General features: G+C 73.8%; 47 protein-coding genes and 2 tRNA genes (1 of these 49 cut by a window edge). 20 read left to right on the top strand and 29 right to left on the bottom strand.

Annotation, left to right across the window (positions count from 1 at the left end):
• The 7 genes from ACZ5OX_RS35580 to ACZ5OX_RS35550 all read right to left on the bottom strand — a co-directional run.
• A protein-coding gene (locus ACZ5OX_RS35580; protein WP_465635982.1) for a glycosyltransferase 87 family protein crosses the window boundary here: on the bottom strand, positions 1 to 1,166 show its 5' portion. It extends 271 nt beyond the left edge of the window; only the first 1,166 of its 1,437 coding nucleotides appear in the window; its start codon is at positions 1,164 to 1,166; its stop codon lies off the left edge, out of view.
• A 127-nt stretch (positions 1,167 to 1,293) separates the two neighbouring features.
• Positions 1,294 to 2,784, bottom strand: a complete 1,491-nt coding sequence (locus ACZ5OX_RS35575) for an amino acid permease (RefSeq protein WP_465635980.1) — start codon at positions 2,782 to 2,784, stop codon at positions 1,294 to 1,296.
• Positions 2,785 to 3,034: 250 nt separating this feature from the next.
• Entirely contained in the window at positions 3,035 to 4,543 is a 1,509-nt protein-coding gene (locus tag ACZ5OX_RS35570) for a penicillin-binding transpeptidase domain-containing protein (protein WP_465635978.1), read from the bottom strand.
• Complete coding sequence (locus ACZ5OX_RS35565) at positions 4,540 to 5,895, bottom strand: FtsW/RodA/SpoVE family cell cycle protein (protein WP_465635976.1); 1,356 nt, start codon at positions 5,893 to 5,895, stop codon at positions 4,540 to 4,542. Before ACZ5OX_RS35565 ends, ACZ5OX_RS35570 begins: the two co-directional genes overlap by 4 nt.
• A 115-nt stretch (positions 5,896 to 6,010) precedes the next feature.
• A complete protein-coding gene (locus tag ACZ5OX_RS35560; RefSeq protein WP_465635974.1) occupies positions 6,011 to 6,514 on the bottom strand; it encodes a DUF1269 domain-containing protein in 504 nt (167 codons plus the stop codon).
• A 155-nt stretch (positions 6,515 to 6,669) separates the two neighbouring features.
• Positions 6,670 to 7,353: an ABC transporter gene (locus tag ACZ5OX_RS35555; RefSeq protein WP_465635972.1), complete on the bottom strand. Its 684-nt coding sequence runs from the start codon at positions 7,351 to 7,353 to the stop codon at positions 6,670 to 6,672.
• On the bottom strand, positions 7,353 to 8,213 hold the full coding sequence (locus ACZ5OX_RS35550; protein WP_465636022.1) for an ATP-binding cassette domain-containing protein: 861 nt from the start codon (positions 8,211 to 8,213) through the stop codon (positions 7,353 to 7,355). Before ACZ5OX_RS35550 ends, ACZ5OX_RS35555 begins: the two co-directional genes overlap by 1 nt.
• Before the next feature lie 164 nt (positions 8,214 to 8,377).
• On the opposite strand from ACZ5OX_RS35550, the gene ACZ5OX_RS35545 reads away from it, so the two are divergent.
• Positions 8,378 to 9,706: a VWA domain-containing protein gene (locus ACZ5OX_RS35545; protein ID WP_465635970.1), complete on the top strand. Its 1,329-nt coding sequence runs from the start codon at positions 8,378 to 8,380 to the stop codon at positions 9,704 to 9,706.
• A gap of 2 nt (positions 9,707 to 9,708) precedes the next feature.
• Positions 9,709 to 10,590, top strand: coding sequence for a peptidase (locus tag ACZ5OX_RS35540; protein ID WP_449790392.1), 882 nt, complete (start codon positions 9,709 to 9,711; stop codon positions 10,588 to 10,590).
• Between the two features lie 74 nt (positions 10,591 to 10,664).
• On the opposite strand, the gene ACZ5OX_RS35535 is transcribed toward ACZ5OX_RS35540, so the two are convergent.
• The 10 genes from ACZ5OX_RS35535 to ACZ5OX_RS35490 form a co-directional block, all read right to left on the bottom strand.
• Positions 10,665 to 12,284, bottom strand: a complete 1,620-nt coding sequence (locus ACZ5OX_RS35535; RefSeq protein WP_465635968.1) for a DUF2079 domain-containing protein — start codon at positions 12,282 to 12,284, stop codon at positions 10,665 to 10,667.
• Between the two features lie 43 nt (positions 12,285 to 12,327).
• Positions 12,328 to 13,518, bottom strand: a complete 1,191-nt coding sequence (locus ACZ5OX_RS35530) for a glycosyltransferase 87 family protein (RefSeq protein WP_465635966.1) — start codon at positions 13,516 to 13,518, stop codon at positions 12,328 to 12,330.
• A 350-nt stretch (positions 13,519 to 13,868) separates the two neighbouring features.
• A tRNA-Ala gene (locus ACZ5OX_RS35525) sits at positions 13,869 to 13,942 on the bottom strand.
• Between the two features lie 81 nt (positions 13,943 to 14,023).
• Entirely contained in the window at positions 14,024 to 15,025 is a 1,002-nt protein-coding gene (sepX, locus tag ACZ5OX_RS35520; protein WP_449790384.1) for a divisome protein SepX/GlpR, read from the bottom strand.
• A gap of 149 nt (positions 15,026 to 15,174) precedes the next feature.
• Positions 15,175 to 15,759, bottom strand: coding sequence for a GNAT family N-acetyltransferase (locus ACZ5OX_RS35515; RefSeq protein WP_465635964.1), 585 nt, complete (start codon positions 15,757 to 15,759; stop codon positions 15,175 to 15,177).
• Positions 15,760 to 15,797: 38 nt separating this feature from the next.
• Entirely contained in the window at positions 15,798 to 16,316 is a 519-nt protein-coding gene (locus ACZ5OX_RS35510) for a MogA/MoaB family molybdenum cofactor biosynthesis protein (RefSeq protein ID WP_465635962.1), read from the bottom strand.
• On the bottom strand, positions 16,313 to 16,753 hold the full coding sequence (gene moaC, locus ACZ5OX_RS35505) for a cyclic pyranopterin monophosphate synthase MoaC (protein WP_392874286.1): 441 nt from the start codon (positions 16,751 to 16,753) through the stop codon (positions 16,313 to 16,315). Before moaC ends, ACZ5OX_RS35510 begins: the two co-directional genes overlap by 4 nt.
• A gap of 127 nt (positions 16,754 to 16,880) precedes the next feature.
• Positions 16,881 to 18,218, bottom strand: coding sequence for a molybdotransferase-like divisome protein Glp (glp, locus tag ACZ5OX_RS35500; protein WP_465635960.1), 1,338 nt, complete (start codon positions 18,216 to 18,218; stop codon positions 16,881 to 16,883).
• A 34-nt stretch (positions 18,219 to 18,252) separates the two neighbouring features.
• The gene (galU, locus tag ACZ5OX_RS35495; protein WP_392874068.1) at positions 18,253 to 19,173 is read right to left on the bottom strand and encodes a UTP--glucose-1-phosphate uridylyltransferase GalU; all 921 of its coding nucleotides are present in this window, start codon (positions 19,171 to 19,173) and stop codon (positions 18,253 to 18,255) included.
• A gap of 9 nt (positions 19,174 to 19,182) precedes the next feature.
• The gene (locus ACZ5OX_RS35490) at positions 19,183 to 20,145 is read right to left on the bottom strand and encodes a GGDEF domain-containing protein (protein ID WP_465635958.1); all 963 of its coding nucleotides are present in this window, start codon (positions 20,143 to 20,145) and stop codon (positions 19,183 to 19,185) included.
• A 62-nt stretch (positions 20,146 to 20,207) separates the two neighbouring features.
• Here ACZ5OX_RS35490 and ACZ5OX_RS35485 point away from each other — a divergent pair, with 62 nt between their 5' ends.
• Positions 20,208 to 20,798, top strand: a complete 591-nt coding sequence (locus ACZ5OX_RS35485) for a 5-formyltetrahydrofolate cyclo-ligase (RefSeq protein WP_465635956.1) — start codon at positions 20,208 to 20,210, stop codon at positions 20,796 to 20,798.
• 118 nt (positions 20,799 to 20,916) lie between these two features.
• Here the strand turns inward: ACZ5OX_RS35485 and ACZ5OX_RS35480 are convergent, their stop codons facing one another.
• Positions 20,917 to 23,634, bottom strand: a complete 2,718-nt coding sequence (locus ACZ5OX_RS35480) for a penicillin acylase family protein (protein WP_449790379.1) — start codon at positions 23,632 to 23,634, stop codon at positions 20,917 to 20,919.
• Between the two features lie 240 nt (positions 23,635 to 23,874).
• On the opposite strand from ACZ5OX_RS35480, the gene ACZ5OX_RS35475 reads away from it, so the two are divergent.
• The 5 genes from ACZ5OX_RS35475 to mscL all read left to right on the top strand — a co-directional run bounded on the left by ACZ5OX_RS35475 (position 23,875) and on the right by mscL (position 28,515).
• Complete coding sequence (locus ACZ5OX_RS35475; protein ID WP_465635954.1) at positions 23,875 to 25,359, top strand: potassium/proton antiporter; 1,485 nt, start codon at positions 23,875 to 23,877, stop codon at positions 25,357 to 25,359.
• 326 nt (positions 25,360 to 25,685) lie between these two features.
• Positions 25,686 to 27,077 (top strand): MFS transporter, encoded by a 1,392-nt coding sequence (locus ACZ5OX_RS35470; RefSeq protein WP_465635952.1) that lies wholly within the window; start codon positions 25,686 to 25,688, stop codon positions 27,075 to 27,077.
• A 126-nt stretch (positions 27,078 to 27,203) separates the two neighbouring features.
• Complete coding sequence (locus tag ACZ5OX_RS35465; protein ID WP_465635950.1) at positions 27,204 to 27,515, top strand: FmdB family zinc ribbon protein; 312 nt, start codon at positions 27,204 to 27,206, stop codon at positions 27,513 to 27,515.
• 277 nt (positions 27,516 to 27,792) lie between these two features.
• On the top strand, positions 27,793 to 28,065 hold the full coding sequence (locus ACZ5OX_RS35460; RefSeq protein ID WP_465635948.1) for a hypothetical protein: 273 nt from the start codon (positions 27,793 to 27,795) through the stop codon (positions 28,063 to 28,065).
• Positions 28,066 to 28,095: 30 nt separating this feature from the next.
• Positions 28,096 to 28,515 carry a large conductance mechanosensitive channel protein MscL gene (gene mscL, locus ACZ5OX_RS35455; protein WP_465635947.1) on the top strand — a complete coding sequence of 140 codons (420 nt, stop codon included), beginning with the start codon at positions 28,096 to 28,098 and terminating at the stop codon, positions 28,513 to 28,515.
• 93 nt (positions 28,516 to 28,608) lie between these two features.
• On the opposite strand, the gene ACZ5OX_RS35450 is transcribed toward mscL, so the two are convergent.
• Both ACZ5OX_RS35450 and ACZ5OX_RS35445 read right to left on the bottom strand, forming a co-directional pair.
• Positions 28,609 to 28,842, bottom strand: coding sequence for a hypothetical protein (locus ACZ5OX_RS35450; RefSeq protein WP_465635945.1), 234 nt, complete (start codon positions 28,840 to 28,842; stop codon positions 28,609 to 28,611).
• A 130-nt stretch (positions 28,843 to 28,972) separates the two neighbouring features.
• Entirely contained in the window at positions 28,973 to 29,944 is a 972-nt protein-coding gene (locus tag ACZ5OX_RS35445) for a sigma-70 family RNA polymerase sigma factor (protein ID WP_392874095.1), read from the bottom strand.
• 424 nt (positions 29,945 to 30,368) lie between these two features.
• Between ACZ5OX_RS35445 and ACZ5OX_RS35440 the strand changes: the two genes are divergently transcribed.
• Together ACZ5OX_RS35440 and ACZ5OX_RS35435 are read left to right on the top strand one after the other, a co-directional pair.
• Positions 30,369 to 31,172 (top strand): phosphatase PAP2 family protein, encoded by an 804-nt coding sequence (locus tag ACZ5OX_RS35440; protein WP_465636020.1) that lies wholly within the window; start codon positions 30,369 to 30,371, stop codon positions 31,170 to 31,172.
• A 105-nt stretch (positions 31,173 to 31,277) separates the two neighbouring features.
• Positions 31,278 to 32,159 (top strand): carbon-nitrogen hydrolase family protein, encoded by an 882-nt coding sequence (locus ACZ5OX_RS35435; protein WP_465635944.1) that lies wholly within the window; start codon positions 31,278 to 31,280, stop codon positions 32,157 to 32,159.
• 116 nt (positions 32,160 to 32,275) lie between these two features.
• Here ACZ5OX_RS35435 and ACZ5OX_RS35430 read toward each other — a convergent pair whose 3' ends face one another.
• Both ACZ5OX_RS35430 and ACZ5OX_RS35425 read right to left on the bottom strand, forming a co-directional pair.
• Entirely contained in the window at positions 32,276 to 34,741 is a 2,466-nt protein-coding gene (locus ACZ5OX_RS35430) for an ABC transporter permease (RefSeq protein ID WP_465635942.1), read from the bottom strand.
• 263 nt (positions 34,742 to 35,004) lie between these two features.
• Positions 35,005 to 35,077: transfer RNA gene (locus tag ACZ5OX_RS35425), tRNA-Arg, on the bottom strand.
• Positions 35,078 to 35,195: 118 nt separating this feature from the next.
• Between ACZ5OX_RS35425 and ACZ5OX_RS35420 the strand changes: the two genes are divergently transcribed.
• Positions 35,196 to 36,782 carry a glycosyltransferase family 39 protein gene (locus ACZ5OX_RS35420; protein ID WP_465635940.1) on the top strand — a complete coding sequence of 529 codons (1,587 nt, stop codon included), beginning with the start codon at positions 35,196 to 35,198 and terminating at the stop codon, positions 36,780 to 36,782.
• A 108-nt stretch (positions 36,783 to 36,890) separates the two neighbouring features.
• On the opposite strand, the gene ACZ5OX_RS35415 is transcribed toward ACZ5OX_RS35420, so the two are convergent.
• Complete coding sequence (locus ACZ5OX_RS35415) at positions 36,891 to 39,311, bottom strand: D-alanyl-D-alanine carboxypeptidase (RefSeq protein ID WP_465635939.1); 2,421 nt, start codon at positions 39,309 to 39,311, stop codon at positions 36,891 to 36,893.
• A gap of 298 nt (positions 39,312 to 39,609) precedes the next feature.
• On the opposite strand from ACZ5OX_RS35415, the gene ACZ5OX_RS35410 reads away from it, so the two are divergent.
• The 3 genes from ACZ5OX_RS35410 to ACZ5OX_RS35400 all read left to right on the top strand — a co-directional run bounded on the left by ACZ5OX_RS35410 (position 39,610) and on the right by ACZ5OX_RS35400 (position 42,097).
• The gene (locus ACZ5OX_RS35410) at positions 39,610 to 40,350 is read left to right on the top strand and encodes a GOLPH3/VPS74 family protein (RefSeq protein WP_392914763.1); all 741 of its coding nucleotides are present in this window, start codon (positions 39,610 to 39,612) and stop codon (positions 40,348 to 40,350) included.
• A gap of 671 nt (positions 40,351 to 41,021) precedes the next feature.
• Positions 41,022 to 41,885: a helix-turn-helix domain-containing protein gene (locus ACZ5OX_RS35405; RefSeq protein ID WP_392874115.1), complete on the top strand. Its 864-nt coding sequence runs from the start codon at positions 41,022 to 41,024 to the stop codon at positions 41,883 to 41,885.
• Positions 41,882 to 42,097: a DUF397 domain-containing protein gene (locus ACZ5OX_RS35400; RefSeq protein ID WP_449790367.1), complete on the top strand. Its 216-nt coding sequence runs from the start codon at positions 41,882 to 41,884 to the stop codon at positions 42,095 to 42,097. Before ACZ5OX_RS35405 ends, ACZ5OX_RS35400 begins: the two co-directional genes overlap by 4 nt.
• A gap of 117 nt (positions 42,098 to 42,214) precedes the next feature.
• On the opposite strand, the gene ACZ5OX_RS35395 is transcribed toward ACZ5OX_RS35400, so the two are convergent.
• Both ACZ5OX_RS35395 and ACZ5OX_RS35390 read right to left on the bottom strand, forming a co-directional pair.
• Positions 42,215 to 43,330: an ADP-ribosylglycohydrolase family protein gene (locus ACZ5OX_RS35395; RefSeq protein WP_465635937.1), complete on the bottom strand. Its 1,116-nt coding sequence runs from the start codon at positions 43,328 to 43,330 to the stop codon at positions 42,215 to 42,217.
• 159 nt (positions 43,331 to 43,489) lie between these two features.
• Positions 43,490 to 46,078 carry a bifunctional FO biosynthesis protein CofGH gene (locus tag ACZ5OX_RS35390; RefSeq protein ID WP_465635936.1) on the bottom strand — a complete coding sequence of 863 codons (2,589 nt, stop codon included), beginning with the start codon at positions 46,076 to 46,078 and terminating at the stop codon, positions 43,490 to 43,492.
• A 182-nt stretch (positions 46,079 to 46,260) separates the two neighbouring features.
• On the opposite strand from ACZ5OX_RS35390, the gene ACZ5OX_RS35385 reads away from it, so the two are divergent.
• From ACZ5OX_RS35385 to ACZ5OX_RS35375, 3 genes are read left to right on the top strand one after another with little or no spacing between them, the layout of a single operon-like run.
• Positions 46,261 to 47,523, top strand: a complete 1,263-nt coding sequence (locus ACZ5OX_RS35385) for a LolA family protein (protein WP_465635935.1) — start codon at positions 46,261 to 46,263, stop codon at positions 47,521 to 47,523.
• Positions 47,524 to 47,526: 3 nt separating this feature from the next.
• A complete protein-coding gene (locus tag ACZ5OX_RS35380; RefSeq protein WP_465635933.1) occupies positions 47,527 to 48,606 on the top strand; it encodes an ABC transporter ATP-binding protein in 1,080 nt (359 codons plus the stop codon).
• Positions 48,593 to 49,501 (top strand): ABC transporter permease, encoded by a 909-nt coding sequence (locus tag ACZ5OX_RS35375; protein ID WP_465635931.1) that lies wholly within the window; start codon positions 48,593 to 48,595, stop codon positions 49,499 to 49,501. Before ACZ5OX_RS35380 ends, ACZ5OX_RS35375 begins: the two co-directional genes overlap by 14 nt.
• Here ACZ5OX_RS35375 and rarD read toward each other — a convergent pair.
• Positions 49,491 to 50,495, bottom strand: coding sequence for an EamA family transporter RarD (gene rarD / locus ACZ5OX_RS35370; protein WP_465635929.1), 1,005 nt, complete (start codon positions 50,493 to 50,495; stop codon positions 49,491 to 49,493). The two genes, ACZ5OX_RS35375 and rarD, sit on opposite strands and share 11 nt — an antisense overlap.
• Before the next feature lie 144 nt (positions 50,496 to 50,639).
• Positions 50,640 to 51,488: an SDR family oxidoreductase gene (locus ACZ5OX_RS35365; protein WP_465635928.1), complete on the bottom strand. Its 849-nt coding sequence runs from the start codon at positions 51,486 to 51,488 to the stop codon at positions 50,640 to 50,642.
• 126 nt (positions 51,489 to 51,614) lie between these two features.
• On the opposite strand from ACZ5OX_RS35365, the gene ACZ5OX_RS35360 reads away from it, so the two are divergent.
• Positions 51,615 to 52,013 (top strand): winged helix-turn-helix transcriptional regulator, encoded by a 399-nt coding sequence (locus tag ACZ5OX_RS35360; RefSeq protein WP_465635926.1) that lies wholly within the window; start codon positions 51,615 to 51,617, stop codon positions 52,011 to 52,013.
• An 87-nt stretch (positions 52,014 to 52,100) separates the two neighbouring features.
• Here the strand turns inward: ACZ5OX_RS35360 and ACZ5OX_RS35355 are convergent, their stop codons facing one another.
• Entirely contained in the window at positions 52,101 to 52,868 is a 768-nt protein-coding gene (locus ACZ5OX_RS35355) for a TetR/AcrR family transcriptional regulator (RefSeq protein ID WP_449790359.1), read from the bottom strand.
• A gap of 60 nt (positions 52,869 to 52,928) precedes the next feature.
• Between ACZ5OX_RS35355 and ACZ5OX_RS35350 the strand changes: the two genes are divergently transcribed.
• On the top strand, positions 52,929 to 53,174 hold the full coding sequence (locus ACZ5OX_RS35350; RefSeq protein ID WP_465635923.1) for a DUF6011 domain-containing protein: 246 nt from the start codon (positions 52,929 to 52,931) through the stop codon (positions 53,172 to 53,174).
• Between the two features lie 19 nt (positions 53,175 to 53,193).
• On the opposite strand, the gene ACZ5OX_RS35345 is transcribed toward ACZ5OX_RS35350, so the two are convergent.
• Positions 53,194 to 55,143 carry a hypothetical protein gene (locus ACZ5OX_RS35345; RefSeq protein WP_465635921.1) on the bottom strand — a complete coding sequence of 650 codons (1,950 nt, stop codon included), beginning with the start codon at positions 55,141 to 55,143 and terminating at the stop codon, positions 53,194 to 53,196.
• A gap of 239 nt (positions 55,144 to 55,382) precedes the next feature.
• Between ACZ5OX_RS35345 and ACZ5OX_RS35340 the strand changes: the two genes are divergently transcribed.
• Positions 55,383 to 56,099 carry a chitinase gene (locus ACZ5OX_RS35340; protein WP_465635919.1) on the top strand — a complete coding sequence of 239 codons (717 nt, stop codon included), beginning with the start codon at positions 55,383 to 55,385 and terminating at the stop codon, positions 56,097 to 56,099.
• The last annotated feature ends 134 nt before the right edge of the window (positions 56,100 to 56,233 follow it).

The following is a 56,233-nucleotide window of genomic DNA, read 5'->3' as shown; positions in this document are numbered from 1 at the left end:
GAGATCGCGTGCCCGGTGGGCCCGAAGCCGGCCAGCACCTTGCCGGGCAGCGGGCTGCCCGCCGGGGTTCGGATCGCCGTCATCCCGAGCGGGAAGCGCACCACCTGTTCGCGCAGCGCGTCCGCCTGGGTCAGCGCGGAGGGCAGGATCACCAGCGCGCTCACCCCGACCCCGATCAGCGCGGTCCTGGCCGCGGGCCGCCGGCCGTACAGCCGCCAGAGCAGCAGGACGGCGACGGGCAGCGCGGGCCAGGCCGTCCACTTGAGGGTGCAGGCGAGGGCGAGCACCAGCCCGGCGCCGACCGTGCGGTCCCGCTCGGCGAGCGCCATGGCCAGGCAGCAGACCCCGATCAGCGGCAGGTCCACCCCGCCGACCACCAGGGCGAGCGCGATCAGCGGCGAGGCGGTGAGGACGGCCAGCGGCAGCAGCGGCGCGCGCGGGTGGCCGCCGCCGGGCCGGGTGGGCCGCAGCAGCCGCCAGGCGGCCAGCAGACAGGCGAAGAAGGTCAGCGCGAACCAGATCCGGGCGTCCCCGGCGACCCTCGCGAAGGCGGTGGAGTCGCCGAGCAGCTGGCGCGGCATCCCGAACAGGGACATCGCCGGCAGGTACGGGTCGTAGTCGGTGACCACCACCGGGTGCGGCAGGTACGCGGTGCCGGTGGTGAGCAGCAGGTGGGCCGAGCGTTCGACCACCATCACCTCGGACTGGTGGCGGCCGTGCAGGGCGAGCAGCCCGAGCGGGACGAGGACGGCCCCGACGAGGGCCACCGAGGCGGCGGCAGGGGCCGCGAAACGGCGCGGCAGGGTCAGGCAGAGCAGTCCGGCCAGGAGGTAGGCGGGGGCCGCGATCAGGCCCCACAGCCGCTGGTTGTCCAGGTCGGAGACGAGCGGGAAGGCGGCGGCCCAGCCGGCCGCGACCAGGCAGCCGAGCAGTTGGGCGGTCCGTGTCGAGACGAGCCCGGCGAGCCCGGCGGTGTTCGGTCGGTCGGGCGTGGGCGGAAAGGTGCTCTCGCCGCGCTGTCGGGGGAAGGGGCGGACGGAGAAGCCGCGCGGGGGTCGTCCGGGTCTGGACGACGTCTCGATCGCGCAGGTCTGGGCCGGCGTTCTGCCGCGGCCGGTGAAGCGGCCGCGCGGGCGGGAGTGGCCGGGCGTGCGGGTGCTCACCATGGTGGAAGGTTATGGGTGCGAGCCGGGCCGTGTCGCCATGGCGTCGGACACCGGACGGGGATGGCGTGAAAAGGGCCGCCGGACGCCTCGGCGGTCGACGGCCCTTCACACGGGGTTCGCCTGCGGATCAGCCGGCGCTGCTGTCCGAGGACACGGACGCCCGCTCGGCCTGCTCCAGCCGGGAGTGCTTGATGCTGTAGCCGAAGTAGACGACCACGGCGACGGTGAGGGCGATCGCGCCGGCCCGGAAGGTGTCGGCGTGCAGGCCGGTGATCAGGTAGATGCAGAAGCCGACGCTGAGCAGCGGAACGACCGGGTAGCCGGGCACCTTGAAGCCGCGCGGCAGGTCGGGCTGGGTGCGGCGCAGCACGATCACGCCGATGGACACCACCGAGAAGGCGATGAGCGTCCCGAGGCTGGTGATGTCGGCCAGGATGTTCAGCGGGACGAACGCGGCCAGCGCGCCCACGCCGAGGCCCACCACGATGGTGTTCCACACCGGGGTGCCGCTGCGCGGGGAGAGCTCGGCGAAGCGCTTGGGCAGCATGCCGTCGCGGCCCATCGAGTACAGGATGCGGGTCTGGCCGTAGATCACCACGAGGGTGATGCTGAAGATCGAGACGATCGCGCCGACCGCGAAGAGCATCGCGGGCCAGCTCTGGCCGGTGATGTCCTGGAGGATCTGGGCGAGGCCGGCCTCCTGGCCGTCGAACTTCTGCCAGGGCTGGGCGCCGATGCCGCCCAGGGCGACCAGGATGTAGAGCAGGGTCACCACGACGAGCGAGATGATGATCGCCATCGGCAGGGTGCGGCGCGGGTTCTTGACCTCCTCACCGGCGGTGGACACGGCGTCCAGGCCGATGAAGGAGAAGAAGATGCTGGACGCGGCGACCTGCACGCCGCCGATGCCGAGCGGCATGAACGGGGTCAGGTTGCCGGAGTGGAAGCCGGTGAGCGCCACGCCGATGAACAGCAGCAGGATCAGGATCTTGATCCCGACCATCACCGCGTTGACCTTCACCGATTCGCTGACGCCGCGGATCAGCAGGACGCAGACCATGGCGACCAGCAGCAGCGCCGGCAGGTTGAACCAGTGGCCCCCGCCCGGCGCGCCGGACAGCTGCTCGGGGATGGTGAACCCGAAGGCGAGGTCGAAGAACTTGTTCAGGTACTCGGCCCAGCTGACCGCGATGGCGGAGGCGGAGACGCCGTACTCCATCAGCAGGCAGATGCCCACGCCGAAGGCGACGCCCTCGCCGAGGGTGGCGTAGGCGTAGGAGTACGAGGAGCCGGAGACCGGGATCGCGGAGGCCATCTCGGCGTAGCAGAGCGCGGTGAGCCCGGCGGTGATCGCGGCGATCACGAAGGACAGGATGACGGCCGGGCCGGCCGAGGGCACCGCGGTGTTCAGCACGAAGAAGATGCCGGTGCCGATGGTGGCGCCGATGCCGATCGAGGACAGCTGCCACAGTCCGATCGAGCGGCGCAGGTGGATGCCGGAGCGCCCGCCCTCCTCGGGCGCGCCGGCCGGGAGGGCGTCCTTGCCTTCGGTCTCAGCGATCAGTGTCGAGACGGGCTTGCGTCGCAGCAGACGCGCACCGAGGGTGTTGCTGGCCAAAACTGCGGTCCTTCTGGGCGGGGGGAGGGTGACCTGGCGTCTGGTCACCCGACATGCCACGGGGTGTCATCACGAGGACCAACCGAACAAAGATGGGACAGTCTCCGGCGAAAGCACCAGTGTCGCAAACGAACAGTACCAACCGGCGCATTGTCCGAATCGGCGCATATCGATGCACAAACCGGACACTTCGTAAACGGCGCACCCTCCGCCGGACCGTTAAAGCAGCAGCTCAGCACCCCCGCCGGGGTCATCGGCCGAGCACCGCGCGCATCACCGACCGGGCGATCGGCGCGGCCAGCGCACCACCCGTCACGTCGGTGGCGTCACTGTCCGCGACCACCACCGCCACCGCCACCGGTGGCACCGCGTCCGAACCGGCCGGAGCGGCCCAGGCGATGAACCAGGCGTACGGTGTCCCGCTGTTGCCCACCCCGTGCTGGGCCGTCCCGGTCTTGCCGCCGACCACCGCCCCGGCGATCCGGGCGTTGCCGCCGGTGCCCTTCTCCACCACGTCGGTCATCAGCCCGCGCACCTGCGCGGCCACCGCCGGCGTGATCGCCCGCTTGTAGACGGACGGCCGCATCAGCTGCACCGTGGTGCCGTCGCTCCTGGTCAGCCTGTCCACGAGCTGCGGACGCATCACCGTCCCGCCGTTGGCGATCCCGGCGGCGACCATCGCCATCGTCAGCGGGGTGGCCGCCGTGTCGAACTGCCCGATCGAGGAGAGCGCCAGCTGCGCGTCGTCCATCCGGGTGTCGAAGTTCGACCGGGCCGCGCGCACCGGGACGTCCAGCTTCGCGTCGTTGAAGCCGAAGTCCCCGGCGATCGCGGCCATCCGGTCCAGCCCGACCCGCACCCCCAGGTGGCCCAGCACGCTGTTGCAGCTGGCGGTCATCGCCTCGGCCAGCGACAGGCCCGCCCGGTCGCACACCGGGGTGTCGTTGACCAGCGGCGTGGTCGTACCGGGCAGCACGTACGGGTACGGCGCGTCGGTCGGCGCGTCCGGGTCGGTGACCACCCCGTCGGCCAGCGCGGCCGCGGCGGTGACCACCTTGAAGGTCGAGCCCGGCGGGTAGGTCTGGCGCAGCGCCCGGTTGAGCATCGGCTCGTCCGCGTCGGCCTGCAGCCGGTTCCAGGCCGCCTGGTCGTCGGCGCCGTACCCGGCGAAGGAGCCCGGGTCGTAGGAGGGCGTGCTGGCCAGCGCCAGGATCCGCCCGGTGGCCGGCTCGATCGCGGCGACGGCGCCCTTCCGGTCGCCGAGCCCGCGCATCGCGGCCCGCTGGGCGGCCCGGTTCAGCGTGGTGTACACGTCCCCGCCGGGGTTCTGCCGGCGGGAGACGGCGTCCCAGACCGGCCGACCCGCCAGCCGGCCGTCGGTGCCGGTCAGCAGGTCGTCCTCGGTCGCCTCCAGCTGGGTGGTGCCGTAGGCCTGCGAGGCGAAGCCGGTGACCGCCGCGTAGGTCGGGCCGTCGGTGTAGTCGCGCTTGTACGCGTACCGGCCTCCGGTCGGCTCGGAGCCGGTGACCGGCTGCGAGCCGACCATGATGTCGCCGCGCGGCTGGGCGTAGCGCTCGATGGTGCGCCGCTGGTTGGCGCTGTTGTGGTTGAGCTCCTTCGCCTGGAACACCTGCACCCGGGTGGCCTGCGCGCACAGCGCCGCGATCAGCAGCAGGCAGAAGGTGGCCGCCCGGCGCCCGGTGACGGAGATGCCGGGCAACCCCTGCGGGCCGTTTCCCCCGGGCCGCGCGCGCGTCATCGGACCTCCTCCGGAGCGGGCCGCCTCGCCGTGTCGCTCATCCGCACCAGCAGCGCGACGATGATCCAGTTGGTGACCACCGAGGAGCCGCCCTGGGCGATGAACGGCATGGTCATCCCGGTCAGCGGGATCAGCGCGAGCACCCCGCCCGCCACCACGAACACCTGGAGGCCGACGATCGCGGCCAGGCCGATCGCCAGCAGCCGCCCGAACGGGTCGCGCAGCGCGATGCCGGTCCTGAAGCCCCGCGAGACCAGCACCGCGTACAGCAGGAACACCGCGATCAGCCCGGTCAGCCCGAGCTCCTCGCCGATGGTGGCGAGGATGAAGTCCGACTTGGCGGCGAAGCCGATCAGCACCGAGTGCCCGTTGCCGAGCCCGGTGCCCAGCTCGCCGCCCCAGGCGAAGGCGAACAGCGACTGGGCGATTTGGTTGGCGCCCCGGCCCGCCTCGATCGAGCCCAGCGGGTCCAGCCAGTCCGTGACCCGGCTGTGCACGTGCGGCGAGAGCCAGCCCACCGCCACCGCCCCGACGGCGGCCAGGCCCAGGCCGATGGCGATCCAGCCGGTGCGCGCGGTGGCCACGTAGAGCATCACCACGAACAGGCCGAAGAACAGCAGCGAGGTGCCGAGGTCGGTCTCCAGCACCAGGACGCCGACGAACGCCGCCCAGATCAGCAGCACCGGCCCGAGCACCCGCCCGGGCGGCAGCTGCAGGCGCCACACCCGGCGTCCGGTGAGCGCCAGCGCGTCCCGGTGCACCGCCAGGTAGGCGGCGAAGAAGACGGCCAGCAGGATCTTGGCGAACTCCCCCGGCTGGAAGGAGAGCGGCCCGATCACGATCCAGATCCGGGAGCCGTACACCGGCGGGAAGAAGATCGGCAGCACCAGCAGGACCAGCGCCAGCAGCGCCCCGATGTACGCGTACCGCTGCAGCCGGCGGTGGTCGCGCAGCAGCAGCACCACCGCGATGAACAGCGCCACCCCCAGGGCCGACCAGAGCAGCTGGGTGGAGGCGGCACCGGCGCGCCCCGGCGTGGCGCGGTCCAGCCGGTAGATCACCACCAGCCCGATCCCGTTCAGCAGCATCGCGATCGGCAGCAGCAGTGGGTCCGCGTACCGGGCCCGCCACCGGACCACGCCGTGCGCCACCAGGGCGAGCACACCGAGCGCGGCACCGTACTCGGCCGCGTCGGCCGGCACGTGGCCGTCCAGGTTGACGCCGACCTCGACGTAGCCGTAGACGGCGATCAGGACGGCGCCGACCACCAGGACGAGTTCGGTGGTGCGCCTGGTCGGCACCGGCCGGCTCGGCCCGGCGGCGGTTCTCGGCACGGCGGAGGGTGTCGCCACGGACCGTCCTGGGATGGGGAAGGACCCGGTGCCGCCGGCCGGGGGGACGCCGACCGGGGCGGACCGGCGGCGGGGCGGGTCCGCCCCGGGGGGAGCGGCGGTCAGACGGGGAGGGTCAGGCGGAGGCCTGGGAGCGGGAAGCCTCGACGGTCGCCTTCAGCTCGGCCTCGGCTTCGGCCGACAGCGAGGTCTGGATGATCCGCCCGCCGAAACGGGCCAGCGCCGGGACCACCTTGTCGGCGGTCGCCTTGCGCACCAGCAGGAAGACGGCGGCGGTGCCGGGCTGGAGGTGCTCGCCGACCTGGCGCATGAAGTCGTCGTCCACCCCGATGTCGGTGGAGGCGCCGACCGCGGCCCCGGTCGCACCGCCGACCGCCGCGCCCACCAGGGGCATGAAGAACAGCAGGCCGATGACCCCGCCCCAGAGCGCGCCGCCGGCGGCGCCCGCCCCGGTCGTGCTGACCTGCTGGTGCAGCTTGATCCGGCCGTCCGCGCGACGCTCGACGACGACCGCGTCCTCCAGCTCGATCAGCTTCTGCTTCTGGAGCCCGATCGCTTCGCTGCGCACCGCCTGGGCGGTGGCGAGGTCCGGGTAGGCGATCGCGAAGAGGTTGCTCACTGCGGGGTCCTTCCAGGGTGTCGGACAGGCCGGGGAGGGGCGCCCGTGTGGTGGCGCCGTGTCCCGATTCCGCACCCTAACGAGTGTTATCCATATTTATCGGCTCTTCGCTGCGGTGTGTCCGCCATTGCCGGAATCACCCGGCACGCTTCCGCTCACTCCGGCCGCCGCCCGGCCAGCACCGCCACCCCCGCGCCGACCGCGGCCAGCAGGACGACGGCGGCCGCCAGGCTCGGCCACGGCACGGCGACCCGTCCGGTCCGGGCCGCCGACACCAGCCCGCGCACCGCCGCGTTGGCGGGCGAGTACGGCACCACCAGCAGCAGCGTGGCCAGCGCCAGCGCCGTCGGGATGCCGTACTGCGCCCGGCCCAGCACCGGGCGGTTCGCCAGCGCCCCGGCCAGCACCCCCAGCAGCGCGCAGACCGCCGAGGCCGCCAGCCCGGCCGACACCGCCGCCCCGGCCCCCGGATCCCGCTCCGCCCCCGCGTTGGCCACCGACCCGCTGGTCCACCACACCGCCGCCACCTGACCGACCGCCAGCACCAGCGACACCGTCAGCGCCGCCAGCAGCGCCCCCAGGTGGACCCGGACCGGGCCGGCCGCCGCCACCAGGCAGGCCCGCGAGGCCGGCGGCTCGGCGCTCAGCACGCTGCGCACGTACCAGGCGCTCACCGGCAGCAGCACCCCCGCGCCGAAGCCGAGCCCGCCGAGCAGCGGGTCGCCCACCGCCACCCCGACCACCAGCAGCAGCGCGTACGCCAGGAACGGCGGCAGCCAGGCGTGCGAGCGCAGCAGCAGTTCCAGGTGGTACCGGGTCAGCGAACCGATCCGCGTCATCACCGCTCCCCCGCCCCGGGCTCCTCGCGCCGACGCACCGCCAGCACCCGGACGGCCGGGCGGCCCAGCAGCAGCCGGCGCAGCAGCGCGTCCGAGTGCGCGGCCGGGACAGCCAGCCGCACCGCCGTCCCGGCCAGCGCGGTGACCTCCGGCGCCCCCGGCAGCAGCGGCGGCAGCGGGGCGCCGTCCTCGACGTCCACCTCGACCTCCATCACCGGGCCCTCCCGCCCCTGCTCCCCCGCCCCGTCCTCGACGGGCCGCAGCGCGCCGTCCGTGCCGACCCGGTACGCGGCGCTGGTCAGCCCGGCCAGCCGGGCCGGGTCGTGGTCGACGAACAGCACCGTGCCGCCCGCCGCCGCCCGCTCGGCGGCGGCCTCGTCCAGCACCGCCCTGGCCTCCGGGTCCAGCCCGGTCCAGGCCTCGTCCAGCAGCAGGACCCGCGCCTCGGGCAGCAGCGCCTGGGCGACCGCGACCTTCTGGCAGGTGCCCTTCGACAGCCGGCTCAGCGGCGTGCCCGCCCGGTCCGCGACACCGAAGCGGTCCAGCCACTCCTGCGCCCGCCGCCGCGCCCGCTCCGCCGACAGCCCGTGCACCCGGCCGACCCGCAGCAGGTAGGAGACGGCGTCGAAGGGCAGCGCCGGCGGGAAGCGCTCGGGCACGTAGGCCGTCGGCCCCGGCCGCACCACCCGCCCCGTGCTCGGCCGCTCGATCCCGGCGACCAGCCGCAGCAGCGTCGACTTGCCGCTCCCGTTCCGCCCGGCGATCCGCACCAACTCGCCCGGCCCGACCGCCAGGTCGACCCCGCGCAGGATCCACCGCTCCCGCCGCCCGTACCGCTTGCCGACCGCCGCCAGCTCCATCACGCCCCCGTCCCGGCCCGTTGTGTACGGAAGGCTATCCATCGGCGGTAAAGCCGGCGTGAGCTAATTCCCCATCCGTGCGCCGGAGTTCACGCCACGGCTGGTCGAGGCACGATCGGGACTCGTTTCGCCATGACGAACTGATGATCCCTAGTATCGGCCGGGTGACTACCGGACGACGACCACAGACCAGGCTCGGCAGCCTGCTGGCGGCCCTGGCGATAACGGGCGCCTCGCTGCTCCTCGGCCTGCCCGCCCACGCCGACGAACCATCAGCCGGGGCCGCTCCCAAGACCAAGGAGGCCCCCCGGGTCGACCTCGTCCTGGACGTCAGCGGCTCCATGCGGGAAGCGGACATCCAGGGCAAGAGCCGCATCGCGGTGGCCCAGCAGTCGCTGAACGAGGTGATCGACGCGCTGCCCGCGGAGACCGAGTTCGGCATCCGCACCCTGGGCGCGACCTACCCCGGCAACGACAAGACCCTGGGCTGCCAGGACACCAAGCAGCTCTACCCGGTCGGCAAGACCGACAAGGTCGAGGCCAAGACCGCCGTCGCCACCCTGCGGCCCACCGGGTTCACCCCGATCGGGCTGGCCCTGCGCGGCGCCGCCCAGGACCTCGGCAAGGGCGAGACCACCCGCCGCGTGGTGCTGATCACCGACGGCGAGGACACCTGCACCCCGCCCGACCCCTGTGACGTCGCCCGCGAGCTCGCCTCCCAGGGCATCCACCTGGTGGTCGACACCCTGGGCCTCGCCCACGACGACAAGACCCGCCAGCAGCTGCTCTGCATCGCCAACGCGACCGGCGGCACCTACACCGACGTCCGCACCCAGGAGCAGCTCACCGACAAGGTGAAGCAGCTGGTCGACCGCTCCAACGACACCTACACCGTGACCCCGGTCAAGACCACCGGCACCGACAAGTGCGAGAACGCCCCGGTCCTCGCCCCGGGCGTCTACACCGACCGCGAGAAGTTCTCCGAGCACCGCGTCTACAAGGTCCCGGTCAAGTCCGGCCAGGAGCTGCGCGCCTCGGTCAGCGTCGCCCTGGACCGCCCGGTGGCCCGCGACTACGGGGTGCTGCTCCAGGCCACCAGCGCGACCGGCCAGGAGCTGGTCCGCGGCACCGACGCCGGCAGCTCCCGCACCGACGTGGTCTCCACCGGCCTGCGCTGGTCCACCGCCGACTCCAAGGGGTACGTCACGGCGAGCCCCACGGCCTCCAAGGACGCCAAGGAGAAGCCGGAGACCACGGTCTGCCTGGTCGTGAGCAACTCGCTGGCCCCGCAGGCCGGCGTCCAGGCCGACCCGGGCATGCCGCTGGAGCTGACCGTCGACCTGGCCTCCGCCTCGCCCGCTCCCGAGGGCGCCGCGATGGGCCTCGGCCGCGGCTGGATCCTGCTGCTCACCCTCACCCTGGCCGGCCTGGTCTTCGGCCTGGTCTTCGGCTGGATCGCGCGCTGGCGGATCTCCGTCTGGAGGGAGAACTGACCATGCGTACGACGATCCGCGGCGCCCTCGCCGCCCTCGCCCTGCTGCCCGCCCTGGCCCTGAGCGCCCTGGGCGCGCCGACCGCCTCGGCCGCCTCGCCGTCCCCCTCGGCCAGTGCGAGCGGCACCCCGGCCCCGGCCACCAAGGCCGGCACCTCCTTCCTGACCGCGGTCAACCTCTCCCCCGGCCAGGACGCCAACGTCGCCGTCTCCACCGGTGACTACCTGTACTGGGCGTTCGGCGCCTCCGAGGGCCAGACCCCGACGATCAGCCTGGCCGTCACCCTGGCCCCCACGGCCGACCGGCACGGCCCGCAGACCTGGTCCGTCGAGGTCTTCGACGGGCTGCGCCGCCGCCAGGCGTGCACCGCCGGCACCCAGAACGCCACCGCCGAGCAGGGCGCCGCGTCCCTGGCGCTGGACTGCACCCTGCGCGAGGTCCGCACCTGGGCCGAGCCGTGGTCCGGCGACCCGCTGCCCGGCACCTACTACGTGCGGCTGTCGGTCAGCGACGTCCCGCAGCCCGACCTCGGCCTGGCCTCCGCGGTCAAGCTGCACGTCGCGGCCGAGGGCGACGCAGACAACGCCCAGCCGGAGGGCGGCGAGCTGAAGGCCCCGCTGGTCCCGCCGGCGGGCGGCGGCGCCAGTACGGCCAAGGCGGCCGCCCCGGTGGCGCAGGAGGAGCACTGGTACACCGGCTGGTTCTCCGGCTGGAACAGCCGCTGGTACTGGACGATCGGCGGCGGCTTCCTGGCCGCGCTGGCCGGCGTCCTCGGCTACAACCTGACCCGGCACCCGCACGGCCACCGGCCCGGCCGCTACGGCTCCGTCCCGGCCCAGGGCTCCCACCCGAGCGGCAGCTACACCGGCTCCGACCGCCCCTGAGGCACCCCGAGAGCCCGCGGAGGGCCGGCCGGACATCGTTCCGGCCGGCCCTCCGGCGCGTTCGCGGGCATCGGTCAGCCGCGGAACAGGTTGTGCCCCACGTCGGACGGGACCTCGTCCTGGACCGGCTCGCTGTCCGGCCCCGGCACGTGCTCGCCGGGGATCGGCTCGTCGCCCTCCCGGTGCAGAAGCACGACCCCGTCCTCGGCCCACACCTGCCGGTAGCCGTGCGCCAGCAGCAGCCGGATCCGCTCGGCCTGCTCCTTGTCCGTCTTGAACGGGAAGGACCGCTTGTCGCCCCGGGTGAGCACGTACTCGCGCCCGCGCGGTGTGCCGTCCACCAGCACCACGTCCGTCCGGGCGGTCAGCCGCGGCGCGATCTGGTTGTCCGCCTCGACGAACGCCCCGTCCGGGATCAGCGCGGCCGCCCGCACCAGCGCCGCCTCGCTCGTCTTGGGCTCCCAGGAGGACGGTACGGCCAGCGGCAGCAGCCCCATCGGCACCGCGGCCAGCAGGGCGATGCCGGCCGCGCCGAGGCCCAGCCGGCGGGCCCGCCGCACGCTCCGCTCCGGCCGCCCGACGGCGCTCAGCCGGCCCAGCACCTCGATCGCGGCGGTGAGCAGGACCGGCCACAGCAGCGAGTCGTAGTGCCGGGCGATCGACCAGTGGTTGGGGTTGCTGGACAGGATCCGCTCGGCCAGCAGCGGCAGCGCGCACAGCACGGTGGCCGAGCGCAGCGGCAGCAGCAGCGTGGTGCCGAACAGCCAGAGCAGCAGCAGCGGCTTGAGCGGCTGGTCGAAGGCGGCCTGCACCAGCAGGAACGGGTCGTGCAGCAGGTTGCGCAGCGCGTCGCCGCCGTCCGCGCCGAGCGAGCCGTAGTTCCAGTAGTAGCCCGGCTCCCCGCCCATCGCCGGGATCAGCCAGGTGATGGCGACCGCCGAGGCGACCGGCCCGCCCAGCAGCAGCCCGAGACCGGTGAGGCGGCCCGCCCGGTCGCCGGTGCGGCGGGTGCGCAGCAGCAGCACCAGGCCGTACGCCCCGACCATCAGGCCGAGGTCCTCCTTGGTGCAGCACAGCAGCAGGGCGGCGAGCACCACGGTGCCGTACCGGCGGGCCAGGCCGCGCTCCAGCATCAGCAGGGTCAGCGGCACCGCGAAGGCGACCTCGTGGAAGCCCACCCGGGCGGCCACCAGCAGCGGCCAGCCGAGCGCGTGGACCAGGCCGGCCAGGTCGGCGGCCCGACGGGCGGTGCGCGGCTCGGCGGCGGCGAAGGCGTGCCCGGCGATCCGCCGGACCAGCGGCACCCCGGCCGCGAACAGCAGCGACTGCCCGATGATCAGCGAGCGCGGGTCGTCCCAGATCCAGTACAGCGGCGCGAGCAGCGCCAGCACCGGCGAGAAGTGGTCGCCCAGCAGCGAGAAGCCCGGCGGGAACTCGTGGTGGAAGCTCTTCAGCGTCGAGACGGGCAGCCCGAAGTGGGCGTAGCCGCGCACGCCCTGGTCGAAGATGCCGAGGTCGAAGCCGCCGAGCGACACGGACGTCCAGCCCTGCAGGCCGATGGCGCAGGTCACCGCGAAGCAGAGCGCGGTGAGCAGCGCGGTGCGCCGGGCCGGGCCGAGCAGGACGGCCCCGGCCAGTCGGCGGGCGGCCGGTCCGGCGGCGGCCGGCGGCGGGGGTGCGGTCTGGGTGGTCACGTCGGGTCCGATCCGTCCGGTCTGGGTCCGTGGGTCCGGTCCGTCAGGTCCGGTTCGTCAGGGCGGCTTCGCGGTCCGGCCTGGTGGCGAGTGGGGTCCCGGCGCCGTCCGCGGCCTGCCGCCGGGCGCGGTACAGCCGCACGCCCAGGGTGACCAGGACGGTGATCGCGATCGGCGGGTAGATCGCGCCGGGCAGCTGCCAGTACCAGGCGACGCCGCGGCCCCAGCGGTGCGGCACCGTCCACATCACGTGGGAGAGGAACACCAGCAGGGTCAGGCCGAACAGCACCTGCCGGCCCCTGGTCCTGGCCTCCACCGCCAGCAGGGCGAGCAGCGGGACGCACCAGACCCAGTGGTGGGTCCAGCTGATCGGCGAGACCAGCAGCGCGGTGAGCGCGGCGCAGACCGCGCCCCAGGCGTCGGCCCGGCGCAGCATCCGCGTCGAGCGTCCGGCCAGCACCGCCACCCCGAGCCCGAGGGCGGCGACCAGCGCCGAGGCGACGAGTCCGACCGGGCCCGGGTCGTTGACGTCGAGCAGCCGGCAGACGGCGCCGCGCAGCGACTGGTTGTCCACCAGGACGGTCACGCCGACCCGGCTCGGGTCCCAGAGGTAGGTGGTCCAGAACCCCCGCGAGGCGTCCGGCAGCGCGGCCCAGCCGATCAGGCCCGCCGCCAGGAAGGTGCCGGCCGAGACCAGGGCGGCCCGGACCCTGCCGGTCAGGAACAGGTAGACGGCGAACAGGCCCGGGGTGATCTTGATGGCGGTGGCCAGGCCGATGCCCACGCCCTTGAGGCGGTGGCCGTCCGGGCGGGTCAGGTCCCACAGGACCAGGCAGAGGATGCCGAGGTTGACCTGGCCGTACTGGAAGGTCGTGAAGACCGGCTCCAGCCAGATGCCGAGGCCGGTCGCCAGGATCACCACGGCCGCGCGGTGCTGCTTCGGCCAGCCGGCCAGCTTGAGCGACAGGTGGACGGCCGCGGCGAGCAGCGCGTAGTTGAGGAGCATCACCAGGACGCGCAGGGTGCTCACGTCGAACCAGGTGCTCGGCACGAACAGCATCGCCGCGAACGGAGGGTAGGTGGCCGGCAGGTCCCAGCCGGGCAGCCGCATCGCGTACAGGTCCTCGCCGCGGACGACGGCCTCGCCCTCGGCCCGGTAGACCAGCATGTCGACCATGGTGGCCCCGTGGGTGTGCCGGAACCAGGCGAACACCGCCAGTGACACCGCCGCCACGCAGGCCGCCGGGAGGGTCCAGGAATTCGGTCTTCCGGTTTCCGCTGCGCCGCCGGCCCGTTCCGGGCCCGTCTGCCGCCCCCACCGTTTCAGACCGAACTCGCGCACCGCGATGGCACCCCGTCGAGATAGACCAGATCGTTCCCTCGTCAGCGTCTGGGCCCACCCACCATAACCGACCCCTCCGAGCCCCAAACCGCGTCAGAAACGGGCCCGGGAGGGTGATGTGATCTCCCCCACAGCCGCCCCGGAACCGGCCCCGGTGCGGGCCCGAAGCCCAAAACGCGAAATCCCGCCGGGAGTTGCCTCCCGGCGGGATTTCGTCGACCGACCGGAGTCGATCTGTCGGGTGGAGCTGAGGGGATTCGAACCCCTGACCCCCTCGATGCGAACGAGGTGCGCTACCGGACTGCGCCACAGCCCCAACGAGAAGAAACTCTAGCACCTTTCGGAGGGGGTCCGTGACCACCCCCCGGTTCGCGGTGCCGACGGGGGGTGGCCCTGGTCATTCGTTGGCCGCGCGCGGGCGCGACTCGGGGGCCTGCGGCTCGGCGTACTGGTCGAACAGCGGGGTCTTGCGGGGCTCAGCGGGGCGGCCCGCCGTCCAGGTGCCGGGGGACGACAGGTCGAGGCCGCGGGAGACCCTGGGGGCGACCGGGGCGGTCACGTAGGTCGGCAGCGGGACGGGCACCGGCTCCCAGGAGTCCGGGCCGGCCGCACCGCGCTCGCGCATGCCGTCGACCCACTCCTCGTGCTCCGTCGCCTCGGCCACCGCGGAGGCGGAGGACACCGAGACGGTGGGCTGCTCCGGGTCCGCCGCCAGCCGCAGGTGCGCACGGCGCGCGGCCCGCTCCCCGACGGGCGGGGCCGGGGCCGGCTCCGCGGCGACGGGGGCCTCGGCCGGGGCGTCGCCGGGCGCCGGGGCCGCGGCGCGCTGCTGCTCGCGCTTGCGCAGCCGCTCGGCCGCCTGGGCGGCCCGGACCCGGTCGAGCTTCACCTCGTACCGCTGGCGCTCCAGCTTGCGCAGGTGGCCGATGTACAGGGTGAGGAGGACCGCCGGGACGGCCGGGACCCAGAGGAAGGCCAGTCCCGCCACCGCGGCGACCACCGCGCCGAGCGCGAAGGAGAGGAAGAGGGCGGTGACCATCCGCCGCCGGCGGGCCAGCAGCCGCGCCCGGCGCTCGGTCCCGGCCATCGGCCCGGGCGCCGGCCGTTCGGCCGGGCGCTGCGCCGGGGGTTCCGGCTCCCGCGCGGGGTCGCCGGAGGCGGTCGCGTCCCGTTCGGGAGGACCGTCGTTGCTCTGCTCGTCGTCACGCGGTTCGTCGCCCAGGGCCCGGGCTGCCCGCCGCTCCAGCGCCGAACGCCCGGCCAGCAGGCGGATGGCGGTGCTGAAGCGTTCCGTCGGGCGCGCCTCGTTGAGTTCGTCCTGCCTGCGGAGCCACATCGGCACCAGATAGGCGGCCCAGGCCCCTACGATGACGGCGTAGATAAGGCCGCTACTGCTCACGATTCACACCGTACGGGCGCCGGGAAGGCCTGGCAGCAATTTGGCACGGCGTGTCGTGTGATCAAGCTGATTCTCCGACTATTTTGCCGCTATTTGTGGGGGTCCGGTGCCCCTCCGATGCCATATCGATATTTGTTTCGAACATATATTCAATTACCTGAGCCGCGCCCCGAACTGAGCGCCCGCCAGCGCTCCAGCATCCCCTCCGGGACCTCCTCGTCGGTCAACGCGTAGACGAGGTGGTCGCGCCAGTCGCCGTCGATGTGGAGATAGCGCGGACGGATTCCCTCCGAGCGGAAGCCGAGCTTTTCCACCACCCGTCGGCTCGGGGTGTTCTCCGGACGGATGCAGACCTCGATCCGGTGCAGCCCGAGCGTGCGGAAGCAGTGGTCCACCGAAAGCGCCACGGCGGTCGGGATGATGCCGCGGCCGGCCACCGCCTCGTCCACCCAGTACCCGATGTTGGCCGAGCACATCGACCCCCAGGTGATCCCGCCGACGGTCAACTGGCCGACCAGCTGGCCCTTGTAGACCACGACGAAGGGCAGCATCCGGCCGGCCGAGGCCTCGCCGCGCAGGAAGCGGACCATCTGCCGGTACGTCGGCCGGGGGCCGGCCGCCCGACCCGCCGGGCCTGGCGGCACGGTGGCCTCCCAGCGGCGCAGCCAGTCCCGGTTGCGGCGGCTGACCTCCTGCCACTCGCGCTGGTCGCGGGCCCGGATCGGGCGCAGCACGACCTCCCCCTCCCGGAGTTCTACCGGCCAACCGCCGTTCAGTGCGCTCTCCCGGGTGCTGGGGCGTCGGTCCGGGGGTGGTCCCCGCCGCCGAGCTGGTCGACGGCGTGGGCGAGCAGCGGCTCCAGGACGGCCAGGCCGTCCCTGACGCCGCCGGTCGAGCCCGGCAGGTTGACGATCAGGGTACGTCCGGCGAGCCCGGCGAGCCCGCGGGAGAGCACCGAGGTCGGCACCTTCTCCCGGCCGTACGCGCGGACCGCCTCGGCGATGCCGGGGACCTGACGGTCGATCACCCGGGCGGTCATCTCGGGGGTGAGGTCCATCGGCGAGATGCCGGTGCCGCCGGTGGTCAGCACCACGTCGTAGCCGGCCGCGACGGCCTCGCGCAGCACGGCCTCCACCGGCTCGCCGTCCGGGACGACCCGGGGGCCGTCGGCGGTGAAGCCCATCGCGGTCAGGCCGGCCACCAGCAGCGGGCCGCCCCGGTCCTCGTAGACCCCGGCCGCCGCCCGGTTCGAAACGGTGACGGCCAGCGCCCTCCCGGCCGGGGCCGTCATGCGTCCACCTCCGGGGCGAACCAGTCGCCGCTCTTGCCGCCGGTCTTGCTCAGCACCCGGACGGACTCGATCGTGGCCGCCTTGTCCACCGCCTTGACCATGTCGACGACGGTCAGCCCGGCCACCGCGACGGCGGTCAGCGCCTCCATCTCGACGCCGGTGCGGTCGGCGGTCTTCACGGTGGCGGTGATCTCGACCGCGTCGTCCGCGACGGCGAGGTCGACCTTGACGCCGGAGACCGCGATCGGGTGGCAGAGCGGGATCAGGTCCGGGGTCTTCTTGGCGCCCATGATCCCGGCGATCCTGGCCACCGCGAGGGCGTCGCCCTTGGGCACGCCCTCGCCGCGCAGCAGCTCGACCACCTGCGGGGAGACCCGCACCCGGCCGGCCGCCACGGCGGTGCGCGCGGTGGTGGCCTTCTCGGAGACGTCGACCATCCGGGCCGCGCCCTGGTCGTCGACGTGGGTGAGGCGGTCGCCGGGGGGAGGTGTCGTCACGGGGAACTCCAGGGGCGCGCAGGTCGAATACCGCGCTACCGTACCGTTCCCGGGTCCTGGTGGCCGATCAGGAGTCCAGCAACACCACGTCGACCTCGCTGCCGGCGGGCAGTTCGGTGGTCTCCTCGGGGACGGTGATCAGGCAGTTCGCCCGGGCCAGCGCGCCGACCAGGTGCGATCCGGCGCCGCCCACCGGCTCGACCGTGCCGTCCGCCGCCGAGTGACGGCCGCGCAGGAACTGCCGGCGGCCTGCCGGGGAGCGCAGCGCCGTCGGACACACCGCGCGGACGACCGGGCGGTGCACGTCGGCGGCGCCGAGCATGGTGCGGATGACCGGGCGGACGAAGAGCTCGAAGGAGATGTAGGCGCTCACCGGGTTGCCGGGCAGGGCGAGCAGCGGCACCCCGGCCGCGCCGCCGATCCGGCCGAAGCCCTGCGGCTTGCCCGGCTGCATCCGCAGCCGCCGGAAGTCGACGCCGCCGTAGGACTCGAAGACCTCCTTGACCACGTCGTACGCGCCGACGCTGACCCCGCCGCTGGTGACGATCAGGTCGGCCCGGCCGAGCTGGTCCTCCAGGACGGCGCGCAGCCGGTCGGCGTCGTCCGGGACGGCGCCGACCCGGTAGGCGATGGCGCCGGCCTCCTGGGCGGCCGCGGTGAGCGTGAAGCTGTTGGAGTCGGCGATCTGCCCGGGGCCGACCGGCTCGCCGGGCTGGACCAGCTCGCTGCCGGTGGACAGCACCACGACCCGGGGGCGCGGGCGGACCTTCACGGTGGGCCGGCCGATCGCGGCGAGCAGGCCGAGCTGGGCGGGGCCGAGCCTGGTGCCGCCCTCCAGCACCCGGGTGCCGGCCGCGACGTCGCCGCCGCGGCGGCGGATGTGCGCGCCCGCGGCGACCGGGCGCAGCACCCGGACCTCCTCGTCGGGGACGGGCGCGGTCATCGCGGCGGCGGCGACCCCGGTGCCGGTGCCGCCGTCGGTCCACTCGACCGGGGCGACGGCCTGGGCGCCGGGCGGCAGCGGGGCGCCGGTCATGATCCGGGCGGCCTGACCGGGGCCGACCTTCGGCAGCTCGGCGGCGCCGGCGGCGATGTCGCCGACCACCGAGAGCACCGACGGGTAGGTGTCGGTGGCGCCCTCGGTGTCGGCGGTGCGGACCGCGTAGCCGTCCATCGAGCTGTTGTCGAAGGGCGGCAGATCGCCGTCGGCGACCACGTCCTCGTCCAGCCGGCAGCCCTGGGCGTCGAGCAGTCGGAGCTCGATCGCGGGCAGCGGGCCGACCGCGGCCAGCACGTCGGCGAGGTGCTCGTCCACCGTCCAGAGCCGCGGGGCCGCCGGGGCCGGGTCCGTTCCGGTGTCGCAGCAGGCGCTGGGCGTGGTGCTGTGCTCGGTGGACCCGGTCATCGGCGGCTCGCTCTCGGTCGTGGTCGTTCCTGCGTCAGTCCTGCATCTCGGTGTCGACGAACTCCCGCAGCCAGGAGCGGAACTCCGGGCCCAGGTCCTCGCGTTCGGCGGCCAGACGGACGATAGCGCGCAGGTAGTCGGCGCGGTCGCCGGTGTCGTAGCGGCGGCCCTTGAAGAGCACGCCGTGCACCTGGCCGCCGTCCGCGGCCTCGCGGTTGGTCAGCTCGCGCAGGGCGTCGGTCAGCTGGATCTCGCCGCCGCGGCCGGGCGGGGTCTCCCGCAGCACCTCGAAGACCAGCGGGTCGAGGACGTAGCGGCCGATCACGGCGTAGGCCGACGGGGCCTCGCCGGGCTCGGGCTTCTCGACCAGGTCGGTCACCTGGAAGACGTCCTCGCCGAAGCCGTTCGCCTTGACGGCGGCGCAGCCGTAGAGGTGGATCTGGGAGGGGTCGACCTCCATCAGCGCGACGACGGAGCCGCCGAGCTGCTGCTGGACCTCGATCATCCGGGAGAGCAGCGGGTCGCGCGGGTCGATCAGGTCGTCGCCGAGCAGGACGGCGAAGGGCTGGCCGGCGACGTGCTGCTCGGCGACGGAGACGGCGTGGCCCAGGCCCTTCGGGTCGCCCTGGCGGACGTAGTGCATGTTGGCCAGCTCGACGGACTCCCGGACCCTGGCCAGGCGCTGCTCGTCGCCCTTGCGGACCAGCAGCTCCTCCAGCTCGTAGGCGCGGTCGAAGTGGTCCTCCAGCGCGCGCTTGTTGCGGCCGGTGACCATCAGTATGTCGGACAGGCCGGCGGCGGAGGCCTCCTCGACGACGTACTGGATCGCCGGCTTGTCGACGACCGGGAGCATCTCCTTCGGGGTGGCCTTGGTCGCCGGGAGGAAGCGGGTGCCCAGTCCGGCCGCGGGAACCACGGCCTTGGTTACCGGCACTCGGGAGTTGGTCGTCGTCATGCGTTTACCTTACTCAGGCACGTTTTCGCCCGGCCGAGCGCAGTCGGACGGCTGGGACAGCGCGTCGCGGGGCCCGGCCTCGGTGGCTGGTGTATGGGTCACGACCGGCTGGGAGAGCAGGTCCCCGCCGACACAGGCCGACAGACTACCCGCCTTTTCCGAACGGTCACCTTCGCCCTCCGCTCCGTGACCGGTCGGGCAAGTGGCCTGCTCGGGGCGGTCGCCGCCGGGCCGGTCGGGCTCCTCGGGCGGCCGGGTCGACAGCCGCCAGCAGTCGCCGCCGGCCGCCTTGGCCGCGGCGAGCGCGGCGTCGGCGGCGCGCAGCAGGACGGCCGCGTGGGTGCCGTCCTCGGGCAGTACGGCGATGCCGGCGGCGGCGGTCAGGCCGTTGCCGGCGGCGGGGCGGGCCTCGCGCGGGCCGGAGGACCAGTCCAGCAGCAGGTGCCGGCGCACCGACCAGACCAGCCGCTCGGCGACCTGCGCGGCGCCCTCGGCGCCGGTGTCCGGCAGCACCACCAGGAACTCCTCGCCGCCGTAGCGGCCGAGGGTGTCGGCCCGGCGGATCTCCATCGCGAGCCGCTGGGCGAGGTCGCGCAGCACCGCGCCCGCCCGGCCCCGGCCGTGCTCGGCGACGACCGCGTCGAAGCCGGTGATGGCCAGCATCAGCACGGCGAGCGGGCGCGGCCCTTCGGCCTGCTCGGTGTGCTCGGCCCGGCGGGCCCGTTCGATCTCGCGGTCCAGGGTGAGCTGGAGGTGGCGGTAGTTCCACACGCCGGTGAGCGGGTCGCAGGAGGCGGTGCGCTCCAGTTCGGCGCAGCGCTCCTCCAGTTCGGCGATCCGCGCGCGCAGCCGCTGCGCCCCTGCGGCGGCCCCGGCCCGCTCCCGCCGCCCGCGCAGTCCGAGGGCGGTGGCGCCGGCCAGTGCGGGGACGCTCAGTGCGGCCAGGGCCTGGACCAGCAGCGGGGTGGTCAATGGGGGCGCCCCTTCGCGTGTCAGGCTCTGCGCGTCGACGGTGCGCAGGCCAGGAGGATCGGATGAACGAGGATCGGATGCCCAACGAGAAGATCGGCCTGAGGACACGGCTGTTGGCTCGGCGGCGCGAACTGGCCGCCGGGGAACGCTCGGCGGCGGCCGACGCGCTGGCCCGGCACGCCGGTGAGCTCGCCGCCGCGGGCGACACGGTGGCCGCCTACGTCTCGGTGGGCTCCGAGCCCGGGACGGGGCCGCTGCTGGACGCGCTGCGGGCGCGCGGGGCGCGGGTGCTGCTGCCGGTGCTGCTGGCCGACAACGACCTGGACTGGGCCGAGTACGCGGGCCCCGACGCGCTGGCCCCGGCCGGGCGCGGGCTGCTGGAGCCGGTCGGCCCGCGGCTCGGCCCGCTGGCGGTGACGGAGGCCTCGGTGGTGCTGCTGCCGGGCCTGGCGGTGGACCGCTCCGGGCTGCGGCTGGGCCGGGGCGGCGGCAGTTACGACCGGGTGCTGGCCCGGCTGGAGCGGGCCGGGGTGCGGCCGGTGCTGGCGGTGCTGCTGTACGAGCACGAGCTGCTGGAGCGGGTGCCGGCCGAGCCGCACGACCGGCCGGTGGACCTGGCGGTGCTGCCCTCGGGGGTGCGCGGGCTCGGCTGAGGCCGGCGGCCGCGGGCGGGAACGGCGGCGGCCCCGCTCCCTCGGGGGGAGCGGGGCCGCCGGTGGCCGGGCCGTACGGGCTGTACGGGCTGTACGGGCTGTACGGGCTGTACGGCCGTCAGCCGGTGGTCAGCACCAGCTTGTGCTTGGTGGCCTTCTCGACCGCGTCCGGCGAGGAGGCCCAGGTCAGCAGCTTGCCCTTGAGCCAGAGGTCGGTCTGGTCGTTGTAGTTGTCGTGGAAGGCGTGGCCGGAGGCGCCGCCGACGTTGATCCAGCGCGAGGCGTCCAGGTCGTTCAGGTCGACCACCATGCGCATCGACGGGATCCAGTCCACCTGGTAACCGGCCGCCGCGTTCCAGCCGGCCGCGTCGACCGCCGCCGAGCCGCCGGAGAGCCGGTACGGGCCGCGGTTGAGCAGCTTGTGCACCGCTCCGGAGGCGATCGAGGAGTCGTCGGTGCCGAGGGTCTGCTCGCGCAGCTCCAGCTTGTGCAGGCGGCCCCAGCTCCAGGTGGAGACGTCCTTGCTGAGCAGCGAGGTCAGCTCCTGGCGGGCGTTCTTCATCGCCTCCTGGAGCAGGTTGTCCAGGCCCTTCTGCTCCTTGTGCTGGTCGTCGATGTACGTCCACCACGAGCTGTCGGGCTTCTCCAGCTGCTGGCGCACGACCTCGGTCCAGCGGTCGCCGCCGTCCGGCTGGGCCTTGCCCGGCTCGCGGGTGCCGCACTCGGTGACGATCTTGGTGGAGCTGTCCGGCTTGGTGGGGTCGTCCTGCTGGCGGACCAGCAGGCAGTTGTCCTTGGCCCGCAGGTCGGCCGGGAACTTCTGCCCGAAGGCCAGGATCAGCAGCTGGCGCCAGACGCCGTTGTAGTAGGCGGCGGCCGCCGAGTCGGCGTCCTGGTGGAAGTTCCAGTCCTTCAGCAGGTCCTGGGCCTCGCGCACGTACGGGTCGCTGACCGGCTGCTTGAGCAGCAGCGGGACCAGCGTCTTGGCCATCACGCTGGTGTTGTCCAGCTGGAGGGTCTGCATGTCGTCCGGCGAGATCTTGCCGTTGTTCTTGAGCAGGCCCTCGATCTGGTCGGTGATCTCCTTGGCGCGGGTGCCGTACTCCCAGTCCTTGGTCAGGTTGTACTTGTAGCTCGGGTCCACCACGGCCTGGTTGGCGGTGACGATGTAGCCGGCCGAGGGGTTGAGGCTCCAGGGCAGCGCGGTGAAGGGGATCGGGTCCTTCCACTGGTACGTGGAGTCCCAGCCCGGCGCGGGGTAGGTGCCGTCGCCCTTGCCGCGGACCGGGATGGTGCCCGGGGCCTGGTAGCCGATGTTCTTGGCGTCGGCGTAGATCAGGTTCTGCGCGGGGACGGTGAAGTCCTTGGCGGCGGCGCGGAACTCGTCCCAGTTCTTCGCCTTGTCCAGCTCGAAGACGGCGTCCATGGTCTTGCCGGGGCTGAGCGCCGTCCACTGCAGGGCGACGCCGTAGCCGCCGGTGCCGCGGTCGGGGGCGGACGGGCCGTTGGGGGCGTACTTGCCGACGTTCTGCTGCTCGCTGCTCTGGTCGGAGATCAGCGGGGCACCGGTCTGGGTGGTGCGGACGGTGATGGTGCGGTCCTCCCCGCCGGCGACCTTGATGGTCTCCTTGCGGAGGTCGAACTTCACGTCCTTGCCGTCCACCTGGTACGTCTCCGGGCCGGTGACCTTCTCCAGGTAGAGGTCGGTGACGTCGGCGCCGAGGTTGGTGAAGCCCCAGGCGATGTCCTTGTTGTGGCCGATCACCACGCCGGGCATGCCCGCGAAGGTGAAGCCGGAGACGTCGAACTGGCAGGCCGGGGAGCTGGTCCGGCAGTGCAGGCCCATCTGGTACCAGACCGAGGGCAGGCCGGGGCCGAGGTGCGGGTCGTTGGCCAGCAGCGGCTTGCCGGTGGTGGTGTGCGAGCCGGCGACCACCCAGGAGTTGGAGCCGATGCCCTGGCCGGGGCGGCCGAGCAGCTGCGGCATCGCGTCGATCCGGTCGGTCAGGCCCTGCAGCAGCGCCTTGGTGGTGGCCGCGCCCTGGGCGGTGGCGGTGCCGGGGGCCGCGCCGGACTGCGGGGAGCCGTCGGCGGGGCGGTAGTTGTCGCCGGTCACCGTGCCGGTCTTCACGATCGTGCCGTTGCGGGCGTACGGGTAGTCCGGGTACAGCTCGGCGATCTTGTCCGGGCCGAAGTCCTGGGCCAGCAGCGAGCGGTCGATCTCCTCCTGGAGGTTCCCGGAGAGGTTCCAGGCCATCGCCTTGAGCCAGGCCACCGAGTCGACCGGGGTCCACTGCTCGGGCTGGTAGCCGCTGTTGACGACGCCGAGCAGGCTGTACTCCAGCGAGGCCTTCGCACCGCCGGGGTGCTCCGCGAGCCAGGCGTTCACGCCGTCCGAGTAGGCCTGGAGGTACTTCTTGGTCTCCGGCGACAGCTTGGTGTCGAACTCCTTCTGCGCCACCTGCCGCCAGCCCATGGTGCGGATGAAGGCGTCGGTGTCGACCTGGCCGTCCCCGAACATCTCGGAGAGCCGGCCGGCCGTGACGTGCCGGCGGACGTCCATCTCCCAGAAACGGTCCTGCGCCTGGACGTAGCCCTGGGCGCGGAACAGGTCCTCGTTGGTGTCGGCGTACAGCTGCGGGATGCCGTTGGCGTCCCGCTTGACGTCGACGGGCGCGCTCAGGCCGGCCACCTTGACGCTGCCGTCGACCTCCGGGAAGGAGGCGCGGACCGCGGAGACCCCGCGGTAGCCGCCGTAGCCGGCGCCGGCCACCAGCAGCACGACCAGCACGATCACGATCAGACGGGCGCGCCGGAACTTCTTCGAGCGGGGCATCTGGGTCCTTGCGGTCCTGACTTCGGGGCGGGCGGGCGTGTCCAGGGCCTGCGGCCGTGACAGGGCACCACATTAGGCCGAGAGGGCCGGGCACCGTGAACGGGGGACCAAGCTAAAGATATGGCAAAATGTTAGACTGCGTAACGATCCACAAGGGGAGTATTGACGACTTCTTAACGCGTCGACCCCACAGCACCGCCAGACACCCCGTCCGCCCCTGCCTGCCCGAGGTGCCCCTGCGTGAACGTCTCCCACCTGAACCAGCTCCTGCTTGAGTCCTCCGTGATCCTGCTGTTCGCGGTGGGCGCCGTACGCCTCTCGACCCGATCAGGGCTGCCCAGCCTGCTGATCTACCTGGGGATCGGTGTGGCGCTGGGCCAGAACGGGATCGGTGTCACCTTCAACAACGCCGAGCTCACCCAGGTGCTCGGCTACGCGGCACTCGTGGTGATCCTCGCCGAGGGCGGCCTCAAGACCAGCTGGCGCGAGATCAAGCCGGTGATGCCGGCCGCGACCGTGCTCGCCACCGTCGGCGTCGGCGTCAGCGTCTTCGCCACCGCGGCCGGCGCCCACTGGCTGGTCGGCCTGGACTGGCGGACCTCGCTGCTGCTGGGCGCCATCGTCTCCTCGACCGACGCGGCCGCCGTCTTCTCGGTGCTGCGGATGGTCCCGCTGCCGCACCGGCTCACCGGCCTGCTGGAGGCCGAGTCCGGCTTCAACGACGCGCCCGTGGTCATCCTGGTCGTCGCCTTCGCCACCACCGGGGAGCTGGACCCCTGGTACGTCCTGATCGGCACGATCATCGCCGAGCTGGCGATCGGCGCCGCGATAGGCCTCGCCGTCGGCAAGATAGGCGCCTACGGGCTCAAGCACGTCGCGCTGCCCTCCTCGGGCCTCTACCCGATCGCCGTGATGGCGCTCACCGTGCTGGCGTACGCCGGCGGCGCACTGCTGCACGGCTCCGGCTTCCTCGCCGTCTACGTCAGCGCGGTGATACTCGGGAACTCCAAGCTGCCGCACGGCCCGGCCGTCCGGGGCTTCGCCGACGGACTGGCCTGGATCGGGCAGATCGGCATGTTCGTGCTGCTCGGCCTGCTCGTCACGCCCGAGTCCATGGGCGACGCGGTGGTGCCCGCGCTGGTGATCGGCGCCGTGCTGGTCTTCCTGGCCCGGCCGCTGTCGGTGATGCTCTCGCTGACCCCCTTCAAGGTGCCGGCCCGCGAGCAGGCGCTGCTGAGCTGGGCCGGACTGCGCGGGGCGGTGCCCATCGTGCTCGCCACCATCCCGGTGGTGTCCGGCGCGCACCAGGCCGAGGACGTCTTCAACATCGTCTTCATCCTGGTCGTCGTCTTCACCCTGCTCCAGGGGCCGACCCTGCCGTGGGTGGCCAAGCGGCTGCGGATAGACGAGGGCGCCATGGGTCAGGACCTGGGCATCGAGTCCGCGCCGCTGGAGAAGCTGCACGGACACCTGCTGTCGGTCGCGCTCTCCCCCGCCTCGAAGATGTCGGGCGTGGAGATCAGCGAGCTGCGGCTGCCCAAGGGGGCGGCGGTCACCCTGGTCGTGCGGGAGGGGAACTCCTTCGTGCCGGACAAGGCGACGGTGCTGCGCGGCGGGGACGAGCTGCTGGTGGTCACCACGGACGAGGTCGGCGCGGCGGCGGAGCGGCGGCTGCGGGCCGTGGACAAGGGCGGCAAGCTCGCGGGGTGGCTGAACGGGCGGTGAGCCTGGGCCGCCCCCGGCTCCCGGGCCCCGGCTCCCGGGCCTTCCGCCCAGGAGCCGGGGGGCGGGGGCGGGGCTGGGGCGGCTGGCGGTGTCTACGCGCGTAACTGTATGCTGGCCCGACCAGCCGTATAACCATCGTTAGACCACCCCCAGCATCTGCCTGACGCAGAGTTGGCGCGACCGCTCGGCGGCCGCGGTCCGGTCCCCGGCCACCAGGCCGGCCCGACCCGGTATCTACCCCGGTCGACGCGCGAGAGGACGACTCTCGGCGCCGTCGGGGCTCCACCATGCCCTGCCGCGCTACCAGGCAGCAGGAAGGACCGACCGTGACGGCGCGCCGAACGGTCGACACCGCCGCGGACCACGCGGCCACCACCCCCGCAGCTCCGGCCCCCGCCCGTGTCGGGTACGGCGAGCTGCTGCGCACCCCCGGGGCCTGGACGTTCCTGTTCCCCGCCCTCGTCGCGCGGCTGCCGTACGCGATGCTCAGCATGGGCATCCTGCTGCTCGTCACCCGGACCCACGGTTCGTACGGCACCGCCGGTACGGTCACCGCGGTCGCCGCCGTCGCCCAGGCCCTGATCGGGCCGCAGACCGGGCGGCTCGCGGACCGCTACGGCCAGGCCGCGGTGCTCGTGCCGACCGTCCTGGTGCACGCGGTCTCGGTCGGCGTGCTGATCGCGCTGGCGCTCGGCCACGCGCCCGCCTGGAGCCTGTTCCTGGCCGCCGTCCCGGCCGGTGCGAGCGTGCCGCAGGTCGGCGCGATGGTCCGGGCCCGCTGGGTCGCCAGATTCACCGCGGACGGCGCCTCCGAGGCCTCCGCGGCCCGGGTGAGCACCGCGTTCGCGTTCGAGTCCGTGACGGACGAGTTCACCTTCGTGATCGGCCCGATCCTGGCCTCCGGCATCGCCGCCCTCGCCAACCCGGCCACCGCCCTGGTCGCAGAGGCCGGGCTGACCCTCGTCGGCGGCCTGGCCTTCGCCGCCCAGCGGCGTACCGCCCCGGCCCGGATCGTGCCCCAGCCCGGCACCAGGCACGCCTCGGCGCTCGCCTCCCCCGGCGTCCGGCTGCTGGCCGGGTCCATCCTCGGGGTCGGCGCGGTGTTCGGCGGCATGCAGGTGTCGGTGAACGCCTTCGCCGACTCGGTCGGACAGCACGACGCCGGCGGCACCGTGTACGGGATCTTCGCCGGCGGCTCGATGCTGGCCGGTGTGCTGTACGGCGTCGTCGCCTGGCGGCGACCGGTGCAGCAGCGGATGCTGATCAGCTACGCGCTGCTGGTGCTGGGCTGCTCGGTGCTGTGGGCGATGCCGAACCTGGTCGCGCTGACCGTCGCCGGGCTGGTCTGCGGGCTGGCCATCGCGCCGACCCTGATCAGCGGCTACACCCTGGTCGAGACGCTGGTCGCGGACGGGGCCAAGACGGAGGCCTTCACCTGGCTGACCGGCGCCATCGGGCTCGGCCTGGCCGTCGGCTCGATGGCGGCGGGCCGGCTGATCGACGGGCACGGGCCCTCGACCGGGTTCCTGGTGCCGGTGATCGGGGCGGGGCTGGGGCTGGTCGCGCTGTTCTCGCTGCGGCACCTGCTGGTGGCGCCGGGGGGCGTTCCGGCCGACGGTTCCGGCTCCGACTCGGGCTCCGGCTCGGGCTCCGGATCGGGCTCCGGCTCGACGGAGCGCGGTGGTGCCGGGCGGCTGGTGGGCGCGGCCAAGGGCTGAGCGGGCGGCGGTCCGGCGGCCGGACCCGGCCCATCTCACACCGGAGTCGCTGGACTGATCCCGCGGAATACCGCATCATTGACCATCGTTAGCACTCATCAGGCGAGAGTGCCAGGAGGAAGACAAGTGCCCACGTACCAGTACCAGTGCACCGAGTGCGGCAGCGGCCTGGAGGCGGTGCAGAAGTTCACCGACGAGGCGCTGACCACGTGCCCCGACTGCCAGGGACGGCTCCGCAAGGTCTTCTCGGCCGTGGGCGTCGTGTTCAAGGGCTCCGGCTTCTACCGGACCGACAGCCGCTCCTCCTCCAGCAGCTCGGTGGGCGCCGGGTCGTCGTCGACCTCTTCGACGGCGTCCAGCACGTCCACGACCCCCGCTTCGTCGTCGTCGGGCTCCGGCTCCTCGACCTCGTCCAGCCCGGCTCCGGCCGCGAGCTGATCTCGGCGCCGGGCACCGGCCCGGACGGCCCGCAGTCCTCGGAAAGGCCCGTCGACCCCGCTTCCGCGCGGGGTGGCGGGCCTTTCCGCATGCCTCCGCACGGGCATCCGGTCAAGCCGGACCGGCCCGCATCACTCTCGTGAGTGGACGAACTCGTCCACAGGGCCGAGTTGTCCACAGGCCTGGGGAAAGGACTTCCGGAGTTCGACGGAAACGCCCATCGTGTGGCTCGTCCGGTCCGCGAGGGGCCGGCCCGCCGACACCCGGAGGTGCGTCGATGACGACCGTGAGCTTCTCCCTTCCGCTGCCCGCCCCCGCCGTACCGCCCCGCCAGGAGCTGCCGAGCTTCCCGCCGATCCGGCGCGGGTGCGGCGGGTGGCACCGCTGGCGCAGCGCGGTGCGACGCCGGGCCGGGGTGCCCGCGCTGGCGCTGCTCGCGACGGCGGCGGCGCTGGCGCTGGGGCCCGCGCGGGCCGGCCTGCCGCCGCCGCACGGGGGCTCGCTGGGCCGGACGGGTTGTCAATCCGAGACTCTGGAAGATCACCCGTAACCGGAATGCGACTTCGTCGTTCGAGGCGGCATGAAGGGCTTCAAGGAATTCCTGCTGCGTGGAAATGTCGTCGAACTCGCCGTGGCCGTGGTCATCGGCGCGGCCTTCACCGCCATCATCAACGCCTTCGTCAAAGGCGTGATCAATCCGATCGTCGGCGTCTTCGGAACGAAGGACCTCGCGTCCTACAGTTCCTGCCTCAAGGGGCCCTGCGAGGTGAGCCCGACCGGCGAGGTCACGTCCGGGGTCCTCATCCTGTGGGGATCCGTGCTCAGCGCCGCGCTCCAGTTCCTGATCACCGCGACGGTCGTCTACTTCGTTCTGATCCTGCCCATGAACAAGCTGGCGGCCCACCGCAAGACCGCCGCTGAGAAGGCGGCGGAGGCCGAGCTCAAGGAGGTCCAGCTACTGACCGAGATCCGCGACGCGCTGGTCACGCCGCTGCGCTGACCGATGGGCGCGCGTCGCCCACGGTCCCGCTCCCCCGTCCCCCGATCCTCAGTCCCGCTCCCCCGTCCCCCGATCCTCAGTCTCGCTCCTCACTCAGTCCCCGTGGTGCGGCGGGCGCTGGCTCAGGTACCAGTCCAGCCCCCGCCCACCACTCTCCCCGGCCCCGGGGCGGTCGCCCCAGCCCGTGTCGGTGTCGTCCCCGGACTGCTGGTCGAACGGGTCGCGGAAGACCAGCCGGGCCTTGGCGGCCGAGGCCTTCCGAGGCTCCCGCGCCTGGTCCTGGCCCTGGCCCGTTTCCTGTCCCTGTCCCTGTCCCTGCTCGCTCACGCCGTCCACTCCGTCCGCTCGTCCCTCCCCTCCAGACTAAGAGCCCCGCGGCACGCCTCGGGCCCCGGTGCGGAGCGCTCCGCGCCAGGGCCCGGGTGAGGGGCTCGGCCCATGGGGGCCGGCTGGACCGTCAGGCGGCTTCGAAGCCCGCGTGGTCCGCGATCTTCTTCAGCTCGGCCAGGGCGTGCTTCTCGATCTGGCGGATCCGCTCACGGGTGAGGCCGTGCTGCTTGCCCACCTCGGTCAGGGTGCGCTCGCGGCCGTCCTCCATCCCGTAGCGGGAGCGGATGATCGAGGCGGTGCGGTCGTCCAACCGCCCGATCAGGTCGTCCAGTTCCTCGCGGCGGAGCATGACCATCACGGCGTCCTCGGGGGACGTCGCCCCGGTGTCTTCGACAAGGTCGCCGAACTGGGTCTCACCCTCGTCGTCGACGGACATGTTGAGGCTGACCGGGTCGCGCGCCCAGTCCAGCACGTCCTTGATCCGGGCCTCGGTGGTGTCCAGCTCGGCCGCGATCTCGGCCGGCTCCGCCTCGCGGCCCAGCTCCTTGGACTTCTCCCGCTGGACGCGCCGGATCCGCCCCAGCTCCTCCACCAGGTGCACGGGCAGCCGGATGGTGCGGGACTGGTCGGCGATGGACCGGGTGATCGCCTGCCGGATCCACCACGTCGCGTACGTGGAGAACTTGAAGCCCTTGGCGTAGTCGAACTTCTCGACGGCGCGCACCAGGCCCGCGTTGCCCTCCTGGATGAGGTCCAGCAGCGGCAGGCCGCTGCGCGGGTAGCGACGGGCGACGGCGACCACGAGCCGGAGGTTGGAGCGGATGAAGACGTCCTTGGCCCGCTCGGCGTCGGCGGCTATCGCCTCCAACTCCTCACGCGTGACGCCGTCGGGGAGCCCGCCCTCCTCCAGCAGGTGCTGGGCGTACACACCGGCCTCGATCCGCAGCGAGAGCTCGACCTCCTCGGCGGCATCGAGCAGGGGTGTCCTGGCGATCTCGTCGAGGTACATGCCGACCAGGTCGCGGTCGGCCTCGAGGTTGGTCGGGCGGGCCGCGCGACTCCGGTCGGCCCTGTCGCGAACGACGGCACGGGTGGCCATGCTTGCTCCCTTTGCTGATGTTGCCGAGATCTGCCTGCCTGCCTCGTGAGGGCAAGATGTGCGGCCCCTGGGGGCTCACACGTAACGATCCAACGAACAGATTCCGGACAACATTCCCAAGTCGCTCAGATTCTTCCCGGCGATGCAGTATCCTGCCGGTTTTCAACCCGACCCCGAACCCTGGGTGACCGGCCGGGTACTACCCGTGCCATCGGACGACCATTGCGGGATCGATTTCTTCACTCGACCCGCACCCCGTCGCCGCCTACCCGTGTGAACCCGCGAGGAACGGCCGACGTTCCCGGTGCGCCCCCTTTTCCGCCCGCGCCCGCACTCCGGCGCACGCAGGTCCTCCGCACAAACGATGCCGAATCGCTATCACTCCGGCTCTTGCTCGGCGCAGGACACTGGGAAGGTGTCCACCATGCACCTGACCAACAGCACGACCGTCCTCACCGCGCGTAACCGCAGTCTCCTTCGGGACGCCGCGCTCGCGGTGGGCTGTGCCGCGCTGTTCGGCCTGCTGGCGGTCCTGGTCACCGGTCAGTGGCGCCCACTGGTCCGCTTCGACCAGGAGTGGATCGGCGAACTGCACACCTACGCCCGGGAACACCGGATCTGGACCGCCTCGGTGCAGACCCTCTCGGACATCGGCGGGACCGTCACGATGCGTACGCTGCTCGGGATCGTCGCCGGGTGGCTCTGGTTGATCGGCGCCCGGGTGCTGGCCGGCTGGGTGGCCGCCCAGACCCTGGTCGGCTGGGGCGCCCTGTGGGCCCTGAAGCTGGCCATCGGCCGTAGCCGACCCACCTTCACCGACCCGGTCTCGCACGCCGGCGGCCCGGGTTTCCCCTCCGGGCACGCCATGGCCTCGGCGATCACCTGCGCCGTCCTGGTCGGCCTGCTCTGGTACCGGGTCCACCGTCGCGGCCGGATCGCCGCCTGCGTGGTGGCGGCCGCGACAGTGCTGACCATCGGCTGGACCAGGGTCGCGCTCGGGGTGCACTGGCCCAGCGACGTGCTGGCCGGCTGGCTGGCCGCCGGGATCGTGCTGGGCTCCGTGACCGCGGTGATCCAGGTCTGGCGCCCCGGCGCACTGGCCCGGGACGTACGTCGGGTCAACTGGCGCACCAGGCCCCGGGTCCAGCGGGTCACCGTGTCCGCCGGGCGGCCTTCGCCCACCGCCGGCGCACCGGACGAGGACGGGCCCCACGACCTGCGGGCGTAGGCCCCGGGCGGACCGGGCGGGCCGGGCGGGCCGGGCGGGCCGGACGGGCCGCTGACCCGCCGTCAACCCCTGCCCGCTGCCGACCGCCACGCTAGCGTGACGGCCATGTCCGACACCTCCGCTCCCGCTTCCCCCACCACGCCCACCGGCTACCCCGAGCAGCCGCTGCGGATCGCCACCGTCCAGGCCCGGGCCGTGGCCGGTGACATACCCGCCAACGTCGCCCAGGCCGCCGACCTGATCCGCGAGGCGGCCCGGGCCGGTGCCCGGCTGGTGCTGTTCGCGGAGAAGTTCCTCTCCGGGTACGAGCCCGAGCTGATCCGCACCGACCCCGGCAAGTACGCGGTCCGCCCCGGCGATCCGCGTCTCGCGCCGATCGCCGAGGCCTGCCGCGAGTCCGGGACCGCCGCGATCGTCGGAGCCGCCGTACAGCACGGCGCCGACCTGCGCATCTCCGCCCTCGTCCTCGGGCCGGACGGTGGCTTCGTCACCCGCTACGACAAGCAGCACCTGTTCAAGAGCGAACGCGAGCACTACCGCCCGGGGACGGCCGGCTGCACCGTGGAACTGGACGGCTGGCGGCTCGGCCTCGGCATCTGCTACGACTCCGGCTTCCCGGAGCACGCCCGGGCCGCCGCGCTCGACGGCTGCCACGCCTACCTGGTCGGCGCGCTGTTCAGCACGGGCCACGGCCACCACGAGTCCCGCACCTGGTTCCCGGCCCGCGCGCTCGACAACACCCTCTACACGGTGCTCGCCAACCACATCGGCCACACCGGCGGCTGGCACACCTGCGGCGGCAGCGCGGTCTGGGGCCCCGACGGCCGACTGGTCGCCGAGGCGAGCGAGGACCGGCGCGAACTCGTCGTCGCCGACCTCGACCCGGTCGTCCTGCGCACCACCCGCGAGACCGAGACCCTCCTCGCCGACCTCGCCCTCGACACCGGCCTGCCGTCCGCGCCCCGCACCCGGGTCACCCTGGCCTGAGCGCCCGACTCCCGCCTCCCGGCGCCCGACTCCCGCCTCCCGGCGCCTGGCTCCCGACTCCTGGCGCCCGGCTCCCGGCGCACCGGCCGCGGCCGCGACCGCGACCGCGACCGCGGTCAGGAGGCCCGCATGGCGGCCACCGCGCTCATGCGGCCGACGCGGCGGGCCGGGAGCACGGCGGCGGCCAGGCCGACCAGCACGGTCAGGGCCAGGGCGGCCAGCACCGGCAGGACGGGCGGGGTGCCGACCGTGCCCACGGTCGAGGTGACCGAGCGCGCGGCAGCCCACCCGTAGCCGACGCCCAGCGCGGTCCCGACCAGGGCGCCGGCCAGGGAGAGGAGCAGGGCCTCCAGGGTGAGCATCCGGCGCAGCTGCTCGCGGGACATGCCGATCGCCCTCAGCATGCCGATCTCGCGGGAGCGTTCGCTGATGCTGAGCATCAGGGTGGCCGCGACGCCGAGGCCGGCGATGGCGACGGAGAAGGAGAGCAGGGCCATGCTGACGGTCTTCAGCCGGTCCAGCAGGGAGCGCAGGGTGTCGGCCTGGGCGGCCGTGTCGGCGACGGTCACCTGCGGGTGGTCGGCGAGGGCGCGGTCCAGGGCGCGGCGGGCGGTCGGCCGGTCGTCCCCCGTGGCCGGGCTGATCCAGGCCGTGGTGACGGGCGCGCCGGGGGCGAGGCGGTCCAGGGTCGCGGGCGTCACCAGCAGGGTGGCGCCGCTCTGCAGGGTGAACGGCAGGCTGCTGCGGCCGGGTCGCAAACGCAACTCGACGTCGCCGACCCGGCGCGTCCCGGTCTCGCCGAGCCCGCTCAGCGCGTCGCCCCCGGTGAGCCCGCGGGCCCGGTCCACGTCGTCCGTCGAGGAGTTGAGCCGGGTGGCGTCGACGGCGGCGACCACGGTGGGCCGGCCGTCGAGGTCGACGGTGGCCGAGCGGACCGGGGTGACGGTCAGCCCGTGCTCGGCGCCGAGCGCGCCGAGCGCCCCGGCGGGCAGGGCGCCGCCGGTGGCCGTCGCCGAGAAGGCCCCGGGCTGGCGCGCCGACACCACGGGCACCAGCGACTGCGAGGTGATGTCCAGCGCGGTGACGGCGCCGACCATCACGGTCACGCCGAGCAGCAGTGCCGAGCCGGTGGCCCCGGTGCGGCCCGGGTTGAGCCGCAGCTGCTGGGTGGCGAGCCGCCCGGCCGTACCGCCGAGCCTTCGGGCGGGCCGGCCCAGTACGGCGACGACCGCGGGCAGCACCCGGTGGGAGATCCGCAGCACCCCGAAGAAGCTGGCGATGGCGCCGACGGTGACGGCGAGCAGCGACAGCGGCGGCGGGGTCATCGCCCCGACCACCAGCAGCGCCGTGCCGACGAGCAGCAGCCCGGAGGTCCACACCGCGGCCCGCATCCTGGCCGCCCCGCCGGTCGGCGCGGGGATGCCGCCGAGCGCGGCGATCGGCGGCACGGCCGCGGCGGCCTTCGCCGGGCCGCGGACGGCCAGCAGGGTCAGCAGCACGCCGAACAGCCCGGCCAGCAGGCAGGTCAGCGGGGAGGGCATCAGCGACAGGTGCACCGGCCCGAGGTCGAGCCCGCCGACCACGGCGGTGCCGAGCGCGCCGAGGGCGATCCCCAGCAGCACGCCCACCGCCGAGGCGCCCAGCCCGAGCAGCAGGCCCTGGCGGCGGATCAGTCGGCGCAGCTGCTGCCGGTCGGCGCCCACGCAGCGCAGCAGGGCGAGCTGGCGGGTCCGCTGGGCGAGCACCACCGTGAAGGTGTTGCCGACCACCATCCGCGCCACCGCGAGCGCGATCAGGACGAAGGAGAGCGCGGCGACCAGCACCACGCCGTACATCGTGCTGCTCTGTCGGGTCGCCTCGTTGACCGAGGCCTCGCGGGTGTGCACCTCGACGCCGGTGCCGAGGGCGGTGCGCAGGGCTTCGACGGTCGCGGTCCGGGAGGCGTCGGGGGTGACCCTGACGTCGAGCCGGTCGGTGGTGACGCCGGTCGCGTAGTCGGCGACCGCGTTCGCCGGGATTCCGATGATCGGGACTCCGGCGAGGCTCGGTGCGCCCCGCTCGTCCAGGGTGCCCACCAGCCGGGCGGTGGCGGCCTTGCCGTCGGCCCGGGTCAGGTGCACCTCGGCGCCCACGGCGGCGTCCAGCCGGTGCGCGGTCCCGGTGTCGAGCAGCACCTCGCCGGGGCCGGCGGGCCAGCGGCCGTCCTTGAGCAGCTGCCAGCGCAGCGCCGGGTCCTCGGCGACGGCGCTGACCGCGGCGGTGTGGTCGAGCGGCCGCCCGTCGGCGGCCAGCACGCCGCCCTTGCCGGTCAGCCGGGGGGCCACCGCCGCCACCCCGGCGGTCTGCCGCACCCGCTCCGCGGCGGCCGCGTCCAGCCCGCCCGTCCTGACCGCCCGGGTCACCTGGATGTCGCCGGGCCCGACCTCGGCGGCCGCGGTCTGGCTGTAGGAGTCCACCAGTGCCCCGCTGCCGGCGACGGAGGCGATCAGGAAGGCCACCCCCAGCGCGATCGCGGCGCCGCTCAGGATCAGTTGGCGCAGTTGACCGCGCAGCTCGGCCACGGTGTATCGGTACGTCGTCATGGGTCCCCGGCTCGTCCGCCCTGACCGGCAACGGTGCTCCGGCAGGGATCTCGACGAGCCTAGGGACGCGGTGGCCGCGCATCGTCAGCACGAGGTCTGCTTCATGATCACTCCGTGGGCGGACGGCCGCCCACCGCCGCCTCCTCCCGGAGGGGTACGCCGCCCCCGAGACGGTCACCCGGACACGGCGACGAGGGCCCGGGAACGCCGCAGGCCCTCCTGCCCGGTGTGGGCAGGAGGGCCTGCGACCTGCGTGTTCGCTGTGCCCCAGACAGGAATCGAACCTGCGACACCGGCTTTAGGAGAGCCGTGCTCTATCCCCTGAGCTACTGAGGCGCGGCCCGGATGCCACCGGGCCGCTCACAGCGTACCGGATCGGGGGTCGGTCGCGGGGTGACGGAGGGGGTACGGGGGGCCGACGGGGCGTCAGGGCTGGTCCAGTAGCCTGCCCGGCATGGTGGGACGCGCCCGGCGCACCGCGTTGAAGGAGACGAAGGACTCGATGAGACCTGCTGTGCACCCGGTCGGTCGGCTGCTGGGGCAGGTGTGGGTGTGGCCCGCGCTCGTCATGCTGGCGGTGGGCGGGTACCGGCTGGGGACGCCGGACCTGTGGCGGGACGAGATCGCGACCTGGACGGTGGCCACCCGCTCGCCGGGCGACCTGCTCCGGCTGCTGCAGCACATCGACGCCAGCAACGGCGTGTACTACGTGCTGATGCACGGCTGGACCGCGGTGTTCGGCGACTCGACGATCGCCCTGCGAATACCCTCCGTGCTGGCGATGGCCGGGGCGGCGGCGCTGGTGTCGCTCACCGCCCAGCGGCTGTTCGGCAACCGGGTGGCGGCGGTCGGTGCCGGGCTGCTGCTCGCGGTGCCCTCGGAGATCTCCCGGTACGCCCAGGAGGCGCGCTCCTACGCCCTGGTGACCTGCGCGATCGCGGCGGCCTCGCTCTTCCTGCTGCGGGCGCTGGACCGGCCGTCCTGGCGGCGCTGGGCGCCGTACTGCCTGGCCATGGCGCTGGGCGGCGCCGGGCACCTGATCTCCTTCAGCACGGTCGCCGGGCAGGTGGCGCTGGTGGCGCTGCACCTGTGGCGGACCCGTTCGGCGGTGGAGTGGCGGCTGCTGTGGCAGTACCCGCTGGCGGTCGTGGTGGCGGCGCTGCCGGTGCTGCCGGTGCTGCTGCTGGGAAGTCGGCAGTCGGACCGGCAGCTGGGCTGGATACCGACCCCCTCCCCGGAGGACCTCACCTACTTCGGTGAGGTGCTGTTCGGCTCGGAGGACGTGTTCCACGCCTTCCTCCCGCTGGCGCTGCTGGCACTGCTGCTGCCCGGCCGGCGGATCCAGGCCTGGCAGCTGCTGCTGCTCGCGGTGCTGCCGGTGGTGGCCGTCTGGCTGGTGTCCTGGTCGGGCGAGACCTCGTACTTCCTCGGGCGGTACCTGCTGTTCACGGTGCCCGCCTGGGCGGCGCTGGCCGGCGGCGGCGCCGGGGCGGTGTACGGCGCGGTGACGAGCCTGGCCCGCCGGCTCGGCCGGGCGCCCCGGGGGGCCACCACGGTGGCCGGGCTGCTGGCCGCCGGGCTGCTCGCGGTGCCGGCCGTGAAGGCCCTGCCGGAGCAGCAGTCGGTGCGGTACGTGGGGTCGCACAACCGCTCGGTGGAGCCGTTCAAGGCGGCGGCCCGGGAGATCTCGGCCGGCTACCGCGCCGGGGACGGGATGGCGGCCCCGCTGGGTGTCCAGGCCTGGGCGATGGCCTGGCCGGGCGTCAGCTACTACCTGCCCTCGGACGTGCGCCCCTACCCGGTCTTCGTCGCGCGGAGCGCCGAGGACGCCGAGGACCTCTCGCCGGCGCCCTGCCCGCAGCCGGAGGCCTGCCTGGGCGAGGTGTCCCGGATCTGGCTGATCGTCCTCGGCGACACCGAGGACCCGCTCGGCACGATGCCGCCGGACCAGGCGCAGGTGCTCCGCGCCAGGTACGGCGTCCCGGACCGGGTGACGCCGCTCGGCGGGCTCACGCTCGCGCTGCTCGACCGGGACGTCTAGGACGCGAAAGGGAGGAGGGGAGCCGGTGGACCGGCTCCCCTCCTCCCTTTCCTCGTCTCGCCGCGTTCGACGGCTCGGCGGGCTCAGCGGCTCGCCGGGCTCAGCGCCTCACAGCGTGCGCAGCAGCCGGGACTGGATGGACGGCGGGTTGAGGTCGCTCTGGAGGGCCACCGGGACCTCCGAGCCGTCGTCGCCGGTGCCGACCCGCAGCACGCCGACCTCCTTGCCGGCCGGCTCGCTGTGGCCGACCTTCAGGGGGTCCAGGGTGATCGTGCCGGAGATACCGGGGAAGCCCGCCACCACCAGGTCCTTGGTCGCGACGACCGCGACCTTGTGGCCGAGCCCGTCCTCCACAGAGCCGACGACGTCGCCCTTCTTCACCACGGTCTGCCCGGTGACGCCGTTCTGGGCGGCCTGGATCTGCTTGCCGCTGACCCTCAGCACGGTGGGCAGGATCCCGCCGTCCGGGCCGGAGGAGGTGGCCGGCTGGCCCAGCGTGACGCCGAGGATCAGCCGCTTCACGCCGCCGATCTCCTTGTAGGCGGCCCACATCAGGCAGCCGCCGGCCGGGGTGCTGGAGCCGGTCTTGACGCCGATGACGCCGGTCTTCGGGTTGATCAGGTTGTTGGTGTTGGGGATCTTCGCGTTGTTGAAGTTGGTCTCCGGGGTGGAGACGATCTGCCGGAAGATCTCGTCCTGCATGACCTGCTCGGCCAGCTTCAGCTGGTCCTTGGCCGTGGACTTGGTGTCCGCGTTGAAGCCCGCCGGGTCGGCGTAGATGGTGTTGGCCATGCCGAACTTGGCCGCGGTGTCGTTCATCAGCTTGACGAAATCGGCCTCGGAGCCGGAGTGGAAGCGGGCGAGCAGCCGGGCCACGTTGTTGGCGGAGGGCAGCATCAGCAGTTCCAGCGCCTGGTACTCGGTGAGCACCTGGCCCTCGGTGAGCGTCACCTTGGACTCGTCGACGTTGCCGGACTCCTGCGCGGCCTGCTTGTCGACGGTGATCTTCGGTCCGCTCTCCCCCTTCTTCAGCGGGAACTTCTGGAGGATCAGGTAGGCGTTCATCACCTTGGTGACGCTGGCGATCGAGGCCGGCGTCTCCGGGCCCGAGCTGCCGAGGCTGCCGATGCCGACCACCTCGGCGGCGGACTGGCCCTTGGCCGGCCAGGCGAGGTCGAGCGCGTCGCCGGAGAAGCTGTAGCTGCCCGCGGCGGTCATCTTCAGCTTGGGGTCCGGCAGCGGGCGCAGCAGCTGGGCGACCGCGAGCGCGCCGAGCACCACGGCGAGGAAGACCGTCCAGATGGTCACCCGCTTGAGGGCGCGCCGCAGCGGCGAGACCGGGCGGGCGTTGAGGGAGGCCAGGACCTCCATCGCCTCGGCGGTGTTCTCCGGCGACGGCAGCGGCTCGGGCTTGGGCAGCGGCTCGGGCTTGGGCAGCGGCGGGACCGGCGGCACCGGCCGCGGGTCGGGCTGCGGCAGCGGCTTCGGGGCCGGCCCGGGGGCGGGCACGGGGGTCGGCTTCGGCAGCGGCGCCGGAGCGGGGGTCGGCTCGGGCTCGGGGACGGGCCTGGGCTCCGGACGCGGCTCGGGCTTGGGCGCGGGCTTCGGCTCCGGCTCCGGCTCCGGGACGGTGCCGGCCGCGGAGGCGCGCAGCGGCGCGGGCTTCTCCAGCTTCTCGGCCGGACCCGACGGCTGACCAGGCTGCCCGGTCTTGGTCAGCGCGAGGGTCACGTCGCCGTTGGTGGGGGTGTCCTCGGCGCCGGTGTCCTCGGCCTCGCCGGTGCCCTCCGGGTCGTCCTCGGTCCCGGCGCCGTCGGCCTTCTCCGGCTTCTCCGACTTCTCCGACTCGTCGGCCTTGTCGGCCTTGCCGGACTTGTCAGCCGCTCCGTCAGCAGCCCCGTCCGGTACGGCCGTCGGCCCGGCATCGCCCTCGGTGCCGGTCTCGGCACCGGTCTCGGCGCCGGTCTCCCCCGACGGCTCGGCCGTCTTCCCCGCGGCCTTCCCTGCCGCCGCGGCACCCGTCCGCATGGTGAGACGCGGGTCGGCGGTGACCGGACGCCCGGCGGGCTCGGCCGCCTCCGCGGTTTCCGGCGAGGACTCCCCCTTCTCCCCCTCGCCTTCGGAACTCGCCTTGCCGGCGGCCTTCACCAGTTCCTCGGGCAGCCGCAGCGCGGTGGTCTTGTTGTCCACCGGCAGCCGCAGCATCGTCGTCTCGCTGTCCACATCGTGGACGCGGAGCTGTACGGTCGAGCCGCCCTTGGGGGCCGTCGCCGGAGCGTCGGCGGACGCCTTCGGGGCCGTCTCGCCGGAGGTCTCCGCGGAGCCGTCCGAGGAGGTGTCCGAGGAGGCCTCGGCGGAGGTCTCGGCGGTCGCCCCGGCGGCGGCCGTGCCTGACGCCCCGTCGACCGCCGGATCGGAGCCGCCCGCGGCCGGCTCGGCGCCGCCCGCCGCCGTACCGGTCCGTTCGCGCTCGCGGTCCCGCCGCCGCTCGTCGCCGTCCCTCAGCACCCTGTCGGGGGACTCGCCCACGTATCCCAGCCTCCTCAACGCCCGGCGGGGCATCGGCGAACCCGATTTCGGGAAGCCGACGCCCCGCCCCGTGTACCTGTACAGTCTCCGCCACCGGCGGTCGTTCCGGCCGTGCACACCCCGCCCGACCGGCGCTTATTGTCGTCGCCCGGTCGCGCCGCGGCCTGTTCACCGGTCAGACGCCAGGCCCGCCGCCGCCGGTTCCGCACCTTCACCGCAAGGTCACGATTCGGAGGCGTACTCGACAAGCCCGTGTGAGAGGCGTCACCCTGTCTCTCATCCACGCGGGGAGGCTTGGATGGGCAAGAGCCGCAGAACTGTTCCCGAGGAACTCTTGCTGCTCGCTTTGGACCCGACCACGGGTACCACGGCGCAGCCGCAGACCCTCGACCTCGGACTCGCCGGGGCGCAGCTCGTCGAGCTGTCCCTGGCCGGACGGATCGTACCGGAGGGAGACCGGATCGCCGTCGTGCTCGCACGGCCGACCGGCGACCCGACCCTTGACCACGCACTGGAACTGCTGCGCCGACGCGGCAGTCCGGTCCGCGCGGCGCACTGGATCGGCGGGCCCCGGCTGGGGCTGCGGCAGACCTATCTGGCGCACCTGGAGCGCTGCGGCATGGTCACGGCCGTGCCGGGCCAGGTGTGCGGGGTGCTGCCGACGACCCGGTACCAGGCGTCCGACGACTGCACCAACGCCGCGATCAAGCAGCGGTTGGACACCGCGATCCGCACCGGTGTCCCGCCGGACCCGAGGACGGCCGCGCTGGCCGCGCTGGCCCACTCCGTCGGGCTGGGCAAGCACCTGTACCCGGGCAACGAGGGACGGTCCTCGCGGTCGCGGCTGCGCGACCTGATCCGGTACGACCCGCTGGGCGGGATGGTCGCGCACGCCGTGATGGACGTGCAGAACGGCCTTCCGGCACAGCAGAACCGTTCTTCCCAGGGGTCCGGGGCCGCCGCCGGCCGTCCCGGTGCCCGTGCGGCGGGCCGGGGTTCGGGCGGGCGGGTTCCCGCCTCCCGGGTCGGCGCACGCTGAGCACCACGGTCCACCGAGCACCACGGTCGACCAAGCATCACGACCCACTGAGCACCACGGTCGACCAAGCATCACGACCCACTGAGCACCACGGTCGACCGAGCACCACGACCCACCGAGCACCACGGTCCGCGCGGCCCGGCGGGCAGCCCTCACGGCGCCCGACACCACCGACCGCGCACCCGGCGGCGCGGGCCGCTCCGCTCGCACCGCCCGAGGGCGCCGAGCGACCCGCCGCACGACCGGTGCCACCGGCGCCAGGAGTACGACGAGCGCCGGACGCACCGCACGCACCACCGGCACCACCACCAGCACCGAGGGGCGGTCGCCCCGCGACGCGAGTCGCCCGGCGACCGCCCCTTCGCCGTCCCCGGACGCCCGGCAAGCCGCCCGCCCCCGCACGTGCGTGGGCCGGGGCAGGTGCCGGCCGGTCCGGGGGCGGTCTGCGCAGCATCTGTCCGAACCACCGAGCCGCACTACCACCTGGGGGCTTTCGCTGTCTCGCGGAAGCGCTTTTCCGATGATCTGTTCTACCGCGCTGCGGTGAATCCCCGGCGCCGACCTGGCCCAAGGTGACATGCTGCTCCGAGTCAGGGGGGTTGGTCCCAATGTCCGAAGTGTTCCGAGGACTGCCGTTCCAACGAGCACCAGAGGTCCGGCCGGAGGTCGAAGTGTCCGCCAACGTCAATCCCACCGTGCGCCGTCGTCGCCTCGGTTCGGAGCTGCGCAAGCTCCGCGAGGGCCTGGGCATGACGGCGGAGGAGGTCGCAGGCCGCCTGATGGTCTCCCAGTCGAAGATCAGCCGACTGGAGAACGGCCGCCGCAGCATCAGCCAGCGCGACGTGCGCGACCTCTGCGACGTCTACAAGGTGCCCGACGACCAGTTGCGCGCCAGCCTGATGGAAATGGCCAAGGAGTCCCGCCAGCGCGGCTGGTGGCACGACTTCAACGACATGCCGACCCCGTACAGCGTCTACATCGGGCTGGAGGCCGAGGCCTCCTCGATCCGCGCGTACGAGTCCTCCTTCGTCCCCGGGCTGCTGCAGACCGAGCACTACGCCCAGGCCGTGGTCGAGGGCACCCAGCCTGACACCGACGCGGTCGCCGTGCAGCGCCGGGTGCAGGTCCGGATGAAGCGCCAGGAGCGCATCCACGGCGAGAACCAGCTGGGCAGCCTGTGGACCGTCATAGACGAGGCGGTGCTGCGCCGCGAGGTCGGCAGCAAGCAGGTGATGGCCCAGCAGCTGCGGCAGATGCTGGAGCTCAGCCAGCGCCCGAACATCACCATCCAGGTGATCCCGTTCTCGCACGGCGCCCATCCCGGCATGACCGGGACATTCTCGCTGCTGGAGTTCCCCGAGTCAGCCGATTCCACGGTTGTCTACTTCGAAGGTGTGACGAGCGATCTCTACCTGGAGAAGGAGGCGGACGTGCGCCGCTATACCGGTCTGTACGACTACCTGAGAGCGGCCGCACTCGGTGTCGCGGAGAGCCGGTCGCTGATAGCCGACATCGAGAAGGAATTCCACGAATGATCACCCCGTCCGAGTACGGAGCCCGTTGGCGCAAGAGCAGTCACAGCGGAGGCCAGGGCGCCTGCGTGGAGATCGCCGTCCCAGGAGCGGGGGAGGTGGCCGTCCGGGACTCGAAGGACCCCCGGGGCCCCCAGCTGCGCTTCTCGGCCGAGGCCTGGAACGCCTTCGCCTCGGCCGCCGCGGGCGGCCTCTTCGGTGAGCTCCCGGGCTGACCCGCCCACCCGGTTCCGCACTCGGACCAGTTGCCCGTAGCGGTGTCCGTCGCCCCTCGGCGGCGGCGGCGCCACGGGCAACTCCCGTTTCGGGGCCCGGTTTCCGGGAGTCCCGGTTCAACCCACCACCGGGTAGCGGCTGGTCCAGTTGACCCCCTCCGGGGTCCGCCGGTCGTGCAGTTCGGTGCCGTGCACCAGCTCCAGCACGAAGTCGTCGGCGAGTTCGAGGATCGCCCCGCGCCCTTCGAGCCCGGCCAGCAGGCCCGGCGGCAGCGCGGTGTCCCCGTGCAGCGCCCCGAGCAGGTTGCCGCAGACGGCGCCGGTGGAGTCACTGTCCCCGGAGTGGTTGACGGCGAGCAGCAGGCCCGACCGCACGTCGTGCGCGACCAGGGCGCAGTAGACCCCGATCGCCAGCGCCTCCTCGGCCACCCAGCCCTCCCCGAGCGCCTCGACCCGCTCGGCGGACGGCTCGCCGGCCCGCACCGCGTCCAGGGCGGCCCGCAGCGCGGCGGTGGTCTCCTCGTGCGCCGGCCGCTCGGAGAGCAGCGCGAGCGCGAGGTGCACGCCCTCCTCCAGGGTGCCGCCGCGGGCGACGGACTGGACGATCACCGCGAGCGCGCCCGCCGCGAGGTAGCCGGTGGGGTGGCCGTGGGTGAGCACCGAGCACTCCACCGCGAGCTGGAACACCAGGCCCGGCTCCCAGGTGGTGAGCAGCCCGAAGGGCGCCGCCCGCACCACCGTGCCGCAGCCCTTGGAGTGCGGGTTCTTGGGGGCCGCCAGGGTGCCGAGCCGCTCCGCCTCGGCCCCGCTGAGGCCGGACAGGCAGCCCTGGCCGGGGGCGCGCTGGGCGTACAGCCACTCCTCGCGGCCGAGCCAGCCGAGGTCGGGGCGGCGCTCGTCCGGGCCCCAGTCGCGCTGGGTGGCGGCCCAGCGCAGGTAGGCCAGGTGCAGGTCGGTGGGCGGGTGCCAGCTGCCGGTGTCGCGCCGGATGTGGGCGCGGATCAGGCCGTCGACGGTGAACAGGCTGAGCTGGGTGTCGTCGGTGACGGCGCCCGTGCGGCCGTACGCGGGGAGGTAGCCGGTGACGCCCTGCGGGCCGTGCTGGGCCCGGATCTTCTCCAGCGACTCGAACTCGACGCCGGCTCCGAGCGCGTCGCCGATGGCACCGCCGAGCAGACAGCCCCGCACCCGGCTGCGGTAGTCCTGCTGCTGGGCGCGTGACCACAGTGGCATCACGACGGGGCGCCTTTCCTCGGGTGTGGGGGCCGCGCGACGGTCGGCCGGCCGCGCGCCCTGGCACTGTATTCGAAGAGCCGATCGGATCGGCCCCTCCCCCGGCGTCCGGTGCCCCGTCCCGGCCGCCCGTGCGGGGCGGCCGGGACGGCACGGGTGTCAGTCCACCACCGGCAGCAGCTGCGGCAGGTGCCCGTCCGAGGCCAGTGCCGCGGCCCGCCGCTCGGCCGGCACCTCGCCGTAGGTGGTGGTGCGCTGGCGGTGCGGGCGGCCCGCCGCCTCGGCGATCGCCTGGAGGTCGCGCACCGACTTGTAGCTCCCGTACGCCGAGCCGGCCATCCGCGAGATGGTCTCCTCCATCAGCGTGCCGCCGAGGTCGTTGGCGCCGGAGCGGAGCATCTCGGCCGCGCCCTCGGCGCCCAGCTTGACCCAGCTGGTCTGGATGTTGGGGATGTGCGGGTGCAGCAGCAGCCGGGCCATGGCGACCACGGCACGGTTGTCCCGGGCGGTCGGGCCGGGCCGGGCGATGCCGGCCAGGTAGACCGGGGCGTTGGTGTGGATGAACGGCAGGGTCACGAACTCGGTGAAGCCGCCCGTCCGTTGCTGGATCCGGGCGAGCAGCCGCAGGTGGCCCAGCCAGTGCGCCGGGGTGTCCACGTGCCCGTACATCATCGTGGACGAGGAGCGCAGGCCCAGCTCGTGCGCGGTGGTGACCACCTCGACCCAGGTGGCGGCCGGCAGCTTGCCCTTGGTGAGCACCCAGCGGACCTCGTCGTCCAGGATCTCGGCGGCGGTGCCCGGGATGCTGTCCAGGCCCGACTCCTTGGCCCGCTGCAGCCAGTCCCGGATCGACAGCCCGGTGCGGGTCGCGCCGTTGACCACCTCCATCGGGGAGAAGGCGTGCACGTGGATGCCGGGCGCCCGCTCCTTCACCGCGCGGGCGATGTCGAAGTAGGCGGTGCCGGGCAGGTCCGGGTGGATGCCGCCCTGCATGCAGACCTCGGTGGCGCCCACCTCCCAGGCCTGCGCGGCCCGGTCGGCGACCTGCTCCAGGGAGAGGGTGTAGGCGTCCGCGTCGGTGCGGCGCTGGGCGAAGGCGCAGAAGCGGCAGCCGGTGTAGCAGACGTTGGTGAAGTTGATGTTCCGGGTGACGCAGTAGGTGACGTCCTCCCCGACCGCGTCGCGGCGCACGTCGTCGGCGATCCGGCAGAGCGCGTCCAGGGCCGGTCCGTCCGCGTGGAACAGGGCCAGCGCCTGGTCGTCGGTCAGCCGCGTCGGGTCGTCCGCGGCCACCGCCAGGGCCTCCCGCAGGTCCCCGGCGAGGCGCTCGGGGGCACCCTGCGCGAGCACCTGCTCGCGCAGCACCTCCCAGTCGCCGTACACGTCCTCGAAGTCGGCCCGGCGGTCGCCGGTGCGGCCCTCGGTGTCGATGGTGGCGTGCAGGTCGGTGCGGCCGTACGACTCCGGCAGGTCCTCGGGTTCCTGCCAGGGCAGGCCGCGGACCACCGCGTCCGGGTCCGCCAGGCCGGTGGCCGGGTCGGCGAGGGCGCGGACGTGGGGCAGCACCCGCGGGTCCAGCCAGGGCTCGCCGCGGCGCACGTACTCGGGGTAGACGGCGAGGCGCTCGCGCAGCTCGAAGCCGGCCGCCGCGGACCGCTCGGCCAACCGCTCGATCTGCGGCCAGGGGCGCTCGGGGTTGACGTGGTCCGGGGTCAGCGGGGAGACCCCGCCCCAGTCGTCGATGCCGGCCGCGATCAGCCGCTCGTACTCGCCGTCCACGAGGTTCGGCGGGGCCTGGAGGCAGGCGGCGGGACCCATCAGGTGCCGGGCCACCGCCACCGTGGCCACCAGCTCGTCCAGTTCGGCGTCCGGCATGCCGCGCATCGCGGTGTCCGGCTTGGCCCGGAAGTTCTGCAGGATCAGCTCCTGGACGCCGTGGTACGCCCGGGAGACCCTGCGCAGCGCGAACAGCGACTCGGCGCGCTCCTGGTACGTCTCGCCGATGCCGATCAGCAGGCCGCTGGTGAACGGGACGGAGCTGCGCCCGGCGTCCTCCAGCACCCGCAGCCGGACGGCCGGCTCCTTGTCCGGGGAGCCGAAGTGCGGGCCGCCGGGCTCGCTCCACAGCCGGGTGGCGGTGGTCTCCAGCATCATGCCCATGGAGGCGGAGACCGGCTTGAGGCGCTGGAAGTCCGTCCAGCCCAGCACCCCGGGGTTGAGGTGCGGCAGCAGGCCGGTCTCCTCCAGGATCCGGATCGACATCGCGCGCACGTAGGCGATGGTGTCGTCGTAGCCGTGCGCGTCCAGCCACTCGCGGGCCTCGGGCCAGCGGTCCTCGGGCTTGTCGCCGAGCGTGATCAGGGCTTCCTTGCAGCCGAGTTCGGCGCCCCGGCGGGCCACCTCCAGCACCTCGTCCGGGGACATGAACATCCCCTGCCCCTCCCGGCGCAGCTTGCCGGGGACGGTGGCGAAGGTGCAGTAGTGGCACTTGTCGCGGCAGAGCCGGGTGAGCGGGATGAAGACGCTCTTGGAGTAGGTGATGACGCCGGGGCGGCCGGCCGCTTCGAGGCCCGCGTCCCGGACCCGGGCGGCGCTCGTACAGAGGTCCAGCAGGTCGTCGCCTCTGGCCTGGAGCAGCACGGCGGCCTCGGTCACGTCGAGGGCGACGCCGTCCCGGGCGCGGCGCAGGGCGCGGCGCATCGCGTTCTCGGTCGGCGGGGTGCTGGAGTCCGTGGCGGTTCCGTCCATGGCGCGAGCCTATGTCAGGGGTGGTACCGCGGATGGACGTAACCCTGAGGCCGTCTCAGGGTCGGCGTACCCAAGAAGGCCACCCCGATCTGACCCCACAGGGCGATGACGGCGGCGGTGCGGCGGCCTCTAATGGGAGGGCAGGGCCAATCACACGTGTTCGCGGAGGAGTTGAGGACGCCATGACCATTGAGAAGGCGGCGGGGGCCGATCCGGACGGCGGAGTGCCGTACCGCACCCGACGGCGCGTCCTGATGCGCGCCGGGGTGCCGGTGGCGGTCGTCGCGGTGATCGCCGCAGGGGTGGGGCTGGTCCCGGCGCTGGCCGCCGACGGCGCGCCCGACCTGCCGGCGGTGTCGGCGGAGCAGCTGGTCGCCAAGGTGCTCGGCTCGGAGGCGCAGACGCTCTCCGGGACGGTCTCGATCTCCACCGACCTCGGGGTGCCCGGCCAGCTGCTGGGCGCGGCCGGCGGCCTCGGCGGGGCGGTCGGCGGGCACGGCGGCGGCAGCGGCCAGGGCTCCGCCGCGGACCCGCAGGCCAAGCTGATGGGCCTGCTCGGCGGGGACCAGACGCTGCGGGTCGCGGTGGACGGTCCGGAGCGCCAGCGGGTGGACGTGCTGGAGAAGATGTCCGGCTACACCCTGGTCCACAACGGCGACCAGACCTGGGCCTGGGACAGCTCCTCCAACAGCGCGGTGCACACGACCGGGCGGGCCGCCGAGGGGCGGCACACCGGGGCGCCGCTGTCCGAGCTGCCGACCACCCCGCAGGAGGCCGCCAGGCAGTTCCTGGCCGCGAGCGCCGGCACCACCTCGGTGACGGTCGCCGGGACGGCCAAGGTGGCCGGGCAGAACGCCTACCAGCTGAGCGTGAAGCCCACCCAGTCCGGCTCGACGCTGTCCGAGGTCCGGATCGCGGTGGACGCCGACAACGGGGTGCCGCTGGCGGTGACGGTGACGTCGGTCGACGGCAGCACCGTGCTGAAGGTCCGCTTCACCGAGGTGTCCTTCGCCAAGCCGGACGCCAAGACCTTCGAGTTCACCGCCCCCAAGGGCGCCAAGGTGACGGACCGGAAGGCGGACGCGGCGGCCGAGGGCGCGCCGGGCGGCGCCGGGGCGCACCCGGGCACCGAGGGGCACCAGGGCGTGAACGTCATCGGCGAGGGCTGGACGACGGTCGTCTCCGCCCAGGTGCCCGGCACCGTGGACGCGGCGCCCGGCGGAGACGGCAAGGGCGACGGCAAGGGCGGCAAGCACGGCGGCCGCGGGGGCGACGCGGCCCGGTCGATGAACCCGCAGGCGCTGGCGAAGTCGCTCGGCAAGCCGGTCGACGGCGGCACCCTGGTGAGCACCAAGGTGCTCAACGTCCTGCTCACCGACGACGGCCGGGTCTTCGCCGGCGCGGTGACCCTGCCGGTCCTCCAGCACGCCGCCGGGGTGAACTGACGGATGACCAAGACTCCCGTAACGGGGGACGTTACGGAGTCGGCCGGGGGTACGGGCGCCGCACCGCGCCCGGCCCCCGCTCCCGTCCCATCCGCTTCCCCCGCCGCCCCCGACACCTCCCCCGACGCCTCCTCGGCCGGCTCCGACGACGTCATCCGGACCCGCGGCCTGACCAAGCGCTTCCGCGGCGGCCAGCTCGCCGTGGACGGCCTGGACCTCGCCGTACCGCGCGGCTCCGTCTTCGGCTTCCTGGGCCCCAACGGCTCCGGCAAGACCACCACCATCCGGATGCTGATGGGCCTGATCGCCCCCACCTCGGGCGTGGCCGCCGTCCTCGGCGAGCCGATGCCGCAGTCCGTCGCCACCGTGCTGCCCCGGGTGGGCGCGCTGATCGAGGGCCCTGCCCTGTACGGCTTCCTCTCCGGACGCGACAACCTGGTGCGCTTCGACGCCGCCGACCCGACCGCCGACCCGCGCACCCGCCGGCAGCGGGTGGACGCGGCGCTGGAGCGGGTCGGCCTGGCCGCCGCGGCGGGCAAGAAGGCCCGCGCGTACTCGCTGGGCATGAAGCAGCGCCTGGGCCTGGCCTCCGCACTGCTGCAGCCGCGCGAGCTGCTGGTGCTGGACGAGCCGACCAACGGGCTGGACCCGCAGGGCATGCGGGAGATCCGGACGCTGGTCCGGGAGGTCGCGGCGGAGGGCACCACGGTGTTCCTCTCCTCGCACCTGCTGGACGAGATCGAGCAGGTCTGCACCCATGCCGCGGTGATGTCCCGGGGCCGGCTGGTGGTGCAGGGCACCGTCGCCGAGCTGGCCGCCCGGGCCCAGGGCCGGCTGGTGGTCCGCACCCCGGACGTGGCGCGGGCCGCCGAGGTGCTGGCGGCCCACCGGGTCACCGCGCTGGTGCCCGGCGAGGACCGGGTGGACGGCGAGCCGGGCGTCCTGGACGAGGAGGCGCTGCCCAGGCTGTGCGCGGCGCTGGTCGGGGCCGGGGTGCGGGTGCACGGTTTCGGGCTGGAGCGGGGCACGTTGGAGGACGCCTTCGTGGCGCTGACCGGGGAGGGTTTCGATGTCGCGGGCTGAGTCGCTGCCGGCCGAGTCGCTGCCGCAGGCCGAGGCGCTCGCGCCGGTGGCGGGCCGGCGGCCGCGGACGGCGGCCGGGTTCCTGGCGCTGTTCCGCAGCGAGCTGCACCTGACCTTCCGCCGGCTGCGCACCAAGGTGCTGCTGGCCATCCTGGCGGTGCTGCCGGTCCTGATCGGGGTGGTGGTCAAGCTCAACACGGACGGTCCGCACGAGGGCGGCGGCGGTCCGAGCTTCATCGCGCAGACCACGCAGAACGGCCTGTTCCTGGTCTTCACGGCGCTCGCGGTGGCGCTGCCGGTCTTCCTGCCGATGACGGTCGGCGTGGTCGCCGGGGACGCGGTGGCGGGCGAGGCGGCCGCCGGGACGCTGCGCTACCTGCTGGTCGCCCCGGCCGGGCGGACCAGGCTGCTGGCCGCCAAGTTCACCGCAGGGCTGGTGTTCTGCGCGGCCGCCACGGCGGCGGTGGCGGTGACGGCGCTCGCCGCGGGCGCCGCGCTGTTCCCGCTGGGCCCGGTCACGCTGATCTCCGGGGACACCATCGGCCTCGGCGACGCGCTGCTGCGCGCGCTGCTGGTGGCCCTGGTGGTCGCGGCCTCGCTGGCCGGGTTGGTGGCGATCGGGCTGTTCGTCTCCACCCTCACCGGCAGCGGCATCGCGGCGATGGCGGCCACCGTCGGGCTGGTGGTCACCGTCCAGATCCTGGACGCCTTCCCGCAGCTGGACGCCGTCAGCCCGTTCCTGTTCTCCCACTACTGGCTGAGCTTCGCGGACCTGCTGCGGGCGCCGATGCACTGGGACGGCGTGCTGAAGGACCTCGGTCTCCAGGCCGCCTACGTCGCCGTGTTCGGCTCGGCGGCCTGGTCCCGCTTCACCAGCCGGGACATCAGCGCGTGACGGCCTCGGAGGCGGCTTCCGGGAGGGACCCCGGGGCGGCCGCCGTCACCGGTGCGGGCTGCGGCACGGCCGCGGCCCGCACCGCGCGGTCGGCCCGCACCTGGCGCAGCGCGTCCCAGGTGAGCAGCGCCAGCGCGGCCCAGACCAGGGCGAAGCCGGCCCAGCGGGCGGGCGGCATGGACTCGTGGAACACCGCGACGCCGATCAGGAACTGGAACACCGGCGCCAGGTACTGCAGCAGGCCGAGCACGGTCAGCGGCACCCGGACGGCGGCCGCGCCGAAGAACAGCAGCGGGACGGCCGTGATCACCCCGCTGAGCATCAGCAGCCCGGAGTGCCCCCAGCCGTACGAGCCGGCCACCGTGTGCCCGAAGGTGCCGCGCCCGCTGACCTCCAGGTACACCAGGTAGCCGAGGGCGAACGGGAACATGAAGGCGCTCTCGGCCGCCAGGCTCTCCAGCCCGCTCAGCCCGACCTGCTTCTTCAGCAGGCCGTAGGTGGCGAAGGAGAGCGCCAGGGTGAGCGCGATCCAGGGCAGCTGCCCGTACGCGACGGTCAGCACCACGACGGCGGCGGCGCCGATGCCCACCGCCGTCCACTGCGCGGTGCGCAGCCGCTCCTTGAGCACCAGGACGCCGAAGCCGATGGTGACCAGGGGGTTGATGAAGTAGCCGAGGCTGGTCTCGACCACGTGCCCGGCGTTGACGGCCCAGATGTAGACGCCCCAGTTGACCGAGATCACGGTGGCGGCGCCGGCCAGCATGGCGAGCCGGCGGGGCTGGCGCAGCAGCGGGCGTATCCAGCTCCAGTGCCGCTGGGCTATCAGCAGCAGGACGACCGCGACCAGGGACCAGACCATCCGGTTGGCCAGGATGTCGTCGGCGGCTCCCGGTTCCAGCAGCGGCCAGAACAGGGGGAACAGGCCCCAGATGCCGTACGCGGCGACGCCGTACCAGAGGCCCCGGCCGTTGTCCTGCTGGTCTGTTCCCGCCATGGCCGAGTGCCCTCCCGCGCGCGTGTGTCGAGGTGACCGTAGCGGGCGGGAGGGGCGACTGTCATCTCCGTTTCCGGATTTTGGTCATGACATTGCCTGGATGCCGGACGGTCCCGCCGTTCCGGGGCCCTGGGCTGCGGTGTTTCAGGCGTCCAGGGCCGCGCGGACGGACTCGGCGAGCGGGGTGGTCGGACGGCCGATCAGCCGGGCCAGGTCGCCCGTGGTGCCGGCCAGCTCGCCGCGCGCGATGCCCGCATCGACGTCCACCAGGGCCTCGGCGAAGCCCTGCGGCAGGCCGGCGCCGACCAGCGCGTCCAGGTGCTCGGCCGGGGTCACGTCCCGGTGCTCGACCGGCTCGCCGGAGGCCTTCGCCAGCTCGGCGGCCAGCTCGGGCAGGCTCCAGGCGGCGTCGCCGCTCAGCTCGTACACCCCGCCCTCGTGGCCCTCGCCGACCAGGACGGCGACCGCGGCGTCCGCGTAGTCCCGGCGCGCGGCGGTGGCGATCCGGCCCTCCCCGGCGCTGCCGAGCACCACGCCGCGGGCCACCGTGCCGGCCGCGTCGCCCAGGTAGTTCTCGGTGTACCAGCCGTTGCGCAGGAACGCGTACGGCAGCCCGGAGGCGAGGATCAGCTCCTCGGTCGCCTTGTGCTCGTCGGCCAGCCGGAAGGTGGCAGCCCCCAGGATGCCGGTGTAGGCGAGCAGCGCGACCCCGGCGGTCCTGGCGGCCTCCACCACGGCCCGGTGCTGCGGGATCCGGCGGCCGACCTCGCTGCCCGAGATCAGCAGCACCCGGTCGCCCTCGGTGAAGGCGCCGGCCAGGGTCTGCGGCTTGTCGTAGTCGACGACGCGGACGGTCACGCCGCGCTCGGCCAGGTCGGCGGCCTTCTCGGCGGAGCGGACGGCGACGGCCACCTCGCTCGCGGGGACCTCGGCCAGCAGGCGCTCGACGACGAGACGGCCGAGCTGGCCGGTGGCACCGGTGACGACGTACATGGTGTGCTCCTCAGGGTTGCTGCGCGGGGACCGCCAGGGGGATTGCCGTGCGGGTCCGACCTCGAAACTCACCCTAGGTCCGGCACTAACCTTTCGAAAGTACGCACTTCAAAGTACGGTACTGACATGAAGGTGAGCGAGATGAAGGCCGGCGGGCCGCCCCCCGCCGACGTCTTCGACCGGATGTGTCCCTCCCGGGGCGTGCTGGAGCACGTCACCAGCCGCTGGGGCGTGCTGGTGCTGGGCGCGCTGCACGCCCGCGGCTACCGGTTCAGCGAACTGCGCCGCAAGGTCTCCGGGGTCAGCGAGAAGATGCTCGCCCAGACCCTCCAGACGCTGGAGCGGGACGGCTTCGTGCTGCGCGAGGCGCACCCGGTGATCCCGCCGCGGGTCGACTACAGCCTCACCCCGCTGGGGCGGGAGGCGGCGGAGCTGGTCGCGGCCCTGGCCCACTGGTCGGAGCGGCGGGTGCCGGAGGTCGAGGCGGCGCGCGGGGAGTACGACGGGCGGGCCGCCGCGAGGTGAGCTTGCGCCCCGCGCGGGAAGTACGACGGGCGGGCCGCCGCACGGTGAGCTTGCGCCCCGCGCGCCGCGGAGGGCACGCCGGCCCGGCTACCGCCCCGCGATGAGGGCGTCGAGCCCGTCGAGCAGCCGGGCCAGCCCGAACTCGTAGGCGTGGTCCGGGCTGTACGCGCCGCCGTGCGCCTCACCGGCAGCGGCCCCGACCCGGGCGGCGACCGGGTAGCGCTCGGGGTCGAAGACCCGGGCCAGCAGCTCGGCGTTGGCGGCCCACCACTGCTCGTCGGTCATCGCGCTGTCCTGCCGGGCGGCGCGCTCGTCGGCGGCCATCCGGGCGCAGGTCTGGACGAAGCCGAGCAGGTGGGTCAGCGCCGCGTCGAGGTCGACGTCGGGCAGCCCGGTGCCCTCCAGGGCCCGCAGCTCGTACTCGTACTTGGCCATCAGGCCGGGACCGAGCGGCGGACGGCTGGTGGAGACGGCGGCGACCCACGGGTGGGCGCGGTGCAGCGCCCGGTTGTCGTCCGCGACGGCGGTGACCCGGGCGCGCCAGCCCTCGTCGGCGGGGGCGGTGCGGGGCATCGTGGCGTAGACGGTGTCCAGCATCAGGTCGAGCAGCTCGGCCTTGCCCGGCACGTAGGTGTAGAGCGCCATCGGGGAGAGCCCCAGCTCCTGGGCGACCCTGCGCATGGTGACGGCGTCCACGCCCTCGGCGTCGGCGAGGGCGATCGCGGCGGCGGCGATCTCACCGGTCGAACGCGCCTGGCGCGGCCCGCGCCGGCCGGGCTTCTCCTCGGCGGTGAGCCCCCAGAGCAGGGCGAGGGTGCGTGCCGGGTCTCCTGCGCTGCTGCGGTCGGTGGCCATGGGGCCATCGTTTCACGCACCGGCGGCGGCCCGGACGGAGCGGGCGGCTACCGTCTCAGCATGACCAGCCCGACCAATCCCGCCGGCGCGATCGGCGCGTCCGGCCCGACCGGCCCGACCGGCCCCGAACCGCTCCCCGGGACGGACACCGCGCAGACCCTCCGCCCGCGGGTGACCTGCCGCCGCTGCCACCGGCCGCTGCACGACCCGGAGTCGCGGATGCTGCGGCTGGGCCCGGAGTGCCGGGACCCGGCGGAACGGGTTGCCCGGTTCGACGTCGACCAGGAGCCACTGCCCGGGGTCTAGGACGGGTCGAGGGCGGGGTCTAGGACCTGCCCTGCCCCCGGCCGAAGAGGCGGCGCAGCCGGCCGGGGCGGGGCTCCTCCTCCGGGGCCCGCGCCGTCTCCTTCGGCTGCTCCCGCGCCTGCTCCCGTTCCGCCGCCCGTTCCGGTTCGGCCCCCGCGTCGGCGGCGTCCTCCCGGGCCGTCAGGTGCCGGGCGAGCGCCCGGTCCTCGTCGGACGTCCAGGGCGCGGCGAGCACCAGCGCGCAGAGCGAGCGCAGGATCGTCACCACCCGGGTGCGGCGGGCCCGGGCGCCGTGGTGCAGCCGCTGCCGGAGCAGCTCGGCGACGTCGGCCCGGGTGTGCGGTTCGGTCCAGCCGATCGCGACCAGCGCGAAGCCGGCCGCCTCGACCACCCAGTCCTCCGGACCGAGCAGCAGGTCGCGCAGTACCCGGCGGCGCTCGGAGCCCTCCCAGGGCTGGTCGGTGCGGTGGTGGGCGATGCCCAGGCAGGCGAAGACCTGGACGGCCCGCACCCAGAGTTCGGGCTGGTGGGCGAGCAGGGCGCGGCCGAGTTCGTCCTCGCGCGGCATCGGCGGGTGGACCAGGACGCCGAGCAGGTCGTCCAGCGGCAGGCCGGCGAGCCGGACGGCGTGGTCGTAGGCGGCGGGGACGGTCGGCCAGAAGATCTCGGCGGTGGCGCGGACGAGTTCGGCGCTCTGCGGCGCGGGCGGGGCGACGGCCGGGCGCGGGTCGGTGCCGTCCCAGGCCCAGATCCGGGTGGTCGGCTCGGTCAGCGGCAGCCGGGGGTCGGGCTCGCCCACGGCCTGGTAGCCGACGGTGGAGCGCGGCAGCGCGAGCCGGACGGCCAGCACCGAGCTGGGCGGCTCCAGGGTGGAGGCGGTGCAGTCGATCTCGGTGTCGCGGTCGGTGTCGGGGGCGGAGAGCACCTGGTGCAGCACGTTGACGGTGGCCTCGGTGGCGCCGGAGACCAGGCCGAGCCAGGGCTCCCGGTGGCTCAGCCGCTCCAGCAGCTCCAGGGCGTACTCGTGCTCGGGGTGGGCGCGGTGGTGGTCGGCCAGGGCGAGCAGGTGGGCCGGGTCGCCGTCGAGGGCGTGGCGCAGCCCGTGCCGGGCCGGGCCCGCCTTGGGGTGGTCGGGCTCGGCGGCGAGCACCTTGTCCAGCCAGGGCAGGCCCTCGGCGGGGCGGCCGAGGGCGCCGTACAGTTCGGCGACGTCGACGGCGAGGTAGCTGCTGGAGTCGTCGCGGCCGGGTGCCGTCCTCGCCAGCTCGGCCTCCCAGACGGCGAGCGCCTGCTCCGGGCGGCCGGCCGAGCGCAGGGCGTTGCCGAGCATCACGGCGGGCAGGTAGCCGGGGGCCAACCGGTGTGCGCGGTCGGCGAGTTCGACGGCGCGGGCGGTGTCGCCGAGCCGGCGGGTCAGGCCGGAGGCCATCGCCAGCAGCAGCACGTGGTCGGGGTGGCGGGCCAGCACGGCCCGCACGAAGTCATGGAACGGCTTTACGGCGTCCGCCGGTTCGGCCGGGAGCGGGTCGGGCAGCGCGCCGGCGGCGCGGGCCACCGCCTGGGCGACGGCGTCCGGGTCGACCAGGCCGGGCAGGTCCTCGCGGGCGAGCCAGGCGGCGTGCGCCCAGGGCCGGGCCGGTTCGTACTGGACGGCGGAGGCGAGCAGGCCGATGGCGGTGTCCCAGTCCCCGGCGGCGGCCTCCACGTGGGCCCGGCAGACCACGGTGCCGAGGTACACCTGGCCCTCCAGCGGGAACAGCTCGCGGGCCGCCGCCGGGCCGCCCGCCGCGGCGCACAACTCGGCGAGGGCCTCGTGCAGTTCGGGCAGCTGGGGGTCGGCGAGGATCGCGTCGCCGAGGTGCTCGGCGGCGTGTGTCAGGTCTCCGGAGTCGATCGCCAGCCGGGCGACCGCGACCTCGCCCTCGGCGGCCAGGCGCTCGGCGCCCTCGTCGTCGGTGTGACCGCTCATTCGCCCCTGCTCCCCCGCTGGCCTCGCCCTGTTCCGTCCCGCTCCGGAGGAGGCTATCCGGTGCCACCGACAGCGCGATGATCACCCCGGTGGCGGCGCCGTCCACCCTTCGAATCGGATACGACTCGTACGGGTGGTTTAGACCTCCGAGGGCTTCAGTCGATCACCGGCGCCCACCACGATGGCCGGGGTTCTTCGCAAGCGAAGTGCCAATCCTGCCAATGAGATCGAGGAGACCAATGAAGCTCTCTCGCACCGTGTCCCTGGCCGCCTCCGCCGCCGTGCTGAGCACCCTCGCCATCGCCGGCCAGAGCGCCCCGGCCTCCGCCGCCGGCTCCTTCGTGGTCAGCGAGGCCCAGTTCGACAAGATGTTCCCGAGCCGGAACCCCTTCTACAGTTACAAGGGCCTGACGGAGGCCCTGAGCGCCTTCCCGAAGTTCGCCAACACCGGCAACGACGCCACCCGCAGGCGCGAGGCGGCGGCCTTCCTCGCCAACGTCAGCCACGAGACCGGCGGCCTGCGGTACGTGGTCGAGCAGAACACCGCCAACTACCCGCACTACTGCGACACCTCGCAGGCGTACGGGTGTCCGGCCGGGAAGTCCGCCTACTACGGGCGCGGGCCCCTCCAGCTGAGCTGGAACTTCAACTACAAGGCGGCGGGCGACGCCCTGCACATCGACCTGCTGCACGACCCGTACCAGGTCGAGAAGAACCCGGCGACCTCCTGGAAGACGGCCCTCTGGTTCTGGAACACCCAGAGCGGCGCCGGGAGGATGACCCCGCACGACGCCATCGTCAACAACAAGGGCTTCGGCGAGACCATCCGCAGCATCAACGGCGCGCTGGAGTGCGACGGCAAGAACCCCGACCAGCGCAACAGCCGCATCAACCTCTACAGGCAGTTCGTCGGCGTCCTGGGCACCGACGTGGGCGGCGGCAACATCTCCTGCTGACCGGTTCCCCGGCGGGGAGCGGGAAGGCGGCCGGTCCGACTTCCCCCCCCCCATCAATGCCGCATGCGTCCCCGACAAAGCGTCGGACCATCCCACCTTCTTGCGCCGGAAGAAGGGTTTAACACCCCCTCCCC

The sequence above is a fragment of the Kitasatospora sp. NPDC032121 genome, from assembly GCF_055580145.1.
Note: the sequence above shows the minus strand (reverse complement) of the source record. Positions and strands in the feature narration are given on the sequence as shown.

What these genes read in the sequence shown, in the direction of transcription:
- ACZ5OX_RS35570 (WP_465635978.1), bottom strand. Translation starts at nt 4,543, where the DNA reads ATGACGCGCGCGCGGCCCGGGGGAAACGGCCCGCAGGGGTTGCCCGGC.
- ACZ5OX_RS35555 (WP_465635972.1), bottom strand. Translation starts at nt 7,353, where the DNA reads ATGACGCGGATCGGTTCGCTGACCCGGTACCACCTGGAACTGCTGCTG.
- ACZ5OX_RS35550 (WP_465636022.1), bottom strand. Translation starts at nt 8,213, where the DNA reads ATGGAGCTGGCGGCGGTCGGCAAGCGGTACGGGCGGCGGGAGCGGTGG.
- ACZ5OX_RS35540 (WP_449790392.1), top strand. Translation starts at nt 9,709, where the DNA reads ATGCGTACGACGATCCGCGGCGCCCTCGCCGCCCTCGCCCTGCTGCCC.
- ACZ5OX_RS35510 (WP_465635962.1), bottom strand. Translation starts at nt 16,316, where the DNA reads ATGACGGCCCCGGCCGGGAGGGCGCTGGCCGTCACCGTTTCGAACCGG.
- moaC (WP_392874286.1), bottom strand. Translation starts at nt 16,753, where the DNA reads ATGGTCGACGTCTCCGAGAAGGCCACCACCGCGCGCACCGCCGTGGCG.
- glp (WP_465635960.1), bottom strand. Translation starts at nt 18,218, where the DNA reads ATGACCGGGTCCACCGAGCACAGCACCACGCCCAGCGCCTGCTGCGAC.
- galU (WP_392874068.1), bottom strand. Translation starts at nt 19,173, where the DNA reads ATGACGACGACCAACTCCCGAGTGCCGGTAACCAAGGCCGTGGTTCCC.
- ACZ5OX_RS35485 (WP_465635956.1), top strand. Translation starts at nt 20,208, where the DNA reads ATGAACGAGGATCGGATGCCCAACGAGAAGATCGGCCTGAGGACACGG.
- ACZ5OX_RS35480 (WP_449790379.1), bottom strand. Translation starts at nt 23,634, where the DNA reads ATGCCCCGCTCGAAGAAGTTCCGGCGCGCCCGTCTGATCGTGATCGTG.
- ACZ5OX_RS35460 (WP_465635948.1), top strand. Translation starts at nt 27,793, where the DNA reads ATGACGACCGTGAGCTTCTCCCTTCCGCTGCCCGCCCCCGCCGTACCG.
- mscL (WP_465635947.1), top strand. Translation starts at nt 28,096, where the DNA reads ATGAAGGGCTTCAAGGAATTCCTGCTGCGTGGAAATGTCGTCGAACTC.
- ACZ5OX_RS35445 (WP_392874095.1), bottom strand. Translation starts at nt 29,944, where the DNA reads ATGGCCACCCGTGCCGTCGTTCGCGACAGGGCCGACCGGAGTCGCGCG.
- ACZ5OX_RS35440 (WP_465636020.1), top strand. Translation starts at nt 30,369, where the DNA reads ATGCACCTGACCAACAGCACGACCGTCCTCACCGCGCGTAACCGCAGT.
- ACZ5OX_RS35435 (WP_465635944.1), top strand. Translation starts at nt 31,278, where the DNA reads ATGTCCGACACCTCCGCTCCCGCTTCCCCCACCACGCCCACCGGCTAC.
- ACZ5OX_RS35430 (WP_465635942.1), bottom strand. Translation starts at nt 34,741, where the DNA reads ATGACGACGTACCGATACACCGTGGCCGAGCTGCGCGGTCAACTGCGC.
- ACZ5OX_RS35420 (WP_465635940.1), top strand. Translation starts at nt 35,196, where the DNA reads ATGGTGGGACGCGCCCGGCGCACCGCGTTGAAGGAGACGAAGGACTCG.
- ACZ5OX_RS35410 (WP_392914763.1), top strand. Translation starts at nt 39,610, where the DNA reads ATGGGCAAGAGCCGCAGAACTGTTCCCGAGGAACTCTTGCTGCTCGCT.
- ACZ5OX_RS35400 (WP_449790367.1), top strand. Translation starts at nt 41,882, where the DNA reads ATGATCACCCCGTCCGAGTACGGAGCCCGTTGGCGCAAGAGCAGTCAC.
- ACZ5OX_RS35395 (WP_465635937.1), bottom strand. Translation starts at nt 43,330, where the DNA reads ATGCCACTGTGGTCACGCGCCCAGCAGCAGGACTACCGCAGCCGGGTG.
- ACZ5OX_RS35390 (WP_465635936.1), bottom strand. Translation starts at nt 46,078, where the DNA reads ATGGACGGAACCGCCACGGACTCCAGCACCCCGCCGACCGAGAACGCG.
- ACZ5OX_RS35385 (WP_465635935.1), top strand. Translation starts at nt 46,261, where the DNA reads ATGACCATTGAGAAGGCGGCGGGGGCCGATCCGGACGGCGGAGTGCCG.
- ACZ5OX_RS35380 (WP_465635933.1), top strand. Translation starts at nt 47,527, where the DNA reads ATGACCAAGACTCCCGTAACGGGGGACGTTACGGAGTCGGCCGGGGGT.
- ACZ5OX_RS35375 (WP_465635931.1), top strand. Translation starts at nt 48,593, where the DNA reads ATGTCGCGGGCTGAGTCGCTGCCGGCCGAGTCGCTGCCGCAGGCCGAG.
- rarD (WP_465635929.1), bottom strand. Translation starts at nt 50,495, where the DNA reads ATGGCGGGAACAGACCAGCAGGACAACGGCCGGGGCCTCTGGTACGGC.
- ACZ5OX_RS35365 (WP_465635928.1), bottom strand. Translation starts at nt 51,488, where the DNA reads ATGTACGTCGTCACCGGTGCCACCGGCCAGCTCGGCCGTCTCGTCGTC.
- ACZ5OX_RS35360 (WP_465635926.1), top strand. Translation starts at nt 51,615, where the DNA reads ATGAAGGTGAGCGAGATGAAGGCCGGCGGGCCGCCCCCCGCCGACGTC.
- ACZ5OX_RS35355 (WP_449790359.1), bottom strand. Translation starts at nt 52,868, where the DNA reads ATGGCCACCGACCGCAGCAGCGCAGGAGACCCGGCACGCACCCTCGCC.
- ACZ5OX_RS35350 (WP_465635923.1), top strand. Translation starts at nt 52,929, where the DNA reads ATGACCAGCCCGACCAATCCCGCCGGCGCGATCGGCGCGTCCGGCCCG.
- ACZ5OX_RS35345 (WP_465635921.1), bottom strand. Translation starts at nt 55,143, where the DNA reads ATGAGCGGTCACACCGACGACGAGGGCGCCGAGCGCCTGGCCGCCGAG.
- ACZ5OX_RS35340 (WP_465635919.1), top strand. Translation starts at nt 55,383, where the DNA reads ATGAAGCTCTCTCGCACCGTGTCCCTGGCCGCCTCCGCCGCCGTGCTG.